This is a genomic window from Streptococcus sp. Marseille-Q5619 (assembly GCF_946901205.1).
In the GTDB taxonomy this organism is placed as follows: domain Bacteria; phylum Bacillota; class Bacilli; order Lactobacillales; family Streptococcaceae; genus Streptococcus.
This window is the reverse complement of record NZ_CAMPPO010000002.1, coordinates 576,716-634,386: the sequence shown is the minus strand read 5'-3', so window position 1 is coordinate 634,386 and position 57,671 is coordinate 576,716. Positions and strand designations below refer to the sequence as shown.

Genomic DNA, 57,671 nt, shown 5'->3' with positions numbered 1-57,671 from the left:
GAAGAGATCTTTTACATAAGACCAAGCCTTATCATCTTTGTAACCACCTTGAGCTTGTAGCATATTTGTTAATTGAGCAAAGGCGCTAGAAGAGTTTGCTGGGTCAGCAGTTGCGATTTTCCCTTTTAGTTCAGGTTTGAGAAGGTCGCTATATCCTTCGATGTTCATGCCTTTAGTTAAATCAGGGTTGACGATTAAAACACTACCATCTAGTGTATAAGGTGTAGAGTAGCCAGTTGTGTTTTGATATTCTTTGATAACATTATCATTTTCTTTTGAAGTATAGTTTTCAAAGAGTTCTCCGTGGGTAGCATATTGTGTATAAGAACCACCAAAGATGACATCAGCTACAGGAGCTTCTTTTTCTGACTCTAGTTTTTTGAAAAGTTCTCCAGTACCAGCTTGAATCAGTTCTACTTTGATACCATATTTTTCTTCAAAGGCAGGAATAGTTGCTCCGATTAAGCCCTCTGAGTTTGGTGAATAAACGACTAGCGAACCGCCGTCTCCTTTATCAGATGAACCGCCATCGGCAGATTCATTAGAAGAACAAGCAGCAAGACCAAAAAGAGCTAGTCCGCAAGCAGCATAATACATCCATTTCTTTTTCATGATGGATACCTCCGTTGTGTTATTTAAGTTTATTTTAAAACAATGTAAGCGTTTTTAAAACCGATAATTCTATTCTATTAGAGTAAAATTCTCTACAAAAACGGAAGTAATCTTTTTGATTTTATAGTAGGGTTTGACAGTTAATCATTGGAAAGTCAAATTTTATTTTTTAGATTGGATATCTGTAAAAATATCATTGTACTTTTTAAGAATAGTAGATTTATTTTTAATGACATAATCGGAATCTTCAGTGGCAATATTGATTTCTGTCATAGCCTTCATATTTTTATTGGTTTTAGCATTTTTACGAATGGGTCTGATTGTTGTTTCAGTTCCTAGCTTATCTTGGATTTCTTGAGAAAGGAGGAAATCGATAAATTTCTTAGCATTGTCCATGTGTTTGGCGTTTTTGACGATAGCTGCGTTACCAGGTAAAAAGACGGTTCCTTCTTTTGGATAAATGACTTTTACATCAACTCCATCGTTTAAGAGTTTTAAGGCAGGATCTTCATAGGTGAGCCCTACAGCCATTTCCCCATCGGCGACAGCTTTGTAAACATTTGAAGAACTAGATGCAATCTTTCCATCTACTAGGGTAAAGAGATTTTTCACATAGTTCCAAGCTTGTTCATTTTCGTATCCACCTTGATCGACAAGCATGTTTGTCAATTGAGCAAAAGCGCTAGAAGCATTACTTGGATCAGCAGTAGCGATTTTTCCTTTTAATTTAGGATTGAGTAGATCATTGTAGCCTTCAATTTTAATATCTTTTGTAAGAGCTGAATTGGCAATGATAACACTGACATCCAGTGTATAAGGCGTGTAGAATCCAGTTTTATTTTGATATTCAGGGATTATCTGGTCGTTCTCTTGAGAAATATAAGGTTCAAAAAGATTTTCGTTAGAAGAGAAGAGGGCGTAGGAGCCTCCGAAAATGACATCGGCTACAGGGGATTCTTTTTCAGCCTCAGCTTTTTTGAACAATTCACCAGTGCTGGCTTGTACTAAGTCAACCTTAATACCATATTTTTCTTCGAGGGCTGGGATTGTTTCTTCGATAAGGTCTTCAGGGTTAGGCGAGTAGACAACCAAAGTGTTATCTGAATCTTTTTCAGCGCTAGTTTCCGCTTCTATAGGTGAAGAACATCCTGATAAAGAAAGGAATATCCAGCCACAAGAGAGAAAGAATAGTATTTTTTTCATAAGTATCTCCTTTTTTACGAACATTTTCTCTACCTAGATTGTTAATGTTTTTAAATTGTAGAGTTCTACAGGATATAATAAAAACCTTAAAGAAATCTAAAACGAGAAATAGGAAATGAGTTCCTAGATCAAGGATTGGTGAATTTTAGCTGAGATTTTGATGGTAATACTCTTCAAAACACGTCGCTTTATCTGCAATCTCAAAGCTATGATTTGAGTAGTTAGCACTTTGATTTTCATTGAGTAAAAGTACAAAATAAAAAGATTGCTACAATAGAGTTGAGCAATCCTTTTACATCAATGGTTTTTATCCATGAGTTTTAATTCTTTTGGAGAAATATGGAGATACTTTTTAAAAACTTTGGCAAAATATTTATAGTCTGAAAATCCAACTTGTTCAGAGATATCGCTTAAGGGAGAATTAGGGGATTCAGCCATTTTATCTATAGCTTGCTTGAGGCGGTAGCGTAAGATATATTCATTTAGCGTCATTGGGAAGTCTTCTTTGATAACCTTATATAGATAACTTTCACTATACCCTAGATTCTCTGCAATGCTAGAAATGGTAAAGTGCATACAGTAGTGTTGATGAACAAATTCAAGAATTTGCTGAATGATTTGGTTTTGTGTATCAACTTGTTGGATAGAGGTGAGTAAAGTTTGATATTCTTCTAAAAAAGGAGTTTCTTGATAAGTGCTAACTCGTAATCGCAAAACAATTTTGTGAAGACATTCTGTCAATTCCTTGGTATCAATTGGTTTGGATAGAAAATCAACTGCTCCATATTGCATGGCTTTTTTGGCATTTTGAAAATCGTTATAACCTGATAAGATAACTTTTTCATAAGAAAGGGTACGAGTGGCTTCGAACATCATAAAAGCATCCATAATTGGCATTGTGATGTCTGTTAAGACAATATGAGGTTCTTTTTCTTGGATGAGTTTCATTCCCTCTTGACCTTGACTGGCAGTTCCTACGACTTGGATACCTAAGGCAGAGTAGTCTACGGCAATTTCTAGCCATTTTCGGATGAGGTGTTCATCCTCTACGATAATGAGCTTAAACATGAGTTAGTCCTTTCGTTATAAATTTGACCCAAGTTTCTCCTTGGCGATTGACTCCTAAATCTAGCTGGACATCAGAAAAGAAATTGCTCAATCGTTTGTAGCTGTTAACGATGCCATGCTGGGTATGAGGGCTTTCTAAAGAGTCTAAAATAGCGAGTCGCTCTTGTTTTGTGAATCCTCCAGCATTATCCTTGACTAAAAAAGTTAGAGAATCTGCTTCCAAGGTAATTTGGATATCTATATGAAGATCAATACGGTATTGCATCCCATATTTTATAGCATTTTCGACTAGAGGAAGCAAGAAAAGTTTAGGAATAGGTTGATTATCAACAGTTTCTGGGCAGACAATATCATAGGAAAAGTGCTCGAAACGAATCTTATGAATCATCAAGTAATCCTCTATAATCTTTAAATCCTGACAAATGGTTGTTTCTTTTTCTAAATCGGTGATACTGTAGCGAAGAATGCGCGTGAGATTTTGAATTAGGTCTTGTGTGAGAGCTGCATCCATTAAAGAAGTGATTTTAATCGTCTCAAGTGTATTGTAGAGAAAATGAGGATTGAACTGAGCTTCCAGCATTTTTCTTTCAAAAATCCACTTTTCTTTTTCTATGGTCAACATTTTTTGATGAAGTTGATCTAATTCGTACAACATATTGTTGATTTTTTCTGCCATAAACTCAAACTCATCCCCTGTTTGTAGAGAAAGCCTTTTATCTGCTTGTTTGGGAATTTCTTGAAGTTGGTAAACTAAACTTTCAATGGGAACAGCGTTGTGTGTAGCAATCTTATGAGCAATTCGTCTCGCTTGCCAGAAGTAGAGGAAGAATATACATAAGGTGAGGACGGAGGCTAGGCCGAGTAAGCTAGGAATGGGAAAGAAGGATTGAAAAGTATAGATTGAAAAAATAGCACCGACTTTTTCTTTTTGAACAATAAGCGGTTCATTCGCATACCAGTGGGTGCGAGAGTGTAGGAGTTTTTCATCCAATTTTTCAAGAGTGGAGCGAGTAAACTGATTTGTGTTGTTGGAAAACATATTTCCAAAGCTATCGGTAATGATGTATTTGGAATTGATCATTGGGAAACTTGAGATGAAATCATTCTCATTTACGAAAGCAATAGTATAGGCCTTAACTCGTTGGTTTTGAAGTAGTGGTTTGATAAAGAGTGTGTAATGTTGCTTATCTGAAGAAAGTGCAATTTTTTCTGTCACTTTTTCTTGAGAAGGATTTTGAATGAGCAGTTTTAGATAGTAGGCTGATAAAATACTTTCTTGGTGATTTCGATTGGTACTAAATAGTAATTCACCTGTATCGTTTAGAATAATGAGGTCAGAACTAAGTTTTAATTTAGCTTTTGTCTCGTAAAATAAGCTAAAGACTTCTCTCTCTGTGTGTTTGCCGTCCAAAAATCCAAGAATCATTTTATGGTTCATGGTAGTCAGGAGCTCATTATTTGCTTCTTTCATTTCTTGAACCTGTTTGACAATCTGTCTCGTATCTTTGGCGAGTTGCTGCTTTTGTAAAAAATAGGAAAAACCAAAAAGTAAAATGAGTAGTAAAAGAGAGGTCACAAAGGCTGCGATAGAGCTTCTATGGAGAATTTCTTTTTGGAGAGATTTTTTAAAGGAATGAGACATCCGCTACCTCCTTGGAAGGGTTTTCTGTTATAAGTATAGCAGTTTAAAAATTTTAGAGCAAGGTAAAATAGAAAAGGTTTGGCTAAAATTTTTTAGCTAAACCTTTTGAAAAGTTAAGTATGTATTATAGATGCTTGTTATCTGCAAATAGCTAGAGCATTTCAAGGAAATGAACTAGAAATAACAATTAATATGATGGTTCAGAAATACCTTTTGATAATCAATAAGATCTTCAGGATGAAGTGCGTTGACTCCATCCATTTCATATTTCCGATTTAATAAACGATATTTGTTTTCACCAAATTGATGAAAAGGGAGTAGTTGAACTTGGTCGATATTTAATGAGTTAAATAGAGTAGCGAATTCTTCTGCATCCTCTAAACTATTGTTAAAATCAGGAATAACCGGGATTCTTAAAACGATAGTTTTATGTTGAGAAAAAGCATAATGAATGTTTTTAATAATCATTTGATTAAAAACCCCAGTCACTTTTTTATGTTTTATAGAATTATAATGTTTTAGGTCTGTGTAGATAAAATCCACATATTGGATTAAATCAACAAATTTTTCATGATCAACAAAGGCAGTAGTTTCAATGGCAGTGTGTATGTGATGTTCTTTAGCTGACTTTAAGATGGCTTTAGCAAATTCAAACTGAGCAAATATTTCACCCCCTGATAAAGTTAAACCTCCACCGGATTCTTCGTAAAATTCTTTATCTTTTAATACCTCTGTAATAATTTCTTCTACAGTTTTTTCTTCACCTACTAAAGTGAATTTTTCTCGTTGAGCATCTTTCATTTTTTCAGGTTTCATTCTTTGAGATTCAGGATTAGAACACCATGGACAGCGCAGAGGACATCCTTTTAAAAAAACAGTTGTACGAATACCCGGACCGTCATGAATTGAAAAGTGTTGAATATTAAAAATAATTCCTTTAGATATTTCCATAAGAGTTCCTCCTCTTTATAATTCTATCCTATCACAAAAACGAAAGAAAAACAATTACGAACGAAAGTTTAATTTGTTGTTTTTTGCTTTTTATTTTGGTAGAATAAAACGGAGGTGTAAAATGAAAAGATTGGAACAAATTATTAAATTAGTATCAGAATATGAAAAGATTGATGTTAATACATTATCGGAAAAGTTAAATGTATCGAAAGTAACGATTAGAAAAGATTTAGATAAATTAGAGTCAAAAGGTTTATTACACAGAGAGCATGGATATGCTGTGTTAAATAGTGGAGATGACTTAAATGTACGCTTGTCAATTAATTATGAAATTAAGAGAAAAATTGTTCAAGAAGCAGTAAAATTGGTATCAGATAATGAAACAATAATGATAGAATCTGGTTCAACCTGTGCTTTACTTGCTGAGGAAATTTGCAAGCAAAAAAGAAATGTCACTATTGTAACAAATTCATTTTTTATAGCAAATTTTGTGAGAGGTTATGATTCATGTCGTATTATTGTTCTTGGTGGAGAGTTTCAGAAAGATTCACAGGTTACCGTAGGACCTTTATTAAAAGAAATGATACAGACTTTTCATGTGCGTCAAGCTTTTGTTGGGACAGATGGCTACGATAAAGAGATGGGCTTTACAGGAAAAGATTTAATGCGCAGTGAGGTAGTTCAATATATTTCAGCAGCGTCGGATAAAGTCATTGTGCTAACTGACTCAAGTAAATTTGATAAAAGGGGTACAGTAAGAAGATTTGCTTTAAGTCAAGTCTATGAAGTAATAACAGACGAAAAACTTTCTAAACAAAATATAGCTACATTAGAAAATGCTGGGATAATGGTTAAGATAGTTTCGTAAGAGGTTAAGTGTATGAATCAAGATAGGAATAAACTGCTCTCTAAAATTGCTTATCTGTATTATATTGAAAACTTAAATCAGTCACAAATAGCAGCAAAATTAGGAATTTATAGAACCTCTATTAGTAGAATGTTAACAGAAGCAAGGAATGCAGGAATTGTTAAAATTGAAATAGAGAATTTTGATACCAATATGTTTAAGTTGGAAAATTATGTAAAAGAAAAATATGGTCTGGAAAGTTTGGAAATTATTCCAAATGAATTTGATGATAATCCAACAATTTTATCTGAAAGAATTTCTCAAGTTGCAGCAGGTGTCCTTAGGAATTTAATTGATGATAATATGAAAATTGGCTTTTCTTGGGGGAAAAGTTTAAGTAATTTAGTAGATTTAATCCACAGCAAAAGTGTCCGAAATGTTCACTTCTATCCTCTAGCAGGTGGTCCTAGTCACATACACGCTAAATACCATGTGAATACACTGATTTATGAAATGTCTAGAAAATTTCATGGAGAGTGTACATTTATGAATGCAACAATTGTGCAAGAAAATAAATTGTTAGCAGATGGTATTTTGCAATCAAGATATTTTGAAGATTTGAAAAATAGTTGGAAAGATTTAGATATAGTTGTGGTTGGGATTGGTGATTTTAGTAATAAAGGAAAACATCAATGGTTAGACATGCTTACAGAGGATGACTTTAAAGAATTGACAAAAGTTAAAACTGTAGGGGAAATTTGTTGTCGATTCTTTGATTCAAAAGGTAAAGAAGTTTATGAGAACTTACAGGAAAGAACGATAGCGATCTCTTTGGAAGATTTAAAAAATATTCCTCAAAGTTTAGCTGTTGCTTACGGTGATACGAAAGTATCTGCGATTCTTTCTGTCTTACGTGCTAATCTAGTAAATCATCTGATTACAGATAAAAATACAATTTTAAAAGTTTTAGAAGAAGATGGTGATTTTTCTTTTCGAAATATTTTATGCGAGTGAAAATGATAGACTGATCAGTTTATCGTTTTTTCTTTTTAGCTAATTGCACATTTGTGCTTAAATAAATAAAAATAGTTTATCTGTTGTTTTTGGATTGACAAGTTTCTTATGTAGTTGTATTCTATAGTTACAAAAGAAAATTTTAAAATTTCAAATGAAAAAAGCTTTTTACATAGTGAAATGAGGAGGAATTTATGGAAATGATTGTTCCAGATCAAATTATCATGGGTTTAATTTTATATGCTGGCGATGCGAAACAACATATTTATAAAGCATTAGATTACATAAAAAACGGTACATGTGAACGATGTGAAGAAGAAATACAGTTAGCTGATGCAGCCTTATTAGAAGCCCATAATCTACAAACAAAATTCTTGGCACAAGAAGCGTCTGGTACAAAAACGGAGATTACAGCACTTTTTGTCCATTCGCAAGATCATCTCATGACTAGTATGACGGAGATTAATTTAATCAAAGAAATTATTAGTTTGAGAAAAGAACTTCATAAAAAATAATACTAGAGTATTGTCATTGTTATTAACATAGAGGAGGAAAATATAATGGTGAAGATTGGTTTGTTTTGTGCAGCAGGATTTTCTACTGGTATGCTTGTAAATAATATGAAAATTGCAGCGCAATCTAGTGGAGTTGAAGCAGAAATAGAGGCGTTTTCTCAGTCTAAATTAGCGGATTATGCCCCAAATCTAGATGTTGCACTGTTGGGGCCTCAAGTTGCTTATACATTAGATAAATCAAAAGAAATTTGTGATAAGTGTGATGTTCCGATAGCTGTTATTCCGATGATGGACTATGGTATGTTAGATGGGAAAAAAGTATTAGATTTGGCCCTATCTTTGATTAGTGGGTAAGAAAAGGAGATTTATTATGGCAAAGATGGATGTTCAAAAAATCATTGCACCTATGATGAAGTTTGTGAATATGCGTGGTATTATAGCTCTAAAAGATGGTATGTTAGCAATTTTGCCATTGACAGTAGTTGGTAGTTTATTCTTGATTATGGGACAATTGCCATTTGAAGGATTAAATAAGGGCATTGCTAGTGTATTTGGAGCAGATTGGACAGAGCCTTTTATGCAAGTCTATTCAGGAACTTTTGCTATTATGGGTCTAATTTCTTGTTTTTCAATTGCCTATTCTTATGCTAAGAATAGCGGAGTAGAGGCTTTACCAGCTGGAGTTCTATCTGTATCTGCATTCTTTATTTTGCTAAGATCATCTTATATCCCTAAACAAGGAGAGGCGATTGGGGATGCTATTAGTAAAGTTTGGTTTGGAGGTCAAGGGATTATCGGTGCTATCATTATAGGTTTGGTAGTAGGAAGTATTTATACCTTCTTTATAAAGAGAAAAATTGTTATTAAGATGCCAGAACAAGTTCCACAAGCTATTGCGAAACAGTTTGAAGCAATGATTCCAGCATTTGTAATTTTCTTACTTTCTATGATTGTATATATTTTAGCGAGCTCATTGACTAATGGTGGAACATTCATAGAAATGATTTATTCTGCTATTCAAGTTCCATTGCAAGGTTTAACTGGATCTTTGTATGGTGCAATTGGAATTGCATTCTTTATATCATTTTTGTGGTGGTTTGGTGTTCATGGACAATCGGTAGTAAATGGAGTAGTAACAGCTCTGCTTTTATCTAATCTTGATGCTAATAAAGCTATGTTGGCCTCTGGGAATCTATCATTAGAAAATGGAGCACATATTGTTACTCAACAGTTTTTAGATTCATTTTTAATTCTATCTGGCTCAGGGATTACGTTTGGTCTTGTAGTTGCGATGCTTTTTGCAGCAAAATCTAAACAGTACCAAGCGTTAGGGAAAGTAGCAGCTTTTCCAGCAATATTTAACGTAAATGAGCCAGTTGTATTTGGATTTCCGATTGTCATGAATCCAGTTATGTTTGTACCTTTCATTCTTGTTCCTGTACTTGCAGCTGTGATAGTATATGGAGCTATTGCAACAGGTTTCATGCAACCATTTTCAGGAGTTACATTACCTTGGAGTACCCCAGCTATTATATCAGGATTTATGGTTGGTGGATGGCAAGGAGTTATTACTCAGCTGGTGATATTAGCGATGTCTACATTGGTTTACTTCCCATTCTTTAAAGTACAGGATCGTTTAGCTTATCAGAATGAAGTTTGATAAATGTAAAAAACATTTGTGTATTATCACTAAACACACATTTGTGCTAAAAATTAGAGAGTTAAAGTTTTTCTAGTTAAAAGCTTGAAATTCTCTAAAAAATTAGGTATTATATTTTCGAAAGAAACAAAAATATTTTCGAAAGAAAGGTGCTTACGATGGTAAATACAGAAGTAGCAAGAACAACAATCAAGACAGAATATTTTGGCAGCCTTACTGAAAGGATGAACAAATATCGAGAAGATGTCTTAAATAAAAAACCTTATATTGATGCTGAGAGAGTAGTTCTAGCAACACGCGCTTATGATAGATATAAGGAACAACCTAATGTCCTAAAACGTGCATATATGCTGAAAGAAATTTTGGAAAATATGACTATCTATATTGAAGAAGAATCTATGATTGCGGGAAATCAAGCTTCTTCCAATAAAGATGCTCCTATTTTTCCAGAATATACGCTAGAATTTGTTCTTAATGAGTTGGATCTTTTTGAAAAGCGTGATGGAGACGTTTTCTATATTACAGAAGAAACAAAAGAACAACTTAGAAGTATTGCTCCGTTTTGGGAAAATAATAATTTACGTGCGAGAGCTGGTGCCTTGTTACCTGAAGAAGTGTCTGTTTATATGGAAACAGGATTCTTCGGTATGGAAGGTAAGATGAACTCTGGAGATGCTCACTTAGCAGTTAATTATCAGAAACTGTTGCAATTTGGTTTAAGAGGTTTTGAAGAGCGGGCTCGTAAAGCGAAAGCAGAGTTAGATTTAACAGATCCAGCAAGTATTGATAAATATCATTTTTACGACTCTATATTTATCGTAATCGATGCTATTAAAGTATATGCAAATCGCTTTGTTGATCTTGCTAAAAGTTTAGCCGAAAATGCAAATCCTAAACGTAAGAAAGAATTGCTTGAGATTGCAGATATTTGCTCTCGAGTCCCATATGAACCGGCAACTACTTTTGCAGAAGCTATTCAATCAGTTTGGTTTATTCAATGTATTTTACAAATTGAATCTAATGGCCACTCTCTTTCATATGGTCGTTTTGATCAATATATGTATCCATATATGAAGGCTGATTTAGAAAGTGGTAAAGAAACAGAAGATAGCATTGTTGAACGTCTGACAAATCTTTGGATTAAGACAATTACAATTAATAAGGTTCGCAGTCAAGCACATACATTTTCTTCAGCAGGAAGTCCTTTATATCAAAATGTTACAATTGGTGGACAGACTCGAGATAAGAAGGATGCTGTTAACCCATTATCTTATTTGGTATTAAAATCAGTTGCACAAACCCATCTACCGCAACCTAATCTAACTGTACGTTACCATGCAGGTTTAGATGCTCGTTTCATGAATGAGTGTATTGAAGTGATGAAACTTGGTTTTGGTATGCCTGCATTTAATAATGATGAGATTATTATTCCTTCTTTTATTGCAAAAGGAGTATTGGAAGATGATGCTTATGATTACAGTGCCATTGGATGTGTTGAAACGGCAGTTCCAGGGAAATGGGGCTATCGTTGCACAGGTATGAGTTATATGAACTTCCCTAAGGTTCTACTTATCACGATGAATGATGGAATTGATCCAGCTTCGGGTAAACGGTTTGCACCAAGCTTTGGTCATTTTAAGGATATGAAGAACTTTTCTGAATTAGAAAATGCTTGGGATAAAACACTAAGATATTTGACACGAATGAGTGTTATTGTTGAAAATTCTATTGATTTATCATTGGAACGAGAAGTTCCTGATATTCTATGTTCAGCATTGACTGATGATTGTATTGGTCGTGGAAAACACCTTAAAGAAGGTGGAGCAGTATATGATTATATATCAGGTTTGCAAGTTGGAATTGCAAATTTGTCGGATTCATTAGCTGCAATTAAAAAATTGGTATTTGAGGAAGAACGTATAAGCCCAAGTCAGCTTTGGCATGCACTGGAAACAGATTATGCCGGAGAAGAAGGTAAGGTCATTCAAGAAATGTTGATTCATGATGCACCTAAGTACGGTAATGATGATGATTATGCTGACAAATTGGTTACTGCTGCTTATGACATTTATGTTGATGAAATTGCTAAATATCCTAATACACGTTATGGAAGAGGTCCTATTGGAGGAATTCGTTATTCAGGAACATCTTCTATCTCAGCCAACGTAGGACAGGGACGTGGGACATTAGCAACTCCAGATGGCCGCAATGCAGGTACACCGCTAGCAGAGGGTTGTTCACCATCACATAATATGGATCAACACGGTCCTACATCTGTTTTAAAATCTGTTTCAAAATTACCAACAGATGAAATCGTAGGTGGGGTTCTCTTAAATCAGAAAGTAAATCCTCAAACGTTAGCCAAAGAAGAAGATAAATTAAAACTAATTGCTTTGTTACGAACATTCTTTAATCGTTTACATGGGTACCATATTCAATACAATGTTGTTTCCAGAGAGACGTTGATTGACGCTCAGAAACATCCTGAAAAACACAGAGATTTAATTGTTCGTGTTGCAGGATACTCTGCATTCTTCAATGTTCTTTCTAAGGCAACCCAAGATGATATTATAGGACGTACTGAGCATACTTTGTAAAATAAAGAGGTTCTTTTTATGGAATTTATGCTTGACACATTAAATTTAGATGAGATTAAAAAATGGTCTGAAATTTTACCGCTAGCTGGGGTAACTTCAAATCCCACTATTGCCAAAAGAGAGGGTTCTATTAATTTTTTTGAACGAATCAAAGATGTAAGAGAATTGATTGGCTCTACACCCTCTATTCATGTTCAGGTGATTTCTCAAGATTTTGAAGGTATCTTAAAAGATGCTCATGAAATTCGGAGACAAGCAGGAGATGATATATTTATCAAAGTACCTGTTACTCCAGCTGGATTACGTGCAATAAAGGTGCTAAAAAAAGAGGGCTATCATATCACTGCAACAGCTATTTATACAGTTATTCAGGGATTATTAGCTATTGAAGCAGGAGCGGATTACCTAGCTCCATATTATAACAGAATGGAGAATCTAAACATCGATTCAAATTCTGTCATTCGTCAATTAGCTCTTGCTATTGATAGACAGAACTCTCCTAGTAAGATTTTAGCCGCATCCTTTAAAAATGTAGCACAAGTAAATAATGCTTTAGCTGCAGGTGCGCATGCTGTTACAGCAGGAGCAGATGTTTTTGAATCAGCTTTCGCCATGCCATCTATCCAAAAGGCGGTTGACGATTTTTCTGATGATTGGTTTGTTATTCAAAATAGTCGTTCCATCTAGGTAGAGAGGAAATACATATGAGAATTTTTGCTAGCCCTTCTAGATATATTCAAGGGGAAAATGCCTTGTTTGAAAATGCCAAATCAATATTGGATTTGGGAAATCGTCCTATTCTATTATGCGATCGGTTGGTTTATGATATTGTTGGAAAACGATTTGAAGATTACCTACATAGGTATGGTTTCCATATTGTTCTAGCTCAGTTTAATGGTGAAGCTTCTGACAATGAAATCAATCGAGTTGTTGCCTTAGCTGAGAAAGAGAATTGTGATAGTATTATCGGACTTGGTGGTGGAAAGACGATTGATAGTGCGAAAGCTATTGCAGATTTGATTGAAAAGCCTGTTATTATTGCTCCAACAATTGCATCGACAGACGCACCTGTATCTGCTTTATCTGTTATTTATACAGATGAAGGTGCATTTGATCATTATCTATTTTATTCTAAAAATCCAGATTTAGTTTTGGTTGATACAAAAGTTATTTCACAAGCTCCTAAGCGTCTATTAGCGTCTGGTATTGCAGATGGTTTAGCAACTTGGGTTGAGGCGCGTGCGGTTATGCAGGCAAATGGAAAAACTATGTTAGGACAACAACAAACGTTGGCTGGAGTTGCAATTGCGAAGAAATGTGAAGAAACGCTGTTTGCAGATGGTTTACAGGCTATGGTAGCTTGTGAAGCTAAAGTGGTGACACCAGCATTAGAAAATATTGTTGAAGCTAATACTTTATTGAGTGGCCTAGGTTTTGAAAGTGGAGGATTAGCTGCGGCGCATGCGATTCATAATGGTTTTACTGCATTGACAGGTGACATTCATCATTTAACACATGGTGAAAAAGTAGCTTATGGAACTTTGGTACAACTTTTATTGGAAAATAGACCTAAAGAAGAACTTGATAAGTATATTGAGTTTTACAAAAAAATTGGCATGCCAACAACTCTAAAAGAAATGCATTTAGATCAAGTTGGATATGATGATTTAATAAAAGTTGGTAAACAAGCAACTATGGAGGGTGAGACAATCCATCAGATGCCGTTTAAGATTTCGCCTTCAGATGTTGCTCAAGCTATCATTGCTGTAGACGCCTATGTAAATTCAAAATAAACAATAAGGACTACTGTTTTCCAAATAGTAGTCTTTTATTGATCCTCGTATTGAATCCGACGCTCTTCATAAATTAAAAAGCGACACAGGTTGTCGGCTATTTACTATAAATACATTAATTAGCATTCCAGTCGTATCTTCGGTCTAAAATTAGTATTTTGTGTTATAAGAGATAAGCTTCTTGTTTTGCTCTTTGATTTCCCGCATAACAATAAGATAAAAAAGTGGGTGATAGAGCAATTCAGAGCCATCAAAATTAATGAAATACAGTATACAGTTTTTTCTTTTAACACATTTCAAATTCCTTCAAAAATGGTATAATAGTAACATCACAAAATTGGAGAGAGACCATGAGTTTTTACAATCATAAAGAAATTGAGCCTAAGTGGCAGGGCTACTGGGCAGAACATCATACATTTAAGACAGGAACAGACGCATCAAAACCTAAGTTTTATGCTCTTGATATGTTCCCTTATCCATCTGGAGCGGGTCTGCACGTAGGACACCCAGAAGGTTATACCGCAACCGATATCCTCAGCCGTTACAAACGTGCGCAAGGCTACAATGTCCTTCACCCAATGGGTTGGGATGCTTTTGGTTTGCCTGCTGAGCAATATGCGATGGATACAGGGAATGACCCAGCGGAATTCACAGCAGAAAACATTGCCAACTTTAAACGCCAAATCAATGCGCTTGGATTCTCTTACGACTGGGATCGTGAAGTCAATACTACAGATCCGAACTACTACAAATGGACGCAATGGATTTTCACTAAGCTTTACGAAAAAGGCTTGGCCTATGAAGCGGAAGTACCAGTAAACTGGGTTGAGGAATTGGGAACAGCCATTGCTAACGAAGAGGTTCTTCCTGACGGAACTTCTGAGCGTGGAGGCTATCCAGTTGTCCGCAAACCAATGCGCCAATGGATGCTCAAAATCACGGCATACGCAGAGCGCTTGCTCAATGACTTAGATGAACTAGATTGGCCAGAGTCTATCAAGGACATGCAACGTAACTGGATTGGTAAATCAACTGGTGCTAATGTAGCCTTTAAAATTAAGGGGACAGATAAGGAATTTACAGTCTTTACTACTCGTCCGGACACCCTTTTCGGTGCGACTTTCACTGTCTTAGCTCCTGAACATGACTTGGTTGATGCAATCACAAGTTCAGAGCAAGCAGAGGCAGTAGCAGACTATAAACACCAAGCCAGCCTCAAGTCAGACTTGGCTCGTACAGACCTTGCCAAAGAAAAAACTGGTGTTTGGACTGGTGCTTATGCCATCAACCCTGTCAATGGCAAGGAAATTCCAATCTGGATTGCGGATTATGTTCTCGCTAGTTACGGGACAGGTGCGGTTATGGCTGTTCCTGCCCACGACCAACGTGACTGGGAATTTGCCAAACACTTTGACCTTCCAATCGTAGAAGTGCTTGAAGGTGGAAACGTTGAAGAAGCTGCCTACACAGAGGATGGCCTTCATGTCAATTCAGACTTCCTAGATGGATTGAACAAAGAAGATGCTATTGCCAAGATTGTGACTTGGTTGGAAGAAAAAGGCTGTGGACAAGAGAAGGTTACCTACCGTCTCCGCGACTGGCTCTTTAGCCGTCAACGTTACTGGGGTGAGCCAATTCCTATTATTCATTGGGAAGATGGAACTTCAACAGCTGTTCCAGAAAGTGACTTGCCACTTGTCTTGCCTGTAACCAAGGATATCCGCCCTTCAGGTACAGGGGAAAGTCCATTGGCTAACTTGACAGACTGGCTCGAAGTGACCCGTGAAGATGGTGTCAAGGGTCGTCGCGAAACCAATACTATGCCACAGTGGGCTGGTTCAAGCTGGTACTACCTCCGTTATATTGACCCGCATAATACTGAGAAATTGGCTGATGAGGATCTTCTCAAACAATGGTTGCCAGTAGATATCTATGTGGGTGGTGCAGAGCATGCTGTTCTTCACTTGCTTTACGCTCGTTTCTGGCATAAATTCCTCTATGACCTCGGTGTTGTTCCGACTAAGGAACCATTCCAAAAACTCTTTAACCAAGGAATGATTTTGGGAACAAGCTACCGTGACCATCGTGGGGCTCTTGTGGCAACCGATAAGGTTGAAAAACGTGACGGTTCTTTCTTCCATGTGGAAACAGGGGAAGAGTTGGAGCAAGCACCAGCCAAGATGTCTAAATCGCTCAAGAACGTTGTTAACCCAGATGATGTGGTGGAACAATACGGTGCTGACACCCTTCGTGTTTATGAAATGTTTATGGGACCACTTGATGCTTCAATCGCTTGGTCAGAAGAAGGTCTGGAAGGAAGCCGTAAATTCCTTGACCGTGTTTACCGTTTGATTACGAGTAAGGAAATCCTTGCAGAAAACAATGGCTCTCTCGACAAGGTTTACAACGAAACAGTTAAAGCTGTCACAGAGCAAATCGAGTCTATGAAATTCAACACAGCTATTGCCCAACTTATGGTTTTTGTCAATGCTGCCAACAAGGAAGACAAACTTTATGTAGACTACGCCAAAGGCTTTGTTCAGTTGATTGCACCATTTGCACCTCACTTGGCAGAAGAACTCTGGCAAACAGTTGCAGCAACAGGTGAGTCAATCTCTTACGTGACTTGGCCAACATGGGATGAAAGCAAATTGGTTGAAGACGAAATCGAAATCGTTGTCCAAATCAAAGGAAAAGTTCGTGCCAAACTCATGGTTGCTAAAGATCTATCACGTGAAGAATTACAAGAAATTGCTCTAGCGGATGAAAAAGTCAAAGCAGAAATTGATGGTAAGGAAATCGTGAAAGTGATTAGTGTACCAAATAAATTGGTTAACATTGTTGTGAAATAAGATAGGAATCCTTCAGAGTAGAATCTGGAGGATTTTTTGAATCTTCTTATGAAAGTATGATATACTATGGGCAACTATAAAGTTTGAAAAGTGAAACAAGGAGAATACTATGCCAGTAAATGAATATGGTCAAATGATTGGGGAGTCAATGGGAGGTTATACTCCAGGTGAATTGCCTTCTATTGATTTCTTAGAAGGGCGATATGCTCGAATAGAAGCTCTTTCAGTGGAAAAGCATGCGGAGGATTTATTAGCTGTTTATGGTCCGGATACTCCTCGGGAGATGTGGACCTACCTCTTTCAGGAACCAGTAGCAGATATGGAGGAGTTGGTCAGCCTTTTAAATCAGATGTTGGCTCGTAAGGACCGTTTTTACTATGCAATCATAGACAAGGCAACTGGTAAGGCTTTGGGAACTTTTTCTCTCATGCGCATTGACCAGAATAACAGAGTAATAGAAGTGGGAGCTGTCACTTTTTCTCCAAAACTCAGGGGGACAAGGATAGGGACAGAAGCCCAGTATCTCTTGGCTCGCTATGTCTTTGAGGAGCTTAACTATCGTCGTTATGAGTGGAAATGCGATGCTCTTAACCTGCCATCCAGACGAGCTGCGGAGCGTTTGGGCTTTATTTATGAAGGAACTTTCCGTCAGGCAGTGGTTTATAAAGGGCGTACGAGGGATACGAATTGGTTGTCTATAATTGATAAGGATTGGCCCAAAGTAAAATCTCGTTTGGAAACATGGTTGCGTCCTGAAAATTTTGATAAAAATGGACAGCAGTACAAGAGTTTGAGAGAGCTTTAAGAGGTGTTGAGATGATTACTATTAAAAAGCAAGAAATTGTCAAGCTAGAGGATGTTTTGCATCTCTATCAGGCTGTCGGTTGGACAAATTATACCCATCAACCAGAGATGCTGGAGCAGGCCTTATCTCATTCATTAGTAATTTATCTGGCACTTGATGGTGATGCTGTAGTGGGCTTGATTCGTTTGGTTGGAGATGGTTTTTCATCAGTTTTTGTACAGGATTTGATTGTTTTGCCTAGCTATCAGCGTCAAGGGATTGGTAGTGCCTTGATGAAAGAGGCTTTAGAGTATTACAAAGATGCCTATCAAGTCCAGCTGGTGACAGAAGAGACAGAAAAAAACGTGGGATTTTATCGTTCTATGGGCTTTGAAATCTTATCCACCTATAATTGTATAGGAATGACTTGGATGAATCGAGAAAAATAATAAAACTTGTTTTTCTTAAGCAAAGTTTAAGGATGGTCTAGTATTATATAGTTATTAAATAAAGACCTCCTAACTTTATTTAATGAAATCCTAAAACTTTTTTCATCATAATCTCCTAATGAAGCCACCCAATCAGGTGGCTTTTTTGTGGGGTGAGGTGATGGTAATAGAAATTTTTTGAAAAATGGTAGAATTTGAAAAAAGTTAAGCTAGTTTTAAGCTTTGTCTTGTATCATATAGTTATTAAATAAAGACCTCCTAACTTTATTTAATAAAATCCTAAACTTTTCTTTTTCATAATAATCTCCCTTAACTCCACCCAATCAGGTGGAGTTTTTTTGCTCTATTTCAGGCTTTTCGGAAGTTTTCTAAATATCATTTTTCAATAGCTTTCTCTAAATCTTATAAACTTTATTGGACAGATTCTAAAGTTGGAGAAGCTGAATGGATGAGGATGTAAACCTTTGACAAATTTTGTGAACTATGGGATAATAAAAGAGAATTAAGTATTGTGTCTATATCATAGGCTAGAAAAGACCCCAAGCTCACGACCAAATAAGCTTGGGGTCTTTTTGACACTATTTGTCCTTGTTTAGCCATTTATCGACTAAGCGAAGAACGACACCGACCACAATTGGTCCGATGATAGTTTTAAGTATTGTATCCATCATGGGCTATCTCACCTCCTTTCGTAGGCGGTGTAGCAGTGCCGTAGAATATTATACCACATACGTGCTAAACTCAGGAGTCACCCAATCGGGTGGCTTTTTTGTTTGTGGCTTGGTTTTTTGATATAATAGAGCCATGAGTAGAATTTTAGATAATGAGATAATGGGGGATGAGGAGTTGGTAGAACGCACGCTCCGTCCTCAGTACTTACGTGAATATATTGGGCAGGACAAGGTCAAGGATCAGCTCCAAATCTTTATCGAAGCTGCCAAAATGCGGGATGAAGCGCTGGATCATGTCCTCTTATTTGGGCCTCCAGGCTTGGGAAAAACGACCATGGCTTTTGTTATTGCCAACGAACTAGGTGTCAATCTCAAGCAGACTTCGGGTCCAGTCATTGAAAAGGCTGGTGATCTGGTAGCGATTTTGAATGACTTAGAGCCTGGAGATGTCCTCTTTATTGATGAGATTCATCGCTTGCCTATGTCGGTGGAAGAGGTGCTTTATAGTGCCATGGAGGACTTCTACATTGATATCATGATTGGGGCTGGTGAAGGCAGTCGCAGTGTTCATTTGGAGTTGCCACCTTTTACCTTGATTGGTGCGACGACTCGGGCAGGTATGCTCTCAAATCCGCTACGGGCACGTTTTGGGATTACGGGGCATATGGAGTATTATGCTCATGCTGACTTGACAGAAATTGTTGAGCGGACGGCAGATATTTTTGAGATGGAAATCACTCATGAGGCAGCATCCGAGCTGGCCTTGCGTAGTCGAGGAACCCCTCGTATTGCCAATCGTCTCCTCAAGCGCGTGCGCGATTTTGCCCAGATTATGGGAAATGGGGTTATCGATGATGTTATTACCGATAAGGCTTTGACCATGCTGGATGTTGACCATGAAGGTTTGGACTATGTGGATCAAAAAATCCTTCGAACCATGATTGAGATGTACGGTGGTGGTCCTGTTGGTCTAGGAACTCTTTCTGTTAACATAGCAGAAGAGCGTGAGACTGTCGAAGACATGTATGAGCCCTACTTGATTCAAAAAGGTTTTATCATGCGGACACGGTCTGGACGGGTGGCGACTGCTAAGGCATATGATCATTTAGGTTATGAATACAATGAAAAATGAGCAAGAAATTATAGAGGCTTTTAGAGAAAATCCGGATATGATGGCTATTCTGACCATCATCCGTAACCTTGGTTTGAAAGATTCTTGGTTGGCAGCAGGTTCTGTCAGAAATTTCATCTGGAATCTCTTGTCAGACAGATCAGCATTTGATCTTGAAACAGATGTAGATGTGATTTTCTTTGATCCAGATATTTCTTATGAGGAAACCTTGTCCCTAGAGAAAAAGCTGAGAGAGGACTTTCCACAGTACCAGTGGGAATTGAAAAATCAAGTCTATATGCACCAGCATAGCCCTCATACTGCTCCCTATACCAGTTCCCGTGATGCCATGAGTAAGTATCCAGAACGGTGTACGGCAGTTGGACTGCGCTTGAATGAAGAATCTGATTTTGAATTCTATTCCCCTTATGGTTTGGAGGATATTTTGAATTTTCAAATTCGTCCAACTCCTCATTTTTTAGAGAATGAAGACCGAATGGAACTTTATCGAACACGTCTATCCAAGAAAAATTGGCAGGAGAAATGGAAAAATTTGATTTTTAAAAATACTTAAGGAAACTTTAAGCTAGGAAGTGTATACTAAGTCCATAAGTTAAGAAGACCTTAACTTAAACTCCTAAAACTTTTTCATAATAATCTCCCTATAAAATAGAGTCGCCCAATCAGGCGACTTATTTTTTTGAAAAATGGGCTTTGTGCCTGAGAATAAATAGCTTAGTGATAGAAGAAAATAGGGAAATATGGTATAATGAAACGATAGATTTTTGAATAGGAATAAGATCATGTTTGGATTTTTTAAGAAAGATAAGGCTGTGGAAGTAGAGGTTCCGACACAGGTTCCTGCTCATATCGGCATCATCATGGATGGCAATGGCCGTTGGGCTAAAAAACGTATGCAACCGCGAGTATTCGGACACAAGGCGGGCATGGAAGCATTGCAAACTGTGACCAAGGCAGCCAACAAACTAGGCGTTAAGGTTATTACGGTCTATGCTTTTTCTACGGAAAATTGGACCCGTCCAGATCAGGAAGTCAAGTTTATCATGAACTTGCCAGTAGAGTTTTATGATAATTATGTCCCGGAACTGCATGCGAATAATGTTAAGATTCAAATGATTGGGGAGACAGACCGCCTGCCTAAGCAAACCTTTGAAGCTTTAACCAAGGCTGAAGAATTGACTAAGAACAACACAGGATTGATTCTTAATTTTGCTCTTAACTATGGTGGACGCGCTGAGATTACACAGGCGCTTAAGTTGATTTCCCAGGATGTGTTAGATGCCAAAATCAACCCAGGTGACATCACAGAGGAATTGATTGGCAACTATCTCTTCACCCAGCATTTGCCTAAGGAGTTACGAGACCCAGACTTGATTATCCGTACTAGTGGAGAATTGCGTTTGAGCAATTTCCTTCCATGGCAGGGAGCCTATAGTGAGCTCTATTTTACGGACACCTTATGGCCTGATTTTGACGAAGCGGCCTTGCAGGAAGCCATTCTTGCCTATAATCGTCGTCATCGCCGATTTGGAGGAGTTTAGGAGGAAATATGACTCAGGATTTACAAAAAAGAACCTTGTTTGCAGGGATTGCCCTGGCTATTTTCCTACCAATTTTGATGATTGGGGGACTCTTGCTGCAGATAGCAATTGGAATCATAGCCATGCTAGCCATGCATGAACTTTTGAAGATGAGAGGTCTAGAGACCATGACGATAGAGGGCCTCTTGACCCTCTTTGCAACCTTTGCCTTGACCATTCCCTTGGAGAATTACCTGACTTTTTTACCAGTTGATGGGAATGTTGCTGCTTATAGTGTTTTGATTTCAATCATGTTAGGAACGACTGTTTTTAGCAAGTCCTATACGATTGAGGATGCGGTTTTCCCTCTTGCTATGAGTTTCTATGTGGGCTTTGGTTTTAATGCTCTATTAGATGCTAGAATTGCAGGTTTAGATAAGGCTCTATTGGCCTTGTGTATTGTTTGGGCGACAGACAGTGGTGCCTATCTTGTTGGTATGAACTATGGTAAGCGAAAATTAGCTCCGACCGTTTCTCCAAACAAAACCTTTGAGGGTGCCTTGGGTGGTATTTTAGGTGCGATTTTAGTAACCATCATCTTTATGATAGTTGATAGTACAGTTGCTCTTCCATATGGAATTTACAAGATGTCCGTCTTTGCTATTTTCTTTAGCATTGCTGGACAATTTGGTGATTTACTAGAAAGTTCGATCAAGCGTCACTTTGGTGTCAAGGATTCTGGGAAATTTATCCCTGGACATGGTGGTGTTTTGGATCGTTTCGATAGTATGTTGCTTGTATTTCCAATCATGCACTTGTTTGGACTCTTTTAATCAAAAGACGGAGGAAATACTATGCTCGGAATTTTAACCTTTATTCTGGTTTTTGGGATTATTGTAGTGGTGCACGAGTTCGGCCACTTCTACTTTGCCAAGAAATCAGGGATTCTAGTGCGTGAATTTGCCATTGGTATGGGACCCAAAATCTTTGCTCATATTGGCAAGGATGGAACGGCCTACACCATTCGAATCTTGCCTCTTGGGGGCTATGTTCGCATGGCCGGTTGGGGTGATGATACAACTGAAATCAAGACAGGAACTCCTGTCAGTTTGACGCTTACTGACGATGGTAAGGTTAAACGCATCAATATCTCAGGTAAAAAATTAGATCAGACGGCTCTCCCTATGCAGGTGACCCAGTTTGATTTTGAAGACAAGCTCTTTATCAGGGGCTTGGTTCTGGAAGAAGAAAAAACATTTGCAGTGGATCACGATGCAACGGTTGTGGAAGCAGATGGTACTGAGGTTCGGATTGCACCTTTAGATGTTCAATATCAAAATGCGACTATCTGGGGCAAACTGATTACCAACTTTGCAGGACCTATGAACAACTTTATCTTAGGTGTCGTTGTTTTCTGGATTTTAATCTTTATGCAGGGTGGCGTCAGAGATGTTGATACCAACCAGTTCCATGTCATGCCCCAAGGGGCCTTGGCTAAGATGGGAGTGCCAGAAACGGCACAAATTACCAAGATTGGCTCACATGAGATTAGTAACTGGGAAAGTTTGATTCAGGCTGTGGAATCAGAAACCAAAGATAAGACGGCCCCGACCTTGGATGTGACTATTTCTGAAAAGGGGAGTGACAAACAAGTCACTGTTACACCCGAAGAAAGTCAAGGTCGTTACCTTCTAGGTGTTCAACCGGGGATTAAGTCAGATTTTGTATCTATGTTTGTAGGTGGTTTTACAACTGCTGCTGACTCGGCTCTCCGAATTCTATCGGCTTTGAAAAATCTGATTTTCCAACCGGATTTGAACAAGCTAGGTGGACCTGTTGCCATCTTTAAGGCAAGTAGTGATGCTGCTAAAAATGGAATTGAGAATGTCTTGTACTTCTTGGCAATGATTTCCATCAATATCGGGATTTTTAATCTTATTCCGATTCCAGCTCTGGATGGTGGTAAGATTGTACTCAATATCCTAGAAGCCATCCGCCGCAAACCATTGAAACAAGAAATTGAAACCTATGTCACCTTGGCCGGAGTGGTCATCATGGTTGTTCTGATGATTGCTGTGACCTGGAATGACATCATGCGACTCTTTTTTAGATAATCGAGGAATATTATGAAACAAAGTAAAATGCCTATCCCAACGCTTCGCGAAATGCCAAGCGATGCTCAAGTTATCAGTCACGCTCTTATGTTGCGAGCTGGTTATGTTCGCCAAGTTTCTGCAGGTGTTTATTCTTATCTACCACTTGCCAACCGTGTGATTGAAAAAGCCAAAAACATCATGCGCCAAGAATTCGATAAGATTGGTGCGGTGGAGATGTTGGCTCCTGCTCTTCTTAGTGCAGAATTGTGGCGCGAATCAGGTCGTTACGAAACCTATGGTGAAGACCTTTACAAACTAAAAAACCGTGAAAAATCAGACTTTATCTTAGGTCCAACTCACGAAGAAACCTTTACAGCTATTGTCCGTGATTCTGTTAAGTCTTACAAGCAATTGCCACTCAACCTTTACCAAATCCAGCCTAAGTATCGTGATGAAAAACGTCCGCGTAATGGACTTCTCCGTACACGTGAGTTTATCATGAAGGATGCTTACAGTTTCCACGCTAACTATGATAGCTTGGACAGTGTTTACGATGAGTATAAGGCTGCTTATGAGCGTATTTTTACTCGTAGTGGTTTAGACTTCAAGGCTATCATTGGTGACGGTGGAGCTATGGGGGGTAAGGACAGCCAAGAATTTATGGCTATTACACCTGCTCGTACAGACCTTGACCGCTGGGTTGTCTTGGACAAGTCAGTTGCCTCATTTGATGAAATTCCTACAGAAGTGCAAGAAGAGATTAAGGCAGAATTGCTTAAGTGGATGGTTTCTGGTGAAGATACCATTGCTTACTCAAGTGAGTCTAGCTATGCGGCTAACTTGGAAATGGCAACAAACGAGTACAAACCAAGCAACCGTGTTGTCGCTGAAGAAGAAGTGACTCGTGTTGCAACGCCAGATGTTAAGTCAATCGATGAAGTTGCAGCTTTCCTCAAGGTTCCAGAAGAACAAACAATTAAAACTCTCTTCTACATGGCAGATGGTGAGCTTGTTGCGGCCCTTCTAGTTGGAAATGACCAACTCAACGAAGTTAAGTTGAAAAACTACTTGGGAGCAGATTTCTTTGACGTTGCTAGCGAAGAAGAAGTGGCGAATCTTGTTCAAGCAGGTTTTGGTTCACTTGGCCCAGTTGGTTTGCCAGAGAATGTTAAAATCATTGCAGACCGTAAGGTGCAAGATGTTCGCAATGCAGTTGTCGGTGCTAACGAAGATGGCTACCACTTGACTGGTGTGAACCCAGGCCGTGATTTTACTGCAGAATATGTGGATATACGTGAAGTTCGTGAGGGTGAAATTTCTCCAGACGGACAAGGTGTTCTTAACTTTGCGCGTGGTATCGAAATTGGTCACATCTTCAAACTCGGCACTCGCTATTCAGCAAGCATGGGAGCAGATGTTTTGGATGAAAATGGTCGTGCTGTGCCAATTATCATGGGATGTTACGGTATCGGTGTCAGCCGTCTCCTTTCAGCAGTGATGGAGCAACACGCTCGCCTCTTTGTTAACAAAACGCCAAAAGGTGAATACCGTTACGCTTGGGGAATCAACTTCCCTAAAGAATTGGCACCATTTGATGTGCACTTGATAACTGTCAATGTCAAGGATGAAGAAGCACAGGCCTTGACAGAAAAGCTTGAAGCAAGCTTGATGGGAGCTGGTTATGAAGTCTTGACAGATGACCGCAACGAGCGTGTCGGTGTTAAATTTAGCGATAGTGACTTGATTGGGTTGCCAATCCGTATCACTGTTGGGAAGAAAGCGACCGATGGCATCGTAGAAGTCAAGATTAAAGCGACTGGTGACACCATCGAAGTTCATGCAGATAACTTGCTTGAAACGCTTGAAATCCTCAGCAAGAAATAAAAACTATAATCAGAAGAAAAACAAGGAAAAAATGTAACTAGTTTTTACCTTGTTTTTTCTGTATAATGGGAAAAATGAGTAGATAAAGAGGTAAATGTATGCTAAGATTTCCAAAGGATTTTGTCTGGGGATCCTCTACTTCTGGACCACAAACAGAAGGACGTGTAGCTGGTGACGGTAAGGGAGATAATCTCTGGGATTATTGGTACCAAGTGGAGCCGAATCGTTACTATAATGGGATTGGTCCAGATAAGACATCGACCTTTTATGAAAACTGGGAAAAGGATATTGAGCTACTGTTAGAAACTGGTCACACGGCTTTTCGGACTTCTATTCAGTGGTCACGGATTTTTCCACAAGGGCATGGGGAAGTCAATCATCAAGGTGTATACTTTTACCGTAAGGTTTTTGAGGCTATTAAGGCCGAAGGGATTCGTCTTTTAGTCAATCTTTATCATTTTGATTTGCCTTTTGCCCTTCAAGAGGATGGTGATGGTTGGGAAAATAAGGCGACTGTTTCAGCCTATGAAGACTATGCTCGTTTTTGTTTTGAGACTTATGGAGATTTAGTGGATCAATGGCTTACCTTTAACGAGCCAATCGTTCCAGTAGAATTTGGATATTTTTACGATGCCCATTATCCACATAAGGTGGATGCAGAGGCAGCCGTTAAAGTAGCTTATCATACACAATTGGCCAGCAGTCGGGCGGTTAAGGCCTGTCATGAACTCTTGCCTGATTCCAAGATTGGGATTGTCCTCAACTTGACACCGGCTTATCCACGTAGCCAGCATCCTGCTGATGTCAAGGCTGCTCGCATTGCGGATCTTTTTCAGGCCCAATCTTTCTTAGATCCGTCTGTTTTGGGGACTTATCCACAGGAGTTGGTAGAAATCTTGCATGAACAAGGTCTCTTGCCTGATGCTACAGAGGAGGAGTTGGAACTCATTCGTGACAATACGGTGGACTTCCTTGGTGTCAACTACTATCAACCTTTGCGTGTTATGGCGCCTCGATTTGCTAAGCATCCAGAGAGTCCACTCTTACCAGAACATTTTTACGAGCCTTATGTGATGCCTGGACGTAAAATCAATCCTCATCGTGGCTGGGAGATTTATGAGCAAGGGATTTATGACATTGCCCAAAATATCAAGGAAAATTATGGTAATATCGAGTGGATGTTGACAGAGAATGGTATGGGTGTTGAAGGAGAGGAAAAATTCCGTCAAGATGGGATGATTCAAGATGATTACCGTATTGACTTTGTAAAAGGTCATCTTCGTGAACTTCACCGTGCTATTGAAGATGGAGCCAACTGTAAAGGATACTTAATCTGGACCTTTATTGACTGTTGGTCATGGCTCAACAGCTATAAAAATCGCTACGGTTTGGTCGAACTAGACTTGGAAACGCAAGAACGTCGTCTGAAGAAATCAGGGCACTGGTTCAAGGAATTAAGCGATAATAATGGATTTTAAAAAGGACTCTGACTGATTATCCTAATTGGTCAGAGTTTTTTATTTATAAGAAGTTGATATGAACTATACCAATTTTTACTCTTGACAAGTGAAAGAAACAAGTATATACTGTTTTTGCTGATTCTATAAAAGAGGAATTAGACTATACCAATTTTAAGGAGAAAGCACAGCTGGTCTGTGTCGTATATACTATGTGTGGAATTGTTGGTGTTGTTGGAAACACAAATGCAACTGATATTTTGATTCAAGGGCTTGAAAAGCTCGAATACCGTGGCTATGATTCTGCGGGGATTTTTGTCCTAGGTGGTGCTGAAAACCATCTAGTCAAGGCTGTTGGTCGTATTGCAGAATTGTCTGCTAAAACAGCTGGTGTTGAGGGAATAACTGGTATCGGACATACTCGTTGGGCTACTCATGGAAAACCAACTGAAGACAATGCTCACCCACACCGCTCTGAGACAGAACGTTTTGTCTTGGTTCACAATGGGGTCATTGAAAACTACCTCGAAATCAAGGAAGAATACCTTGCAGGTCACCATTTCAAGGGGCAAACAGATACTGAAATCGCCGTTCATTTGATTGGAAAATTTGCGGAAGAAGATGGCTTGTCAGTGCTTGAAGCCTTCAAAAAAGCCCTTCACATCATCCGTGGTTCTTATGCCTTTGCCTTGGTTGACTCACAAGATCCTGAAGTCATCTACGTGGCTAAAAATAAGTCACCACTTTTGATTGGTCTTGGGGAAGGCTATAACATGATCTGCTCAGATGCTATGGCTATGATTCGTGAAACCAACCAATATATGGAAATTCATGACCAAGAATTGGTAATCGTCAAGGCTGATAGTGTCGAAGTTCAAGACTATGATGGCAACAGTCGTGAACGTGCTAGCTATACTGCGGAACTTGACTTGTCTGATATCGGTAAGGGAACTTACCCTTACTATATGCTTAAGGAAATCGATGAGCAACCAACGGTTATGCGTAAACTCATCCAAGCCTACACAGATGAGGCTGGTCAAGTTGTCGTAGACCCAGCTATCATCCAGGCTGTTCAAGACGCAGACCGTATCTACATCCTTGCAGCTGGGACATCTTACCACGCAGGATTTGCTTCTAAGAAAATGTTGGAAGAATTGACAGATACACCAGTTGAACTTGGAATCTCATCTGAGTGGGGCTACGGTATGCCACTTCTCAGCAAGAAACCACTCTTCATCTTTATCAGCCAGTCTGGTGAAACAGCGGATAGCCGTCAGGTTTTGGTCAAGGCTAATGAAATGGGAATCCCAAGCTTAACAGTGACAAATGTCCCAGGTTCAACTCTTTCACGTGAAGCCAATCATACCATGCTCCTTCATGCAGGTCCTGAAATTGCCGTAGCATCAACCAAGGCCTATACAGCGCAAATTGCAGCCCTTGCCTTCTTAGCAAAAGCAGTCGGAGAAGCAAATGGCAATGCTAAAGCGCAAGCCTTTGATTTAGTTCATGAGTTGTCAATCGTAGCTCAGTCTATCGAATCAACTCTTTCAGAGAAAGAAACCATCGAAGCCAAGGTTCGTGAGCTTCTTGAAACAACTCGTAACGCCTTTTACATTGGACGTGGTCAAGATTACTATGTAGCCATGGAAGCAAGTCTCAAACTCAAAGAGATTTCTTACATCCAGTGTGAAGGCTTTGCGGCAGGAGAACTCAAGCACGGAACCATTGCCTTGATTGAAGAAGGAACGCCTGTTTTGGCCCTCTTGTCAGATCCAGTCCTTGCCAACCATACTCGTGGAAATATCCAAGAGGTCGCAGCCCGTGGTGCCAAGGTTCTCACTATTGCAGAAGAAAATGTTGCCAAAGATACAGATGATATCGTCCTTACGACCGTCCACCCTTACCTCTCACCAATCTCAATGGTTGTGCCAACACAATTAGTCGCTTACTTTGCAACACTCCACCGTGGTCTCGATGTGGACAAACCACGTAACCTTGCTAAGTCAGTAACGGTAGAATAAGCTAAAAAAGTCTAGTTATCTAGGCTTTTTCTTGTGAGCAAATAGGTTGCTTGTACTCAAGATTCGTGTTAGAATAATTTTTCAAATTGAAGGACAGAAATAGACAGGGAGTATCAAAATGGTAGAATTGGGAATTTCAACATTTGGGGAAACAACGGAGCTTGAAGGGACTGGACAGACTTACAGTCATGCTGAACGCATTCGTCAGTTGGTGGCAGAGATTGAATTGGCTGACAAAGTTGGTTTGGACGTGTATGGGATTGGTGAGCATCATCGGGAAGACTTTGCGGTATCAGCCCCAGAGATTGTTCTGGCCGCTGGGGCAGTTAATACCAAGAAAATCCGTTTGACCAGTGCAGTCAGCATTCTCTCGAGCATGGATCCGATTCGCTTGTTCCAACAGTATGCCACTATCGATGCTTTATCAAATGGACGAGCGGAGATTATGGCCGGAAGGGGTTCTTTCACGGAATCTTTTCCCTTGTTTGGCTATGATTTGAAAGACTACGAATCCCTTTTTGATGAGAAATTAGATTTGCTTCAGTTAGTCAATGAAAAGACCAAGTTAGACTGGCAAGGTCGATTGACCCAAACAATCTCTGGCAAAGAAGTTTATCCTCGTCCAGTTCAGGATCGATTACCCTTATGGATAGCGACAGGTGGTCATGTCGAATCAACAGTGAAGATTGCTCAGGAAGGCCTACCGATTGTCTATGCCATTATTGGTGGCAACCCTCGTTATTTTAAAAAGTTGATTCAGGCTTATCGTGAGATTGGGAGCGAAGCGGGTTATGCTAGCCAGGAACTAAAGGTTGGAGCTCATTCTTGGGGTTGGATTGCTGAAGATAGCGAGCAGGCTGTAAAAGATTATTTCCATCCGACCAAGCAAGTGGTGGATGCAATTTCTAAAGACCGTCCACACTGGCATGAATTGAGTTATGAGCAATATTTGGAGCAAGTTGGGCCAAATGGTGCTATGTTTGTGGGAAATCCAGATCAGGTGGCAGAAAAATTGATTCGCATGATTGAGGATTTAGATTTGGACCGTTTCATGCTCCATCTACCGCTTGGTTCCATGCCTCATGACCAAGTCCTGAGAGCTATTGAACTCTTCGGCACGCAAGTGGCTCCAAAAGTACGGGCTTATTTTGCCATGAAAGAGGCTTAATAAAAAATCCTAATCAGGCTGATTAGGACGACAAATATTGTACAAAAAATAATCCCCCGAGCGTTAATGCTTGGGGGATTTTTCTATAGGAGGGCTAGTTTAGTTCTCTTTTTTGTTTTTTAGCAAGAAGCCGAGACCTAGAAGGGCAAGGAGACTAATTCCTGTAAACAGGAGTTTGTTATCGTTGTGCTTAGTTATATCTAGTTATATCTAGTTATATCTAGCTATGCAAAGGTTATACAGTAGCAGTTTTAGCTAACCCATTCACCGTTTTCATTGACCAAATAGCCTTCAACTCTTGTATTAACTGCAAGTTTACCTGATGAATCAACATAGTACCATTTGCCAGAAACTTCAAACCATTGATTTTCTTTCATAGCTCCTGATGGCTCAAGATAGTACCAAGTATCTCCATCCTTAACCCAACCGGTTGACATAGAACCGTTACTATTTAGGAAGTACCAAACATTGCCATCTTTGACCCATCCAGTTACCATAGAGCCATCATCTTTTAGATAATACCAAGTATCTCCATCTTTTATCCAACCAGTAGCTAGAGAACCGTCTGCTTTATGGAAATACCAGATGCCATTTTCTTGTTTCCAACTAGCTTTAGTTGTCTGATTTGGAGTTTCCGATTTCTTATTTGTATAAGCTGGAGTATAGGAAGTGACAATAGTTTGAGTAGGCGTAGATGGAAGTGATTGAGTATTATTGTCCTTATGTGGTTGTTGAGCTTGTGAATCAGTTGTAGCTTGGCTAGGTTTATTTTCTGCATCAGCTACTTTGGCATCTGGTTTAGTAGAATCAGGTCTAGCTTGTGGAGCTGGATCTTGATGTGCAGGGTGAGAAGCTTCATTTTGATGTTCAGGCTTGGAAGGGGTTGAGTCTGGTTTCTCTTCTGCAGTTGACTTATGGCTAGTTCCATTTTGAGAGACTCGAAGAACAGTAGCTGTAAGGGCATTCAATTTCAAGCCTTTTTCAGTCCATTCAAGTCCTTTCGGGTTGGCAATTCCAACTGGTCCTGCTTGGTTTTCATCTGCTAAAACTTCAGCATTTCTGAGGTGGGCGAAGGCAGTTCCCAAATTAAATTCGCGAGCTTTTTCGTCCGCATTGACAAAGACTGCGTAGATATCACCGTTTGGAGCAGTAATTTGGTAGCCAATCACTACATCCTCTTTTTCTACACCATTTTGACCTGGAACAGTGATGAGGTGGACACGGTCTTTGATATCTTGGAGACTCTTAAGTCGGAAGGCATCTGTAGATTGACGAAGGGCAATCAACCCTTTCATATAGTCACGGCTCTTGACATTTTCAGGATAAGCTTTACCATCTGTAGCCTTAGTCCAGTCAAACTTGTTGACAGCATCACTAGAGTCATAAGAATCATGGATGAAGTAAGGATAGTCAAATGGGTTGCCGTCCTTATCACGCAACAAGTGAGATTTGTTTGGTTGTTTTTCCTCTGCTACTGGAGTCTTGTAGGCTGGGTCACGGAATTGTTTGGTGCGACCATATTCCTGACCAGAGTGGATAAATGGAGTTCCTTGAGCTGTCAAGACCATGAGGTTTCCAAGTCGCAAACGACGGTGGATTTCAGCATAGTTCTCAGCCTTGCTTGGGTCTTTTTTAATAGACTGAGCGATGATGTCAAAGAGGGTCAAGTTATCATGGGCTGCGATGTATTGGATAACATCTCCAGGACTGTCAGCTTCAAAGTTGGTTGGCTGAGCAATGAGATTTTTGAAAATAGTGTTGATATCACGCTTGCCACCTGTGATAAAGGCAGGTTGACCTTCGTTTGGATAACCAGATTTGAGGTTGTTACGGATGTCATCTGAAAAGACAGCGACAGTATCGGTATGTTTCATCCAATCTTGGTCAGCAGCTTTAGTAGGCATATTTTCATCACCAGCATAGGTTCTCCAACCTTCACCAAGCATGATTAGGTTTGGATTGAGGGCGCGTGCAGCCTTGTATGCTTCTTCGATAGAAGCTGCATCATGGTCTCCCATCATATCGAAGCGGAATCCATCTACTTTGTAGGTATCAACTAGATATTTGATAGAGTCAACTAGAATCCGTTTGCTCATATGGTGGGTTGTCCCCAAGCGTCCACCACCAAAGCTAGTGCGAGGTGTGCCATCTGCATCCATAAAGTGGTAGTAGTTTGGCTCTAGGTCTTCGAAGATATCGACCTTGGCTGTGTGGTTATAAACGACATCCAGGATAGCTCCCATGCCACGTTTGTGGATCTCATTGATGAGGTTTTTAAACTCTGCGATTCGTTTTTCTGGATTTTTAGGATCGCTTGAATACATACCAGTCAAGGAGAAGTAGTTTTGAGGGTCATATCCCCAGTTGTAGTTGCTGTTGCTTGAAGCGTAGTCAGACAAGCGTTCATGGTTTTTCAATTCATTGACAAAGTAGTAAGACAAGACGGGAAGGAGCTGGATGTGGGTTACACCCAAGTCTTTGAGGTAGTCTAGTTTTTCAATAAAGGCTTCAAAGGTACCAAATGGTTTGGTCAAGTCTTTTGCGATAGCGGGATCTGAAGTGAAGTCACGCACATGAGCTTCGTAGATAACGGCATCTTCACGAGTCTTGAAGTTGTGAATCTTACCATAAGTCAAGTCTTGAGGTCCTAGTTTGGCTGGATCTACAAAGGCGGCTTTAGCCACTTTATGGGAAGCGTCTGTTTTTGCAAGATCACTATTCCAAGCAGCGAGGGACTTAGCGTAAGGATCGAGTGCAAGAACAGTTTTACCTTGACGTTCAATTTGGTATTGATAATAGTAGCCAGTGAAATCTGTGATTCCTAATTTATTTGTGCTATCTAGAGTTTGTTTCCAAGTTCCTCTTTCCCCTTTTTCAAGAGCGACAGTTCCAACCACTTTTTCAGGGTCATTCTTGTCGTAGACAACGACAGAAACCTTATCAGCACTTGGTGACCAAAGGGTTAAATCAACCTGTTTTCCTTCTTCTTTTAAGTCAGCTCCAAGTTTGCCATCATAACTGTATGTCTCATCTTTAAGTCGCCAGCTTGTTTTGGTAGTGAATTGGTCGGAATTGTAGCTAACAGTATATGGATGTTTTGTGTCCGAGAAATCTCCGCTGTAGGTCACTTTCTTACCAGCTTCATCTATTGCAACATCAGTAATAGCTACTTTGTTTCCTAGGTGATTAGTGATGTTAGAGTGTTTGAGGATATCCTCTTTTTTAGCACCGACAAGTGTTGAAAAACTACTCTCAATGCTAGAAGTACCTACGTGTTGGGCTCCTGTCATGCGGATATCGTGCACATAGTAGGGGTTGGTGTAGATGGTTTCATCATCGTCTTTGAGGAAAATTTGGCTATGATTTTTTAAATCTGTGAACTTATAATCTTCTTTACGGATTTTCACATCGTCTCCTTGTTTGTTTCTGTCTAGTAATAAAAATCCAAGGTCTTTAGCTGCATCTTTGAGTGGAATATCGATATAGCGACCATATTTGCCTGTAGCCGTAAAGTCTGTTCCATTAGGCCATTCACCACTACTTGGCTCTTTCACATCTCCCCAGTACCAGAGAGATTTCTTGTCATAGTTGCCATCTGTACGGTAGTAGTTGACGCGAATAGTTCCTGCAGGTTGTGGCTCGTAAGAGAAAACCTTGTGTTCTTGGTCCAACCAAGCCTCATTCATATTTGGTGCCAGTTTTTCTATCGATTTATCGCCGGTTAGATTTTTCCCAGCTGTATTATTGATGAGGAAGCTAATTTTCTTGGCTTGTTCTCCCTTTAATTTGACATCTAGGTAGTAGCCATAGTCATCTTTTTTGGCATCCTTAAAGGACAAGGCACCGTTAGGCCAGTTTTCAGATGGTTTTTCAACATCGTCCCAAGTCCATAGTCCTTGAGCATCCTTGTTTTCTTCAGGAAGCTTTTTGACATGGATACGGAAGTAGTTGTCTTCTATTGGTTCTTCTGCCTTAGTTTCAGTCGTTACTGGACTCGTAGAAGTAGTTGGTTCACTTGAACGATCTTGTCCGGTTTGCGGTGCTGAATCGGCTGGGCTTGCAACAGGAGTAGTTGGCTCTGTTACAGGTTTTTCTTCTTTTTTCTCTAGGGAAGCGTTTGCATTTTCGGGTGAAGAAATATCACTTTCCTTCTTACCAGAGCCAGCTGCTGTATCAGTAAGAGGTTGGGCAAGGATGGTTGTATTTCCGTTGCTGGGTTCGTTAGTGGTTGTTGTACTTTCGTCGGCTGAGATAGTTGGCGTAGCCATAGCAAGTAGGACAAGGCTTGCGCCGATAAGGACAGAACCAGTTCCATTTTTGAGGGAACGGATGCTGTAGACCATTTTTTTCTCAGTTTGAGATGGTGTTTTTCTCATAATGATTCTCCAATCAATAAATTTCTATATCAGTATAGCATGTAGTAAAACAATATGCAAGCGTTTTCTTTGGTTTGTCAAAGAAATTCTTACTTTTGAGAAGTTTTCCGTATTATTTTATATATCAGTATAAATAATGGAAATAATACTCAATGAAAATCAAAGAGCAAACTAGGAAACTAGCCGCAGGCTGTACTTGAGTACGGCAAGGCGACGTTGACGTGGTTTGAAGAGATTTTCGAAGAGTATAAAAATGTCACATAAGACAAGACGTATTATTAGGAAGAGGATGTGTTCTCAGATATTTTTATTCAGAAATTGATCTCTAATATTTCTTTAAAAAGTTCATCTAGCGAAACTATAAATAGGAAGAGAAAAAGCTAGAGCTTCTCAAGTTTTATCTAGTTTCCAAACTATAGTATTTACTGGAAATCTAAAGAAAATATCAGAAAAATTCAGCAAACGTTTTCTTCTTATTTTCTTGACTTTTTTGCTGGTTTGTGCTTGACTTTTACTTGAAATTTGATAGACTATAGACAAATAGGAAAACGTATTCATTTAAAAACGGAGGAATAAGGAATGAATCAAGAAAAACGTTTGCATCGGTTTGTCAAAAAGTGCGGACTCGGTGTGTGTAGTGCTGTTGTTGCGGCCTTTTTATTGAACGCTCAGGGAGTAGCTTTGGCTACAGAGCAAGGGAATCGTCCAGTTGAGACAGAAAACATCGCTCGTGGAAAACAAGCTAGTCAAAGTTCTACTGCTTATGGAGGAGCTGCTACACGAGCAGTGGATGGTAATGTTGATAGTGACTATGGGCACCATTCTGTAACGCACACAAACTTTGAAGACAATGCTTGGTGGCAAGTTGATCTTGGAAAAACAGAGAATGTTGGAAAAGTTAAACTTTACAATCGTGGAGATGGGAATGTAGCTAATCGTCTTTCCAATTTTGATGTTGTTTTGTTAAATGAAGCAAAACAAGAAGTTGCTCGTCAACACTTTGATAGTTTGAATGGGAAGGCAGAACTTGAAGTTTTCTTCACCGCCAAAGACGCTCGTTATGTAAAAGTGGAGTTGAAAACTAAAAATACCCCATTGAGCTTGGCAGAAGTGGAAGTATTTCGTTCAGCAACAAATCAAGTTGGACAGGATAGAACTGCACCAGTAGTAGATCAAACATCAGCATTGAAAGACTACCTTTTTGGCTTAACTTATAATCCTTTGGATATTTTAACTCGCAAAGGAGAAACCTTAGAAAATCGCTACAACACAAGTGCTAAGGAACAAAATGGAGAGTTTGTCGTTGTAGAAAAAATCAAGAAAACTCTCTCTACAGGCACAGCAGATGTTTCCATCAATGGAAATCAAAATGTCTTCCTAGGTGGCTTGTATAAGGCAAACCAAAATCTGCTAGAAAATCAGCCAGAATTGATTAGTCTTGCCCGTGCAAAGGGGACAGTCAGCGTCGATTTACCTGGTATGATTCAGTCTGACAGCCGAATTGAAGCAGATCCTACAACTAGTGGTATGCAGTCTGCGATGAATACCTTGGTTGAAAGATGGACAAAGAATTACTCATCTAGCCATTCCGTTCCTGCCCGTGTTCAGTATGAATCAACTACAGCCTATAGCATGAACCAATTGAAAGCAAAATTTGGTGCAGACTTTGAAAAAGCAGGTGCACCGCTCAAGATTGACTTTGAGGCTGTGCAAAAGGGTGAAAAGCAAATTGAAGTTGTAAACTTCAAACAAATCTACTATACAGCGACATTTGATGCACCGACCAATCCAGCGGCTGTATTTGACAAGAGTTTGACACCTGAAGATTTAAAACAAAGAGGCGTTGATTCACAAACTCCACCTGTATATGTATCAAACGTTTCTTACGGACGTCAAATCTATGTTAAGTTTGAGTCAACAAGTAAGTCTACTGAATTAAAAGCAGCTATCAATGCGGTTATCAAAGGCGCAACAATTGCTCCAAATTCTGAATGGAGCCGTCTATTGAAGAATACTTCTGTAACAGCGGTAATTGTAGGAGGTAATGCTAGCGGTGCCGCCAAAGTTGTCACAGGAACAGTCGAAAACTTGAAGGAACTCATCAGAGAAGGAGCTAACTTTAGCGCTCAAAGTCCAGCTGTGCCAATCTCATATAAGACTGCCTTCCTAAAAGATAATGCCCAAGCAACTTTACAAAATAGTACAGACTATATCGAAACGAAGGTTACTTCTTACAAAAATGGCTTCTTGAAACTTCATCATAAGGGTGCTTATGTTGCGCGTTACTACATCTATTGGGATGAAATTACATATGATGAACAAGGAAATCCAGAAATCCGTTCACGTCAATGGGAAGATAACGGAAAAAACAGAACTTCAGGCTTCCAAACAGAGATTCAATTTAAAGGAAATGTCCGTAATCTTCGCATCAAGGTTCAAGAAAAGACGGGTCTTGTATGGGAACCATGGCGTACAGTTTACAACCGCACAGACTTACCACTAGTACAACAGCGTACAATTACACATTGGGGAACAACTCTAAACCCTAAAGTTGATGAAAAAATTGTGAATGAGTAACGATTTGATTTACTTGATTCGATAGTAAACAGTGAAGAGGAGGAACTTCGATTTCTCCTCTTTTATGATTGACTTTTGAGAGAATGAAAAGGGTAACTTCTATAGCAGCTTGAAACTAGAATAGTACGTTGCTGCTATTAAAACATTTCTAGAAATTAAGTTGACTTTCCCAATAGATTTGTTCATGTCTTATTTCAATTCAATATAAAACTAACTTCCAGTTTTCCACAACCTAGCTTTTAGTATGAGAAAAACGCGTTGTTACAGACATAAGGAGCTTTTTGAGAAGTGGGCAATCCGTGCAATCAGATTTGACGGATGTTGGATGCATGATGCGATTGCGCTTAATTTCCTTTGAAATCGTTGACGGACCTTTTCCCATCTTCTCAACGATGGAACGGAAAGTCTCACACTTAATTCCACCATAAAAATCCGTTTTAGACTAATTTCCACTTCGGCTAATCAAGTGGAAGTTAGTTTGAGAAGTTAGCCAGTGAAAAGATTAGCAATAAAAAAGAAAAACATCTTGACAAGCAAGGGAAAATTTTGTTACAATAATAGACGGTACTTTTTACTTTTGGTCTCTCAAAAGTGTACAGGGACGTGCTGACAAATGTTGCAAAAGTACACACAGATGATAGCTGTCACCAAGTGTATCATCACCAAAAATAAAAAAACACAGGAGTATGTAGATGCCTACAATTAACCAATTGGTTCGCAAACCGCGTAAATCAAAAGTAGAAAAATCTAAATCACCAGCTTTGAACGTTGGTTACAACAGTCATAAAAAAGTTCAAACAAACGTTTCTTCACCACAAAAACGTGGTGTTGCAACTCGTGTTGGAACAATGACACCTAAAAAACCTAACTCAGCCCTTCGTAAATTCGCTCGTGTACGTTTGAGCAACCTTATCGAAGTTACTGCCTACATCCCAGGTATCGGACACAACTTGCAAGAGCACAGCGTGGTTCTTCTTCGTGGTGGACGTGTAAAAGACCTTCCAGGGGTACGTTACCATATCGTCCGTGGTGCACTTGATACTGCAGGTGTTAACGATCGTAAACAAGGCCGTTCTAAATACGGTACTAAACGTCCAAAAGCATAAGGAAAGGGGATAAAGAGAAATGAGTCGTAAAAATAGAGCTCCAAAACGTGACGTATTGCCAGATCCGCTTTACAATTCACAACTAGTTACTCGTCTTATCAACCGCGTTATGCTTGATGGTAAACGTGGTACAGCTGCTTCAATCGTTTACGGTGCTTTTGAGCAAATCAAAGAAGCTACTGGCAACGATGCACTTGAAGTATTTGAAACAGCTATGGAAAACATCATGCCTGTACTTGAAGTACGTGCACGTCGTGTTGGTGGTTCTAACTACCAAGTCCCAGTTGAAGTTCGTCCAGAACGTCGTACAACACTTGGGCTTCGTTGGTTGGTAACAATCGCTCGTCTTCGTGGTGAACACACAATGCAAGACCGTCTTGCAAAAGAAATCTTGGATGCTGCTAACAACACTGGTGCAGCAGTTAAGAAACGTGAAGACACTCACCGTATGGCTGAAGCTAACCGTGCATTCGCACACTTCCGTTGGTAAGATAGGATGCGAAAGCGTTAAGAAAGTCCCAGAGAAAATAGGGAATCGAAGCAGGTTGCGATTGCAACCAATGAGATTCATCTTTTTCTCCAGACTTTTAGCTTGAGCTCAACTATATCATGATGCTAGGAACGGTAAGGATGCAAGGTGAAAATAGGAAACTGACGCAGTATTCGACGAATACAAGGAAGTTTATCTTTTTCATACAGCATCCCGTTCCGGCTCAAATCGGCTAATTAACTTTAGCCCGAGTTCGATTCAATTTGTAGATCTACAAGTTGAAACCAACAATAGCATGAAAAGATTGAGAACGGGTAGGTCCTGCCTATCCGTTTTTATTAAAATCGTGTTATAATAGAATAGAAATCAAAAATAAATAGGAGAAACAAACCTCATGGCACGCGAATTTTCACTTGAAAAAACTCGTAATATCGGTATCATGGCTCACGTCGATGCCGGTAAAACAACAACTACTGAGCGTATTCTTTACTACACTGGTAAAATCCACAAAATCGGTGAAACTCACGAAGGTGCGTCACAAATGGACTGGATGGAGCAAGAGCAAGAACGTGGTATCACTATCACATCTGCTGCAACAACAGCTCAATGGAACAACCACCGCGTAAACATCATCGACACACCAGGACACGTGGACTTCACTATCGAAGTACAACGTTCTCTTCGTGTATTGGACGGTGCGGTTACAGTTCTTGACTCACAATCAGGTGTTGAGCCTCAAACTGAAACAGTTTGGCGTCAAGCAACTGAGTATGGAGTTCCACGTATCGTATTTGCCAACAAAATGGACAAAATCGGTGCTGACTTCCTTTACTCTGTAAGCACACTTCACGATCGTCTTCAAGCAAATGCCCACCCAATCCAATTGCCAATCGGTTCTGAAGATGACTTCCGTGGTATCATCGACTTGATCAAGATGAAAGCTGAAATCTATACTAACGACCTTGGTACAGATATCCTTGAAGAAGACATCCCAGCTGAATACCTTGACCAAGCTCAAGAATACCGTGAAAAATTGATTGAAGCAGTTGCTGAAACTGACGAAGAATTGATGATGAAATACCTCGAAGGTGAAGAAATCACTAACGAAGAATTGAAAGCTGGTATCCGTAAAGCGACTATCAACGTTGAATTCTTCCCAGTATTGTGTGGTTCAGCCTTCAAGAATAAAGGTGTTCAATTGATGCTTGATGCGGTTATTGATTACCTTCCAAGCCCACTTGACATCCCAGCAATCAAAGGTATTAACCCAGATACAGACGAAGAAGAAACTCGTCCAGCATCTGACGAAGAGCCATTTGCAGCTCTTGCCTTCAAGATCATGACTGACCCATTCGTAGGTCGTTTGACATTCTTCCGTGTTTACTCAGGTGTTCTTCAATCAGGTTCATACGTATTGAACACTTCTAAAGGTAAACGTGAACGTATCGGACGTATCCTTCAAATGCACGCTAACAGCCGTCAAGAAATCGACACTGTTTACTCAGGTGATATTGCTGCTGCCGTTGGTTTGAAAGATACTACAACTGGTGACTCATTGACAGATGAAAAAGCTAAAATCATTCTTGAGTCAATCAACGTTCCAGAACCAGTTATCCAATTGATGGTTGAGCCAAAATCTAAAGCTGATCAAGATAAGATGGGTATCGCCCTTCAAAAATTGGCTGAAGAAGATCCAACATTCCGCGTTGAAACAAACGTTGAAACTGGTGAAACAGTTATCTCTGGTATGGGTGAGCTTCACCTTGACGTCCTTGTTGACCGTATGCGTCGTGAGTTCAAAGTTGAAGCGAACGTAGGTGCTCCACAAGTATCTTACCGTGAAACATTCCGTGCTTCTACTCAAGCACGTGGATTCTTCAAACGTCAGTCTGGTGGTAAAGGTCAATTCGGTGATGTATGGATTGAATTTACTCCAAACGAAGAAGGTAAAGGATTCGAATTCGAAAACGCAATCGTCGGTGGTGTGGTTCCTCGTGAATTTATCCCAGCGGTTGAAAAAGGTTTGGTAGAATCTATGGCTAACGGTGTTCTTGCAGGTTACCCAATGGTTGACGTTAAAGCTAAGCTTTACGATGGTTCATACCACGATGTCGACTCATCTGAAACTGCCTTCAAGATCGCGGCTTCACTTGCACTTAAAGAAGCTGCTAAATCAGCACAACCAGCTATCCTTGAGCCAATGATGCTTGTAACAATCACTGTTCCAGAAGAAAACCTTGGTGATGTTATGGGTCACGTAACTGCTCGTCGTGGACGTGTAGATGGTATGGAAGCACACGGTAACAGCCAAATCGTTCGTGCTTATGTTCCACTTGCTGAAATGTTCGGTTACGCAACAGTTCTTCGTTCTGCATCTCAAGGACGTGGTACATTCATGATGGTATTTGACCACTACGAAGATGTACCTAAGTCAGTACAAGAAGAAATCATTAAGAAAAACAAAGGTGAAGACTAATCAGTTCTCACTCTAGAAGGAAGTCACTTAGTGGCTTCCTTTTGTCTTTAGAAAATACCTCTAAATATGGTAAAATAGTAGGAGAATAATGTGAGGAAAATGAATGTCAAATAGTTTTGAAATTTTGATGAATCAACTGGGGATGCCTGCTGAAATGAGACAGGCTCCTGCTTTATCGCAGGCTGATATTGAGCGAGTTGTAGTTCATAAAATTAGTAAGGTATGGGAGTTTCATTTTGTATTTTCTAATATTTTACCAATTGAAATCTTTTTAGAATTAAAGAAGGGTTTAAGCGAAGAATTTTCTAAGACAGGCAATAAAGCTGTTTTTGAAATCAAGGCTCTGTCTCAAGATTTTTCAAACCAACTCTTGCAGGACTACTATAAAGAGGCTTTTTCTGAGGGGCCATGTGCTAGTCAAGGTTTTAAGTCCCTTTATCAAAATCTGCAAGTTCGTGCTGAGGGAAATCAACTCTTTATTGAGGGTTCTGAGGCGATTGATAAGGAACACTTTAAGAAGAATCATCTTCCTAATTTAGCCAAACAACTTGAAAAATTTGGCTTTCCAACTTTTAACTGTCAGGTCGAGAAGAATGATATCCTAACCCAGGAGCAGGAAGAGGCCTTTCATGCTGAAAATGAGCAGATTGTTCAAGCAGCCAATGAAGAAGCGCTTCGTGCTATGGAACAGCTAGAACAGATGGCACCACCTCCAGCGGAAGAAAAACCAGCCTTTGATTTTCAGGCCAAAAAGGCTGCGGCTAAGCCAAAGCTGGACAAGGCGGAGATTACTCCTATGATCGAAGTGACGACGGAGGAAAATCGTTTGGTCTTTGAAGGGGTTGTTTTTGATGTGGAGCAAAAAGTAACCAGAACAGGGCGTGTTTTGATCAACTTTAAAATGACAGACTATACTTCCAGTTTTTCGATGCAAAAGTGGGTTAAAAATGAGGAAGAAGCTCAGAAATTTGACCTTATCAAGAAGAATTCTTGGCTCCGAGTTCGTGGGAATGTGGAGATGAATAACTTCACACGCGATTTGACTATGAACGTGCAGGATGTGCAGGAAGTTGTTCACTATGAGCGGAAGGATTTGATGCCAGAAGGTGAGCGTCGGGTTGAGTTTCATGCTCATACTAATATGTCGACCATGGATGCTCTACCAGAGGTCGAAGAAATCGTTGTGACAGCTGCTAAGTGGGGACACAAGGCTGTTGCTATCACGGACCATGGGAATGTCCAGTCCTTCCCACACGGCTATAAGGCGGCCAAAAAAGCGGGAATCCAGCTAATCTATGGAATGGAAGCCAATATCGTTGAAGATCGGATTCCTATCGTTTACAATGAAGTGGAGATGGACTTGTCAGAAGCGACCTATGTGGTCTTTGACGTGGAAACGACAGGGCTATCAGCCATCTATAATGACTTGATTCAGGTTGCAGCCTCTAAGATGTACAAGGGGAATGTCATTGCTGAATTTGATGAATTTATTAATCCCGGGCATCCCTTGTCAGCCTTTACTACTGAGTTGACTGGAATTACAGATGATCATGTCAAAAATGCCAAACCACTAGAACAAGTTTTACAAGAATTCCAAGAATTTTGTAAGGATACGGTTCTAGTTGCTCACAATGCGACCTTTGACGTTGGCTTTATGAATGCCAATTATGAGCGTCATGGTCTGCCAAAGATTAGTCAGCCAGTTATTGATACGCTGGAGTTTGCTAGAAACCTCTATCCTGAGTATAAACGTCATGGTTTAGGGCCTTTGACCAAGCGTTTTGGTGTGGCCTTAGAACATCACCACATGGCCAATTACGATGCGGAAGCTACTGGTCGTCTGCTCTTTATTTTTATCAAAGAAGTAGCAGAAAAACATGGAGTGACCGATCTAGCTAGACTAAACATTGATTTGATTAGTCCAGATTCTTATAAAAAAGCTCGGATTAAGCATGCGACCATCTATGTCAAGAATCAGGTAGGTCTAAAAAATATCTTTAAGCTGGTTTCTTTGTCTAACACTAAGTACTTTGAAGGGGTGCCACGAATTCCGAGAACGGTTTTAGATGCCCATCGAGAGGGCTTGATTTTAGGATCAGCCTGTGCAGAAGGTGAAGTTTTTGATGCGGTCGTTTCCCAAGGTGTGGATGCGGCGGTTGAGGTGGCCAAGTATTATGACTTTATTGAGGTCATGCCACCAGCTATCTATGCTCCCTTGATTGCCAAGGAGCAGATCAAGGATACGGAAGAACTACAGACCATTATCAAAAGTTTGATAGAAGTGGGAGACCGTCTTGGCAAGCCTGTTCTTGCTACGGGGAATGTCCACTATATCGAACCAGAAGAAGAAATTTACCGTGAAATTATCGTCCGTAGTTTGGGACAGGGTGCGATGATTAACCGAACTATTGGTCATGGTGAACATGCCCAACCAGCTCCTCTTCCCAAGGCTCATTTTCGAACGACCAATGAGATGTTGGATGAATTTGCCTTCTTGGGAGAGGAACTGGCTCGGAAATTGGTTATTGAAAATCCCAATGCCTTGGCAGATATCTTTGAACCTGTTGAGGTTGTTAAGGGTGACTTGTACACGCCTTTCATCGACAAGGCTGAAGAAACGGTCGCTGAATTGACCTACAAGAAAGCTTTTGAGATTTATGGAAATCCGCTACCAGATATCGTTGATTTGCGAATTGAAAAGGAATTAACATCCATTCTGGGGAATGGATTTGCTGTGATTTATCTGGCTTCCCAGATGCTGGTACAACGTTCCAATGAACGGGGTTACTTGGTTGGTTCTCGTGGGTCTGTCGGATCTAGTTTCGTTGCGACCATGATTGGGATTACAGAGGTCAATCCTCTCTCTCCTCACTATGTCTGTGGTCAGTGTCAATACAGTGAGTTTATCACAGATGGTTCTTACGGTTCAGGTTTTGATATGCCCAATAAGGACTGTCCAAACTGTGGTCACAAACTCAGCAAAAACGGGCAAGATATTCCGTTTGAAACCTTCCTTGGTTTTGATGGAGACAAGGTTCCCGATATTGACTTGAACTTCTCGGGAGAAGACCAACCTAGCGCTCACTTGGATGTTCGTGATATCTTTGGTGAGGAATATGCCTTCCGTGCAGGAACGGTTGGTACAGTAGCTGCCAAGACTGCCTATGGATTTGTCAAGGGTTACGAGCGAGATTATGGTAAGTTTTATCGTGATGCAGAGGTAGAACGCCTCGCTCAAGGTGCAGCTGGTGTCAAGCGGACAACAGGCCAACACCCGGGGGGAATCGTTGTTATTCCTAACTACATGGATGTCTATGATTTCACGCCTGTTCAGTATCCAGCGGATGACGTGACGGCTGAATGGCAAACGACTCACTTTAACTTCCACGATATCGATGAGAACGTCCTCAAACTCGATGTATTGGGACATGATGATCCGACCATGATTCGAAAACTCCAAGATTTGTCTGGTATTGACCCCAATGAAATTCCTATGGATGACGAAGGCGTGATGGCCCTCTTTTCTGGGACTGATGTGCTAGGTGTGACTCCTGAACAAATCGGAACTCCGACGGGCATGCTGGGGATTCCAGAGTTTGGAACCAACTTTGTCCGAGGGATGGTCGATGAAACCCATCCGACGACTTTTGCAGAATTGCTTCAGCTGTCTGGACTGTCCCACGGTACTGACGTTTGGTTGGGAAATGCCCAGGATTTGATTAAACAAGGGATTGCGGATCTATCAACCGTTATCGGTTGTCGAGACGACATCATGGTTTACCTCATGCATGCTGGTCTCGAACCTAAGATGGCCTTTACCATCATGGAACGGGTACGTAAGGGCTTGTGGCTCAAGATTTCTGAAGAAGAGAGAAATGGCTATATCGAAGCTATGAAGGCTAATAAGGTGCCAGAGTGGTATATCGAATCCTGTGGGAAAATCAAGTATATGTTCCCTAAGGCCCATGCGGCAGCCTACGTTATGATGGCCTTGCGTGTAGCTTACTTCAAGGTTCACCATCCCATTTATTATTATTGTGCTTACTTCTCCATTCGTGCCAAGGCTTTTGATATCAAGACCATGGGTGCGGGCTTGGATGCTATCAAACGCAGAATGGAAGAAATCTCTGAAAAACGGAAGAACAATGAAGCCTCTAATGTGGAAATTGATCTTTATACAACTCTTGAGATTGTTAATGAGATGTGGGAACGAGGTTTCAAGTTTGGCAAACTAGATCTCTACCGTAGTCAGGCGACAGAGTTCCTCATCGATGGGGATACCCTCATTCCGCCATTTGTAGCAATGGATGGTCTGGGAGAGAACGTTGCCAAGCAACTGGTGCGAGCGCGTGAAGAGGGAGAATTCCTCTCTAAAACAGAACTACGCAAACGCGGTGGCCTCTCATCAACTTTGGTTGAAAAGATGGATGAAATGGGGATTCTGGGCAATATGCCAGAGGATAACCAGTTGAGTTTGTTTGATGAGTTGTTTTAAAAAAAATTAACAGACGGACAAATATTGTCCATCTGTTTTGTTATACTATAAGTATAAAAGAAAAAGAGGTTTAAATGATGAACAATACAGGATTAGATAGCAAATATCAATTTGAAAATTTTGTAGAAAAAGATGGTAATGCTTTAGCAAAGAAAGAAGCCTTAGAAGTAGTAAAGAACTTAGGATTAAAACATAATCCTCTTTATATTTATGGAGACTCAGGTTCGGGTAAAACACATCTCCTACAAGCTATTGGTAATAAGGTTCTTGAGAATAATCCAGAAAAACGAGTAAAATACATTTCTGCTGAAAACTTATTGGAAAATGAGCTAGAAATACAAAAAGTTAGAAGTGAGGAGTTTGATCTCCTAATCGTTGATGATATCCAGATATTGGGAGAAAAAGATGATATGATTCAAGAAAAATTCTTTAATCTTTTTAATTCTCTACATGTTAAGGATAAGCAAATTGTTTTATCTAGTGACTCTGAACCAGATCAATTGAAAAATGTTCAATCTCGTTTGATTGTTCGTTTTAAGTGGGGAATGCCAGTGTGTCTAGCATCAATTGAATGATAAAAAGGACTGCAGATGAATGATCAAGAGAGACTACTAACAATTTTTTTACGTTTACAGTTAGGTACTTCACTAGGAAAAAAGCAACTGGCTCAGGAATTTGAGGTTAGCGAAAAGACGATACAGAGAGATTTTTCGCTACTTCGTGATATTTTATCTAGTAACACCAGTTATAGTGGAGATTTGCTTTATAACCGTAAGACGAATAAGTATTGTTTAGCAAGTAAGTCAGTTTTTAATAAAAAGGATATTCTAGTTATTTCAAAGATTTTATTGGAAAATCGAGCACTGAATCGGTCAGAAATTGCTAGCTTACTAAATAATTTACAGGTCTTGGTTCCCCGTGCTGATCAGAAAGAAATTGAGCAGATCATTGGCAGCGAAAAGCTTAACTATGCTCCCTTAACGGATCAACAAAATAGAATAGAGAAAATTTGGAATTTATCAGAAGCTATTTTGCGTGAACAGGTTCTAGACATTATCTATCAAAAACCTTATTCTGAATCTTCTAAGAGGCAGACTGTTTTACCAGTCTCTCTTTACTATGATAGTCATTATTTCTATCTGGTTGTTTACCAGTTGAAACATGCTACTTATATTACTTTAAGAGTAGATCGTATCCAGTCATGGTCTCTTAGTGGTATAGAGAAACCCTCTATTTCTTATCGAGATAAATTTAGAGATGGCGACATTCGTAACGAGAGAGTAGATGCTTTTATCGGGAAGAAAATCAGTATTGAAATCGAGTACTTGTACGATCCGACGATTGTGATGGATCAATTTCCAAATGCAAAAATAGTTGGGAAAAATGGCGATTGGACTCATTTTAAATTTGAAAGTCAGCACACACCGGGGCTTAAACGCTGGTTGCTGGGGCAAGGAGAAGCGGTTACTGTTTTGTCTCCTCGGATTTTAGTAGAGGATATGAAGCAAACAGTTCAAGAAATGATAGATAAATATAGATGAGGATAAAATGACTATTCAATTTACTTCTAAAAAGGTTGGAGAACTATTGAAAGAAGGGAAGTTGCGGATTCCTTCTTATCAAAGACCATATAAATGGAACAGAAAACATATCCGTAATCTTTTTTATGATTTACGAGATGCTATGGGTAAAAAGGAATATCAGATAGGATCCGTTATCCTGCATGAAAATGAACATGAAAATGAAGGACACTTAGATATTGTCGATGGACAGCAACGGCTAATTTCAATTTCTTTGTTTCTTCATTTATTAGATGATTTAGAGAATTATAAGGGTGCTAATCAACTGTTGAGTGCTGAATTTGGAGAGATATCTTGCTATCATGCGAGTGAAAATTATAATGAGTGGAAAAATTTGACTCAATTGGTTGGCAAAAATCAGGCAAAAGATATTTGCAACTTTTTATTAGAGAATTGTGCTGTCTCTGTGATTACTATGCCACAGAAACGATTATCAGAGGCCTTTCAGCTATTTGATTCTCAGAATAATCGTGGAAAATCTCTAGAACCTCATGATTTGCTCAAAGCTTATCATCTTCGCAAACAAGATTCCGAAGATGAAAGAATTGTGGAAAAGTGGGAGCAATTTGTAGAGGATAAAGAGTTAAGTCTCAAAGAGTTGTTTGATAAACATCTTTTTCGTATGAGACGTTGGTCTCGAGGAGAGACAGGCTTGACAAACAAGCGTTATGGTTCTTATCTCCGTTTTACAGAGGACTTTATTGACGATTTTAAAGGTGTTGATTTGAATCAGAACTTTCCATATCTAGAATTGTATCGTCATATTGAAAATCTTCCTATGTCAATTACTATGCCAATCATTGATGGAAGTAAATTTTTTGAGTATATTGAATCTGCTCATGAAACTATTAGAGTTCATAAAAATTTTTTAAATAAACAGTTAGGGGTCTCTAATGAGTCAGAGGAGGAAGAACAAAATTTAGCTTACCCAGAAGGTATGTTAAACATTTACAATAGCTCAAAAGGACGCTATCTCAAATGTCACAATATATTCCTAAATATTTGCTCGCTTTTCGCAGATAGATTTGGAAAAGAGGAGCTATCAAAGGAGATAGTAGAGACCTTGTTTATTTGGTCTTACTACCCTCGAGTTAAATCTAAAGCCATATATGATGCGACGGTTGGGAACTATGCTGCTGGTGGAAGGTTTAGACAAAAAGAGGTTCAAAAGCTATTTCAACTTTTATCCTATGCTGTCACTCCGAATGATTTTATGATCAAGATAGATAGAGAGTTATTTGAAAATTATACTGTGGATAGGATTATAGAAGAGGAAAAAGATAAATGGTAGAAACACATATAAGCTTATCAGTTAATCGTTTGTTAAATGAAGATACCTATGCTATCCCTCTTTATCAGAGAAATTTTGCTTGGACTTATGATGAAATTGAACAGTTATTGAACGACGTAGCAGATGCTTTTCAAGAAAATAGAGACAATTACTATAACAATTACTATATTGGAACATTGGTCGTTAATAACGAGAATGACATTTTCAAAATCATAGATGGGCAACAACGGACAACCGCCCTTAATTTGATTGCCCTAGCTTTGAAACATGAGTTTGGTTTTGATAGATTGAAAGCTGTCAATCTTACCTTCCCAGCTCGGAAGAAATCAAATGAGAATATTCAAAAGCTATTTACCAAGCAAGAAATTTCAGAGGGAGATGAAAATGAGTTGACTAGAGGCTACGGACATGCTAAAGATGCATTGAAAAAAGTGCTAGAGGAGCGCCAATTGGATCCTCAGTCTTTCGTTGATTATCTTTTTGAGAATGTTATCATTTTTCGGAGTATACTTCCTGAAGATTTAGATTTGAATCTTTATTTCGAACGTTTCAACTCTCGAGGCGAACAACTAGAGGCTCATGAGATTCTTAAGGCACAAATGATGTCTAAATTTGGTGAAGATCAAGAAATGGCACAAAAATTTGCGAGAATTTGGGAAGCCTGTGCAGAGTTTGATAAGCCGGTAGCAAGTCAGTTTAAGATGCGGCGGAAGAGAGCAGATGACTTTCAAGAACGTGAACGTATTTTTGGATGGCATTTTACAAATTACTCATTTCATAATATTTATAATGATATTGATTTTCATCAAAATGAAAGAAGAAAGTTATCAGATATATTAGGAAAAAAGATAACTGAAAAAAATATAGAAGTAGACAAAGATTTTGGCGATTATACTACAGTCATTGATTTTCCAACATTCTTACTCCATGTATTGGCAATTGCGGAAGGTAAGAAAACTGATGAGATTCAACTAGATGATAAGAAACTCTTAGCACTATTTGATATAAAAAATAAAGATAAAACTTGGGTTATTGAATTTAGTGAATTTCTTCTTAGAATAAAACATATTTTCGATAATTACATCGTTAGAAACTCGAATACGGATTCTTCAAGTAGAAATAAGGATGAATGGTTTTTACAGAAGGGGACTTATTATGAATATCAACCTAATGGGAAAGCGAAAGAGCATTACATAGTTGAAGAACGCTTTACTAAGAATACATTTTCAGATTCGGAAATTAACCAAAACATTATTCTTCTCCAATCCATGTTTGCTGTGACATTTACTGCCAATCGTGACAGTCGTTGGTTATATGAAATTTTACAATTCCTCTTTAACCGTATTGAAGAGTTAAATCAAGCAGAATTTGCTGGTTCGTTTAAGAATTTTCTTGAGAAAATGGCAGTGAGATATGCTGAGGAAAGATTGTTCACTGAAGATAAAAGTATCAAAACATATGGGGAAATTCCTGTTTATGCTTTTAACTTTGTAGATTATGTTTTATGGAAAAATCGTGAAGAATTGAAGAAAGATTACGATATTAAGTTTGAAGATTTCAAATTTGCATATCGCCGTTCCATAGAGCATTGGTTTCCACAACATCCAAATAGTGATGAAATAGTGGAAAAGATGGATGATAAATTTTTGCACTCCTTCGGGAATCTTTGTATCATTACTGATAGTCAAAATTCGAAGTTTGGAAATTTAGTTCCAAGTGCAAAGTATAAACAGTGGGAAGGAATTTTCAATCGCCAGAGTTTAAAATTACAGATGATGGCAGACGTAACGGTAAAAAATGATAAATGGAGTATTCGTGAGATTCAATTTATGGAAAAAGAAGTGGAAAGATATGTACACGACTTTTGTTTTAGTTAATTAAAAACAAGCTTTATTAGGCTTGTTTTTAAATTTATATCATATGTGATATACTAGTAACGGAGGATATTTCATGAAACTAAGAATATTTGCGGAAGATAAGCCAGCTGAGAAGATATTTGAATATCAATTAGAACTTGCTGATCAGACAATACTTCTATCAACAGCACTCTTGTCAGGTGCTATTGCTTTAGCAGGATTATTCTCTGCTTTGAAAGAAAAATAAAAATAGAAAAGAGAAAACAACATGGTTTTACCAAATTTTAAAGAAAATCTAGAAAAATATGCAAAATTATTGGTTGCAAATGGAATCAACGTGCAACCTGGTCACACTTTGGCTCTCTCTATCGATGTGGAGCAACGTGAGTTGGCTCACTTAATCGTCAAAGAAGCTTATGCCTTGGGTGCGCATGAGGTTATCGTTCAGTGGACAGATGATGTCATTAACCGTGAGAAATTCCTCCATGCGCCAATGGAGCGTCTGGACAATGTGCCAGAATACAAGATTGCTGAGATGAACTATCTCTTGGAAAATAAGGCTAGCCGTCTTGGGGTTCGTTCATCTGATCCAGGTGCCTTGAACGGAGTGGATGCTGACAAGCTATCAGCTTCTGCTAAAGCTATGGGACTTGCTATGAAGCCAATGAGAATCGCCACTCAATCCAACAAGGTTAGCTGGACTGTAGCAGCCGCTGCTGGACTTGAATGGGCCAAGAAGGTCTTTCCGAATGCTACGAGCGATGAAGAAGCAGTCGATCTCCTTTGGGACCAAATTTTCAAAACTTGCCGTGTCTACGAAGCAGATCCTGTTAAGGCTTGGGAAGAGCATGCAGCTATCCTCAAGAGCAAGGCCGATATGCTTAATAAAGAGCAATTTTCAGCTCTTCACTACACAGCGCCAGGGACCGATTTGACCCTTGGCTTGCCGAAGAACCACGTTTGGGAATCAGCTGGTGCTATCAATGCACAGGGCGAAGGATTCTTGCCAAATATGCCGACAGAGGAAGTTTTCACAGCGCCTGACTTCCGTCGCGCAGATGGTTATGTCACTTCTACAAAACCGCTTAGTTATAACGGAAACATTATTGAAGGTATTAAGGTGACCTTTAAGGATGGGCAAATCGTAGATATCACTGCAGAAAAAGGCAATCAAGTCATGAAAGACCTTGTCTTTGAAAATGCGGGTGCGCGTGCCTTGGGTGAATGTGCCTTGGTGCCAGATCCAAGCCCAATTTCTCAGTCAGGCATAACCTTCTTTAACACCCTTTTTGATGAGAATGCATCAAATCACTTGGCTATCGGTGCAGCCTATGCGACTAGCGTAGTTGGTGGAGCGGAGATGAGCGAAGAGGAGCTTGAAGCCGCGGGGCTTAACCGTTCAGATGTTCACGTAGACTTTATGATTGGTTCTAACCAAATGGATATCGATGGTATCCGTGAGGATGGGACACGTGTACCACTCTTCCGTAACGGAGATTGGGCAAATTAAGGAGACAAGATGATAGGAAGTATGTTTGTTGGTCTCCTAGTGGGATTTTTAGCAGGTGCTCTGACCAATCGTGGAGAGCGAATGGGATGTTTTGGAAAAATGTTTCTAGGATGGATTGGTGCCTTTATAGGCCACTTGCTTTTTGGGACTTGGGGACCGATAATAGCAGGAACTGCCATTATTCCGGCAGTACTAGGTTCCATGATTGTCTTAGCGATTTTCTGGAGACGAGGAAGTTAATTTCTTAAATCTGATACTCAATGAAAATCAAAGAGCAAACTAGGAAACTAGCCGCAGGCTGCTCAAAGCACTGCTTTGAGGTTGTAGATAGAACTGACGAAGTCAGCTCAAAACACTGTTTTGAGGTTGTGGATAGAACTGACGAAGTCAGCTCAAAACACTGTTTTGAGGTTGTGGATAGAACTGACGAAGTCAGTAACCATACCTACGGCAAGGCGACGTTGACGCGGTTTGAAGAGATTTTTGAAGAGTATGAAACGAAAAGGAGGTTGGTCATTGTACCAGCCTCCGTTTGATATGATATAATAGTTCTATGAGATTAGATAAATTTTTAGTTGCCTGTGCTGTAGGGAGTCGGACTGAGGTCAAAAACTTGCTCAAGGCTGGGCGCGTGACGGTAAATGGTAAAAAAGAAAAATCAGCTAAATTGCAGATTGATGAAAAAATAGATGAGATTCGCTTTGATGGGCAAGTGCTGGAGTATGAAGAGTTTGTCTACTACATGATGAACAAGCCCAAAGGAGTTATCTCAGCGACTGAGGATCCCAAGCATAGAACCGTTCTGGACTTGCTGGATGATATTGCTCGGAGCAAGGAAGTTTTCCCAGTAGGACGCTTGGATATTGACACGCATGGTCTTTTGCTCTTGACCAATGACGGCAAGCTTGCCCATGATCTTCTTTCACCCAAGCGTCATGTAGACAAGACGTATCTGGCTCAGGTCAAGGGAATTATGACCCAAGAAGATGTGGAGACATTTGCCAAGGGAATTCCGCTCAAAGACTTTACCTGTAAGCCCGCTAGACTGGAGCTTGTGTCCATAGATGCAGAAAAAAATCAAAGCCAAATTCGTGTGACCATTGCAGAAGGGAAGTTTCATCAGGTCAAGCGTATGGTGGGCTATTGTGGTAAGGAAGTAGTAGACCTACAGCGTTTGACTATGGGAACTTTAGTTTTAGATGAGAACTTGCAGCGAGGAGAATGGCGTCGCTTGACCAAGGAGGAATTAGAAGTTCTCCTTGCAAGTATTGCTTAATTTAGTTTATATTCGAAAAAGGTGAGGGACAATGTCCTTGCCTTTTATGTTTTTCAGTTGCTTCCTTTGTAAAAAGCGTTATAATAGACTGTAGAATAAAAGGAGGAATCTATGAACGCGATTCAAGAATCATTTACTGATAAACTATTTGCCAACTATGAAGCAAATGTAAAATACCAAGCGATTGAAAATGCTGCCAGCCACAACGGAATTTTTGCAGCCCTAGAACGTCGCCAAAGCCATGTAGACAATGCACCTGTTTTCTCATTGGACTTGACCAAGGACAAGGTAACCAACCAGAAGGCTTCTGGTCGTTGCTGGATGTTTGCGGCCCTCAATACCTTCCGTCACAAGCTCATCTCACAATACAAACTGGAAAATTTTGAGTTGTCACAGGCCCACACTTTCTTCTGGGACAAGTATGAGAAATCAAACTGGTTCTTGGAGCAAGTGATTGCGACTGCAGACCAAGATTTGACTAGCCGCAAGGTTAAATTCTTACTTCAAACACCTCAACAAGACGGAGGTCAGTGGGATATGGTCGTTTCCCTCTTTGAAAAATATGGTGTCGTGCCCAAGTCAGTTTATCCTGAGTCTGTTTCATCTAGCAGCAGTCGTGAGCTAAATGCGATTCTTAATAAATTGCTGCGTCAAGATGCTCAAATTTTGCGTGACTTGCTTGCTTCTGGCGCAGACCAAGCGACTGTTCAAGCTAAGAAAGAAGACCTCTTGCAAGAAATCTTTAACTTCCTTGCCATGTCACTAGGACTTCCACCACGTCAGTTTGACTTTGCTTATCGCGATAAGGATAACAACTACCGAAGCGAAAAGGACATTACGCCACAGGAATTTTACAAGAAATACGTCAATCTTCCTCTAGAAGACTACGTTTCTGTTATCAATGCTCCAACTGATGACAAGCCTTACGGCCAATCTTACACAGTTGAGATGTTGGGAAATGTGGTTGGTAGCCGTGCGGTTCGTTACATCAACGTTCCAATGGAGCGCTTGAAAGAATTGGCAATTGCTCAAATGCAAGCAGGTGAGACTGTTTGGTTTGGTTCAGATGTCGGACAGCTCAGCAACCGTAAAGCTGGAATCCTTGCGACAGATGTTTATGACTTTGAATCAAGCATGGACATTAAACTTACTCAAGACAAGGCTGGACGTTTGGACTACAGCGAAAGCTTAATGACCCACGCTATGGTCTTGACAGGTGTTGACTTGGACGAAAATGGTAAATCAATCAAGTGGAAGGTTGAAAACTCATGGGGAGACAAGGTCGGTACAGATGGTTACTTTGTTGCCTCAGACGCTTGGATGGATGAATACACCTACCAAATCGTTGTCCGTAAGGAATTGCTGACAGCCGAAGAACAAGCTGCCTATGAAGCAGAACCAATTGTGCTTGCACCATGGGATCCAATGGGAGCCTTGGCTGAATAAAAGCATAGAAAAAAGGAATCAGGTTTAGAACCTGATTCCTTTTAAGTTGCTTGATTACATGATGTGAAGAACATGTGCCACAATACCCACTGCGAAGAGTGCAAGGATAATAGTGATTGGAGATACTTTTTTCTTAAGCAAGTACATGCAAAGTAAAGTAAGGAGTAGTCCTGATAGTCCAGGAATCAACATATCCAAGTTTTGTTGGAAAGTAGTAACTTTTTCAGGTGTTTGAGATAATCCTTGTCCTACTTGTGCGAATGCTTCTTGGATACCTTTAGACCCTTCTGGCAATTTATCCCAATGGATATAAGCCTTTTCATCTAGTTGAACTTTGGCAACATCGAAAGCAAATTTAATATTTACCCAACGTTGAACAAGGACAGCAAGAATGAACATACCAAGGATAGAAGCTCCTTTAGTGATGTCTTGGAGGATACCGCCAGACATATCTTTAGTGATTTCTGATCCAGCCTTGTATCCAATCTCTTGTGTATACCACAAGAATGACATACGAATCAAGTTCCAAAGAACGAAGAAGAGGATTGGACCTAAGATATTACCAGTAAGGGCAAGTGAAGCACCGAGTGATCCAAGGATTGGGCGTACTGTAAACCAGAATACTGGGTCACCGATACCAGCAAGAGGTCCCATCATACCGATTTTAACCCCTTGGATAGCAGCATCATCGATCTCAACACCGTTAGCACGTTCTTCTTCAAGTGCAAGAGTAACCCCCATGATTGGAGCGGCTACATATGGGTGAGTGTTGAAGAACTCAAGATGGCGTTCAAGAGCAGCGATTTGATCTTCTTTTTTAGTGTAGAGTTTTTTAAGAGCTGGAATTAATGAGTAAGCCCAACCCAAGTTTTGCATACGTTCATAGTTCCAAGAACCTTGTAAGAAAGTTGAACGCCACCAAACTTTTTTACGATCTGATTTAGTTAATTGAAGTTTTTCAGTCATGATGTTTTCAGTCCTTTCTTATCTTAGTAGTCTTCTAGGATATCGCCGATTGGGTCGTTAGAAGTTGCGGCTCCTCCGCCACCATTTCCACCAGTTTTAGAAAGGTGAAGGTAGATAAGAGCGATAGCAACACCGATAGCACCAAATCCGATTAGAGTAATATCTGACACGGCAGCAAGTACGAAACCGATAGCGAAGAATGGCCATACTTCACGAGTTGCCATCATGTTGATAACCATAGCGTAACCGACGGCAACGACCATACCACCACCGATAGCCATACCATCTTTGAGCCAATCAGGCATAGCATTTAGAATGCTTTGTACTGTTTCAGTTGGTACCATTAGAAGGAGTGCTGCAGGGACTGCAATACGAAGACCTTGAAGAAGAAGTGCGACAAAGTGAGCACGCTCAACTGCTTTGAAGTCACCTTTTTTAGCAGAAGCATCAGCAGTGTGAACCAATCCGACAGAGAGTGTACGGACAATCATAGTCAAGAATAGACCAGCAACTGCAAGAGGGATAGCAACCGCTTGGGCAACACCGATACCTGTCTTAGTAAAGTCGCCACCAAGAACCATGATAATGGCAGCAGCAACAGAAGCAAGAGCAGCGTCAGGAGCTACGGCAGCTCCGATGTTAGCCCAACCAAGGGCGATCATTTGAAGAGAACCACCAAGGATAATCCCTGCTTCAAGGTTACCGGTAACAAGACCGATAAGGGTACAAGCTACGATTGGTTGATGGAATTGGAACTGGTCGAGGATACCTTCAAGACCTGCTAGGAAGGCTACAACGACTACTAAAACCATAGAAATAATAGACATCTTTAAAATCCTTTCATAAAATCGATTATTGCACGTTTGCTTTGTTGATCAAGTCAAACAAATCTTTTTTGGTGTCGTTTGGTACTTTACGTACATCAAATTCAACACCAAGGTCACGCATTTTTTCAAATGTAGCAACGTCTTCTTTATCCATAGACAAAACGTTGTTAACCATTGTTTTACCAGTTGAGTGAGCCATTGATCCAACATTAAGAGTTTTGATTGGCACGCCACCTTCGATAGCACGAAGGGCATCTTGAGGTGTTTCAAACAAGATAAGGGCATGTGTTTCTCCGAAGCGAGGATCTTTTGCAACGTCGATTAGTTTTTGGATAGGAACAACGTTTGCTTTCACTTTACCTGGAGCTGCTTGTTTAATCAATTCTTTACGAAGATCGTCGTTGGCAACGTTATCTGAAGCAACGATAATACGGTCTGCTTTTGAATCTGGAGTCCAAGCAGTTGCAACCTGACCGTGAAGGAGACGAGTGTCAAGACGGGCAAGGTTAATCTTGAGTTTTCCATCTCCGATAACAGTTCCTTCTGGGATAGCAGCTTGGGCAACTGGAGCAGCTGCAGCAGTTGCAACTTCTTCAACTGGATTTAACTCTTCTGGAAGAGCCTTGATGCCATCTTTGGCTTCTTTGATAATATTCGCAGCGACTTTTTCTACACCTGCAGCAGCGTCCATCAGGCGCTCTGTGTAGGCTTGGATTAACATCGGTAAGTTAAGTCCTGTGATGATGGCAAACTTACGCTCAGGATTTTCTCCCATCACGCGACTAGCTTGGTTAAATGGAGATCCACTCCAAAGGTCAGCCAAAACTAGAACCTCATCTTCTGCGTCAAATGCAGCAACAGCGTTATTAAACTTAGCGTATAGATCATCAGGACCTTCATTTGGCATAAAGGTTACAACTTGAACCTTTTCTTGTTCACCAAAGATCATAGATCCTGACTGATGAATACCCGCAGCAAATTCGCCGTGGCTCGCAATAATGATTCCGATACTCATTATTGTCATTCCTCCTTTTTTGTTTTAGTTTTCATTTAAGAAAACTTTAAGACTTTTTAAGTATAAACCGTTTTCATCTAAAAATCAACTATTTATCATAAAATAATTAAAAAGATTACATCTGAAAATATTGATATATTGAGTTTTAGAGAAGTTTTTTTGAATCCTTATTTAAAAATTTAATATAAAAAAGTTGGAAGCGCATTCCAACTTTTAAAATAGGTTTTTATTAGATTAATGGGTGAAGTCGAGTACCATACGTCCTTGGATTTGACCTTTTTCCATTTCGTCGAAAATGGCTACGGCATCTTCTATTGGACGTTTTTGAACAACTGGAACTACTAAACCTTCTGCACCGAATTGGAAGGCTTCTTCCAAGTCTTTACGAGTTCCTACAAGAGAACCGATGACTTGGATTCCATCTAGAACGGTTTTTACGATACTTAGT

At 39.7% G+C, this 57,671-nt stretch carries 46 protein-coding genes and 1 pseudogene (2 of these 47 running past the window's edge); 35 read left to right on the top strand and 12 right to left on the bottom strand.

Going from position 1 to position 57,671, the window contains the following annotated elements:
• The 5 genes from OC530_RS04070 to OC530_RS04050 all read right to left on the bottom strand — a co-directional run.
• Positions 1-612: the 5' portion of an ABC transporter substrate-binding protein gene (locus tag OC530_RS04070; protein ID WP_000731166.1), read on the bottom strand. Its footprint begins 435 nt before the window's first position; only the first 612 of its 1,047 coding nucleotides appear in the window; its start codon is at positions 610-612; the stop codon falls past the left edge of the window.
• 162 nt (positions 613-774) lie between these two features.
• The gene (locus tag OC530_RS04065) at positions 775-1,815 is read right to left on the bottom strand and encodes an ABC transporter substrate-binding protein (RefSeq protein WP_262079719.1); all 1,041 of its coding nucleotides are present in this window, start codon (positions 1,813-1,815) and stop codon (positions 775-777) included.
• Between the two features lie 297 nt (positions 1,816-2,112).
• Complete coding sequence (locus OC530_RS04060; protein ID WP_262079716.1) at positions 2,113-2,883, bottom strand: response regulator; 771 nt, start codon at positions 2,881-2,883, stop codon at positions 2,113-2,115.
• Positions 2,876-4,525 carry a histidine kinase gene (locus OC530_RS04055; RefSeq protein ID WP_262079714.1) on the bottom strand — a complete coding sequence of 550 codons (1,650 nt, stop codon included), beginning with the start codon at positions 4,523-4,525 and terminating at the stop codon, positions 2,876-2,878. The genes OC530_RS04060 and OC530_RS04055 overlap by 8 nt, the downstream gene beginning before the upstream one ends.
• Before the next feature lie 174 nt (positions 4,526-4,699).
• Positions 4,700-5,476: a glycyl-radical enzyme activating protein gene (locus OC530_RS04050; RefSeq protein WP_000406173.1), complete on the bottom strand. Its 777-nt coding sequence runs from the start codon at positions 5,474-5,476 to the stop codon at positions 4,700-4,702.
• A gap of 121 nt (positions 5,477-5,597) precedes the next feature.
• Between OC530_RS04050 and OC530_RS04045 the strand changes: the two genes are divergently transcribed.
• The 11 genes from OC530_RS04045 to OC530_RS03995 all read left to right on the top strand — a co-directional run bounded on the left by OC530_RS04045 (position 5,598) and on the right by OC530_RS03995 (position 17,987).
• Positions 5,598-6,344, top strand: coding sequence for a DeoR/GlpR family DNA-binding transcription regulator (locus OC530_RS04045; RefSeq protein ID WP_262079712.1), 747 nt, complete (start codon positions 5,598-5,600; stop codon positions 6,342-6,344).
• Between the two features lie 12 nt (positions 6,345-6,356).
• Positions 6,357-7,337, top strand: coding sequence for a sugar-binding transcriptional regulator (locus tag OC530_RS04040; RefSeq protein WP_001070838.1), 981 nt, complete (start codon positions 6,357-6,359; stop codon positions 7,335-7,337).
• Positions 7,338-7,531: 194 nt separating this feature from the next.
• Positions 7,532-7,852, top strand: coding sequence for a PTS lactose/cellobiose transporter subunit IIA (locus OC530_RS04035; protein ID WP_000425250.1), 321 nt, complete (start codon positions 7,532-7,534; stop codon positions 7,850-7,852).
• 45 nt (positions 7,853-7,897) lie between these two features.
• A complete protein-coding gene (locus OC530_RS04030; protein WP_000238723.1) occupies positions 7,898-8,206 on the top strand; it encodes a PTS sugar transporter subunit IIB in 309 nt (102 codons plus the stop codon).
• 16 nt (positions 8,207-8,222) lie between these two features.
• A complete protein-coding gene (locus OC530_RS04025; protein ID WP_262079708.1) occupies positions 8,223-9,512 on the top strand; it encodes a PTS sugar transporter subunit IIC in 1,290 nt (429 codons plus the stop codon).
• Positions 9,513-9,670: 158 nt separating this feature from the next.
• Positions 9,671-12,109, top strand: coding sequence for a glycyl radical protein (locus OC530_RS04020; protein ID WP_262079706.1), 2,439 nt, complete (start codon positions 9,671-9,673; stop codon positions 12,107-12,109).
• An 18-nt stretch (positions 12,110-12,127) separates the two neighbouring features.
• Positions 12,128-12,796 (top strand): fructose-6-phosphate aldolase, encoded by a 669-nt coding sequence (locus OC530_RS04015; protein WP_000395425.1) that lies wholly within the window; start codon positions 12,128-12,130, stop codon positions 12,794-12,796.
• Between the two features lie 17 nt (positions 12,797-12,813).
• Positions 12,814-13,902: a glycerol dehydrogenase gene (locus OC530_RS04010; RefSeq protein WP_262079702.1), complete on the top strand. Its 1,089-nt coding sequence runs from the start codon at positions 12,814-12,816 to the stop codon at positions 13,900-13,902.
• 350 nt (positions 13,903-14,252) lie between these two features.
• Entirely contained in the window at positions 14,253-16,754 is a 2,502-nt protein-coding gene (gene leuS, locus OC530_RS04005; protein ID WP_262079700.1) for a leucine--tRNA ligase, read from the top strand.
• Positions 16,755-16,863: 109 nt separating this feature from the next.
• On the top strand, positions 16,864-17,559 hold the full coding sequence (locus OC530_RS04000; protein ID WP_262079698.1) for a GNAT family N-acetyltransferase: 696 nt from the start codon (positions 16,864-16,866) through the stop codon (positions 17,557-17,559).
• An 11-nt stretch (positions 17,560-17,570) separates the two neighbouring features.
• A complete protein-coding gene (locus tag OC530_RS03995) occupies positions 17,571-17,987 on the top strand; it encodes a GNAT family N-acetyltransferase (RefSeq protein WP_173274977.1) in 417 nt (138 codons plus the stop codon).
• Positions 17,988-18,565: 578 nt separating this feature from the next.
• On the opposite strand, the gene OC530_RS03990 is transcribed toward OC530_RS03995, so the two are convergent.
• A complete protein-coding gene (locus tag OC530_RS03990; RefSeq protein ID WP_000969509.1) occupies positions 18,566-18,658 on the bottom strand; it encodes a type I toxin-antitoxin system Fst family toxin in 93 nt (30 codons plus the stop codon).
• A 133-nt stretch (positions 18,659-18,791) separates the two neighbouring features.
• Here OC530_RS03990 and ruvB point away from each other — a divergent pair, with 133 nt between their 5' ends.
• The 9 genes from ruvB (at position 18,792) to OC530_RS03945 (ending at position 29,936) form a co-directional block, all read left to right on the top strand.
• Positions 18,792-19,790: a Holliday junction branch migration DNA helicase RuvB gene (gene ruvB / locus OC530_RS03985; RefSeq protein WP_125443323.1), complete on the top strand. Its 999-nt coding sequence runs from the start codon at positions 18,792-18,794 to the stop codon at positions 19,788-19,790.
• Positions 19,771-20,343, top strand: coding sequence for a nucleotidyltransferase family protein (locus tag OC530_RS03980; protein ID WP_262079688.1), 573 nt, complete (start codon positions 19,771-19,773; stop codon positions 20,341-20,343). The genes ruvB and OC530_RS03980 overlap by 20 nt, the downstream gene beginning before the upstream one ends.
• A 229-nt stretch (positions 20,344-20,572) precedes the next feature.
• Entirely contained in the window at positions 20,573-21,331 is a 759-nt protein-coding gene (locus tag OC530_RS03975; protein WP_000466722.1) for an isoprenyl transferase, read from the top strand.
• A gap of 8 nt (positions 21,332-21,339) precedes the next feature.
• A complete protein-coding gene (locus tag OC530_RS03970; protein ID WP_262079685.1) occupies positions 21,340-22,143 on the top strand; it encodes a phosphatidate cytidylyltransferase in 804 nt (267 codons plus the stop codon).
• Positions 22,144-22,164: 21 nt separating this feature from the next.
• Entirely contained in the window at positions 22,165-23,424 is a 1,260-nt protein-coding gene (rseP, locus tag OC530_RS03965) for an RIP metalloprotease RseP (RefSeq protein WP_262079683.1), read from the top strand.
• Between the two features lie 12 nt (positions 23,425-23,436).
• On the top strand, positions 23,437-25,290 hold the full coding sequence (locus OC530_RS03960) for a proline--tRNA ligase (protein ID WP_262079681.1): 1,854 nt from the start codon (positions 23,437-23,439) through the stop codon (positions 25,288-25,290).
• Between the two features lie 98 nt (positions 25,291-25,388).
• Entirely contained in the window at positions 25,389-26,768 is a 1,380-nt protein-coding gene (gene bglA / locus OC530_RS03955) for a 6-phospho-beta-glucosidase (protein ID WP_262079679.1), read from the top strand.
• A 191-nt stretch (positions 26,769-26,959) separates the two neighbouring features.
• Positions 26,960-28,768, top strand: a complete 1,809-nt coding sequence (gene glmS / locus OC530_RS03950; RefSeq protein ID WP_262079677.1) for a glutamine--fructose-6-phosphate transaminase (isomerizing) — start codon at positions 26,960-26,962, stop codon at positions 28,766-28,768.
• 118 nt (positions 28,769-28,886) lie between these two features.
• Positions 28,887-29,936 (top strand): LLM class flavin-dependent oxidoreductase, encoded by a 1,050-nt coding sequence (locus OC530_RS03945; protein WP_262079675.1) that lies wholly within the window; start codon positions 28,887-28,889, stop codon positions 29,934-29,936.
• A gap of 251 nt (positions 29,937-30,187) precedes the next feature.
• Here the strand turns inward: OC530_RS03945 and OC530_RS03935 are convergent, their stop codons facing one another.
• Positions 30,188-34,312, bottom strand: coding sequence for a pullulanase (locus OC530_RS03935; protein WP_398599574.1), 4,125 nt, complete (start codon positions 34,310-34,312; stop codon positions 30,188-30,190).
• 579 nt (positions 34,313-34,891) lie between these two features.
• Here OC530_RS03935 and OC530_RS03930 point away from each other — a divergent pair.
• The gene (locus tag OC530_RS03930) at positions 34,892-36,889 is read left to right on the top strand and encodes a thiol-activated cytolysin family protein (protein ID WP_262079673.1); all 1,998 of its coding nucleotides are present in this window, start codon (positions 34,892-34,894) and stop codon (positions 36,887-36,889) included.
• A gap of 257 nt (positions 36,890-37,146) precedes the next feature.
• Here the strand turns inward: OC530_RS03930 and OC530_RS03925 are convergent.
• Positions 37,147-37,298, bottom strand: a pseudogene (locus OC530_RS03925) (IS30 family transposase); the annotation flags it as partial.
• Positions 37,299-37,581: 283 nt separating this feature from the next.
• On the opposite strand from OC530_RS03925, the gene rpsL reads away from it, so the two are divergent.
• The 14 genes from rpsL to pepC all read left to right on the top strand — a co-directional run bounded on the left by rpsL (position 37,582) and on the right by pepC (position 54,415).
• Positions 37,582-37,995, top strand: coding sequence for a 30S ribosomal protein S12 (gene rpsL / locus OC530_RS03920; RefSeq protein ID WP_001142332.1), 414 nt, complete (start codon positions 37,582-37,584; stop codon positions 37,993-37,995).
• A gap of 19 nt (positions 37,996-38,014) precedes the next feature.
• Complete coding sequence (gene rpsG, locus OC530_RS03915) at positions 38,015-38,485, top strand: 30S ribosomal protein S7 (protein WP_000087873.1); 471 nt, start codon at positions 38,015-38,017, stop codon at positions 38,483-38,485.
• Positions 38,486-38,879: 394 nt separating this feature from the next.
• The gene (gene fusA / locus OC530_RS03910) at positions 38,880-40,961 is read left to right on the top strand and encodes an elongation factor G (protein ID WP_000090348.1); all 2,082 of its coding nucleotides are present in this window, start codon (positions 38,880-38,882) and stop codon (positions 40,959-40,961) included.
• Positions 40,962-41,064: 103 nt separating this feature from the next.
• The gene (locus tag OC530_RS03905) at positions 41,065-45,456 is read left to right on the top strand and encodes a PolC-type DNA polymerase III (protein WP_262079660.1); all 4,392 of its coding nucleotides are present in this window, start codon (positions 41,065-41,067) and stop codon (positions 45,454-45,456) included.
• A 74-nt stretch (positions 45,457-45,530) separates the two neighbouring features.
• Complete coding sequence (locus tag OC530_RS03900) at positions 45,531-46,031, top strand: DnaA ATPase domain-containing protein (RefSeq protein WP_262079659.1); 501 nt, start codon at positions 45,531-45,533, stop codon at positions 46,029-46,031.
• Between the two features lie 15 nt (positions 46,032-46,046).
• Positions 46,047-46,997 carry a YafY family protein gene (locus tag OC530_RS03895; RefSeq protein ID WP_262079657.1) on the top strand — a complete coding sequence of 317 codons (951 nt, stop codon included), beginning with the start codon at positions 46,047-46,049 and terminating at the stop codon, positions 46,995-46,997.
• Between the two features lie 7 nt (positions 46,998-47,004).
• A complete protein-coding gene (locus OC530_RS03890; RefSeq protein ID WP_262079655.1) occupies positions 47,005-48,327 on the top strand; it encodes a DUF262 domain-containing protein in 1,323 nt (440 codons plus the stop codon).
• Positions 48,321-50,204 carry a DUF262 domain-containing HNH endonuclease family protein gene (locus OC530_RS03885; RefSeq protein ID WP_261036330.1) on the top strand — a complete coding sequence of 628 codons (1,884 nt, stop codon included), beginning with the start codon at positions 48,321-48,323 and terminating at the stop codon, positions 50,202-50,204. Before OC530_RS03890 ends, OC530_RS03885 begins: the two co-directional genes overlap by 7 nt.
• 73 nt (positions 50,205-50,277) lie before the next feature.
• Positions 50,278-50,430 carry a hypothetical protein gene (locus tag OC530_RS03880; protein ID WP_262079652.1) on the top strand — a complete coding sequence of 51 codons (153 nt, stop codon included), beginning with the start codon at positions 50,278-50,280 and terminating at the stop codon, positions 50,428-50,430.
• A gap of 21 nt (positions 50,431-50,451) precedes the next feature.
• The gene (locus tag OC530_RS03875; RefSeq protein ID WP_049524134.1) at positions 50,452-51,693 is read left to right on the top strand and encodes an aminopeptidase; all 1,242 of its coding nucleotides are present in this window, start codon (positions 50,452-50,454) and stop codon (positions 51,691-51,693) included.
• 9 nt (positions 51,694-51,702) lie between these two features.
• A complete protein-coding gene (locus OC530_RS03870) occupies positions 51,703-51,933 on the top strand; it encodes a GlsB/YeaQ/YmgE family stress response membrane protein (RefSeq protein WP_000580443.1) in 231 nt (76 codons plus the stop codon).
• 20 nt (positions 51,934-51,953) lie between these two features.
• A complete protein-coding gene (locus OC530_RS03865) occupies positions 51,954-52,229 on the top strand; it encodes a hypothetical protein (protein WP_262079649.1) in 276 nt (91 codons plus the stop codon).
• 17 nt (positions 52,230-52,246) lie between these two features.
• The gene (locus tag OC530_RS03860; RefSeq protein WP_001234892.1) at positions 52,247-52,969 is read left to right on the top strand and encodes a pseudouridine synthase; all 723 of its coding nucleotides are present in this window, start codon (positions 52,247-52,249) and stop codon (positions 52,967-52,969) included.
• 111 nt (positions 52,970-53,080) lie between these two features.
• Positions 53,081-54,415 carry an aminopeptidase C gene (gene pepC, locus OC530_RS03855; protein ID WP_262079646.1) on the top strand — a complete coding sequence of 445 codons (1,335 nt, stop codon included), beginning with the start codon at positions 53,081-53,083 and terminating at the stop codon, positions 54,413-54,415.
• A gap of 54 nt (positions 54,416-54,469) precedes the next feature.
• On the opposite strand, the gene OC530_RS03850 is transcribed toward pepC, so the two are convergent.
• From OC530_RS03850 to adhP, 4 genes are all read right to left on the bottom strand, one after another.
• Positions 54,470-55,381 (bottom strand): PTS system mannose/fructose/sorbose family transporter subunit IID, encoded by a 912-nt coding sequence (locus OC530_RS03850; RefSeq protein WP_000136864.1) that lies wholly within the window; start codon positions 55,379-55,381, stop codon positions 54,470-54,472.
• 23 nt (positions 55,382-55,404) lie between these two features.
• Positions 55,405-56,208: a PTS mannose/fructose/sorbose transporter subunit IIC gene (locus OC530_RS03845; RefSeq protein ID WP_000022716.1), complete on the bottom strand. Its 804-nt coding sequence runs from the start codon at positions 56,206-56,208 to the stop codon at positions 55,405-55,407.
• 25 nt (positions 56,209-56,233) lie between these two features.
• Positions 56,234-57,223 carry a PTS sugar transporter subunit IIB gene (locus tag OC530_RS03840; RefSeq protein ID WP_262080038.1) on the bottom strand — a complete coding sequence of 330 codons (990 nt, stop codon included), beginning with the start codon at positions 57,221-57,223 and terminating at the stop codon, positions 56,234-56,236.
• Between the two features lie 234 nt (positions 57,224-57,457).
• On the bottom strand, positions 57,458-57,671 hold the 3' portion of the coding sequence (gene adhP / locus OC530_RS03835; protein WP_000649185.1) for an alcohol dehydrogenase AdhP. Its footprint extends 806 nt past the window's final position; the window shows 214 of its 1,020 coding nt (coding positions 807-1,020); the start codon falls outside the window, past its right edge; the stop codon is at positions 57,458-57,460.

Bases quoted from the DNA above. Each gene is read 5' to 3' on its own strand.
- OC530_RS04055 (WP_262079714.1), bottom strand. From the start codon at position 4,525: ATGTCTCATTCCTTTAAAAAATCTCTCCAAAAAGAAATTCTCCATAGA.
- OC530_RS03975 (WP_000466722.1), top strand. From the start codon at position 20,573: ATGTTTGGATTTTTTAAGAAAGATAAGGCTGTGGAAGTAGAGGTTCCG.
- rpsL (WP_001142332.1), top strand. From the start codon at position 37,582: ATGCCTACAATTAACCAATTGGTTCGCAAACCGCGTAAATCAAAAGTA.
- OC530_RS03895 (WP_262079657.1), top strand. From the start codon at position 46,047: ATGAATGATCAAGAGAGACTACTAACAATTTTTTTACGTTTACAGTTA.
- OC530_RS04050 (WP_000406173.1), bottom strand. From the start codon at position 5,476: ATGGAAATATCTAAAGGAATTATTTTTAATATTCAACACTTTTCAATT.
- OC530_RS03870 (WP_000580443.1), top strand. From the start codon at position 51,703: ATGATAGGAAGTATGTTTGTTGGTCTCCTAGTGGGATTTTTAGCAGGT.
- OC530_RS04020 (WP_262079706.1), top strand. From the start codon at position 9,671: ATGGTAAATACAGAAGTAGCAAGAACAACAATCAAGACAGAATATTTT.
- OC530_RS03865 (WP_262079649.1), top strand. From the start codon at position 51,954: ATGAAAATCAAAGAGCAAACTAGGAAACTAGCCGCAGGCTGCTCAAAG.
- OC530_RS03890 (WP_262079655.1), top strand. From the start codon at position 47,005: ATGACTATTCAATTTACTTCTAAAAAGGTTGGAGAACTATTGAAAGAA.
- OC530_RS04025 (WP_262079708.1), top strand. From the start codon at position 8,223: ATGGCAAAGATGGATGTTCAAAAAATCATTGCACCTATGATGAAGTTT.
- OC530_RS04065 (WP_262079719.1), bottom strand. From the start codon at position 1,815: ATGAAAAAAATACTATTCTTTCTCTCTTGTGGCTGGATATTCCTTTCT.
- OC530_RS04060 (WP_262079716.1), bottom strand. From the start codon at position 2,883: ATGTTTAAGCTCATTATCGTAGAGGATGAACACCTCATCCGAAAATGG.
- leuS (WP_262079700.1), top strand. From the start codon at position 14,253: ATGAGTTTTTACAATCATAAAGAAATTGAGCCTAAGTGGCAGGGCTAC.
- OC530_RS03990 (WP_000969509.1), bottom strand. From the start codon at position 18,658: ATGATGGATACAATACTTAAAACTATCATCGGACCAATTGTGGTCGGT.
- rseP (WP_262079683.1), top strand. From the start codon at position 22,165: ATGCTCGGAATTTTAACCTTTATTCTGGTTTTTGGGATTATTGTAGTG.
- OC530_RS03845 (WP_000022716.1), bottom strand. From the start codon at position 56,208: ATGTCTATTATTTCTATGGTTTTAGTAGTCGTTGTAGCCTTCCTAGCA.
- OC530_RS04040 (WP_001070838.1), top strand. From the start codon at position 6,357: ATGAATCAAGATAGGAATAAACTGCTCTCTAAAATTGCTTATCTGTAT.
- OC530_RS03840 (WP_262080038.1), bottom strand. From the start codon at position 57,223: ATGAGTATCGGAATCATTATTGCGAGCCACGGCGAATTTGCTGCGGGT.
- OC530_RS03980 (WP_262079688.1), top strand. From the start codon at position 19,771: ATGAATACAATGAAAAATGAGCAAGAAATTATAGAGGCTTTTAGAGAA.
- OC530_RS04030 (WP_000238723.1), top strand. From the start codon at position 7,898: ATGGTGAAGATTGGTTTGTTTTGTGCAGCAGGATTTTCTACTGGTATG.
- OC530_RS03880 (WP_262079652.1), top strand. From the start codon at position 50,278: ATGAAACTAAGAATATTTGCGGAAGATAAGCCAGCTGAGAAGATATTT.
- bglA (WP_262079679.1), top strand. From the start codon at position 25,389: ATGCTAAGATTTCCAAAGGATTTTGTCTGGGGATCCTCTACTTCTGGA.
- rpsG (WP_000087873.1), top strand. From the start codon at position 38,015: ATGAGTCGTAAAAATAGAGCTCCAAAACGTGACGTATTGCCAGATCCG.
- OC530_RS03850 (WP_000136864.1), bottom strand. From the start codon at position 55,381: ATGACTGAAAAACTTCAATTAACTAAATCAGATCGTAAAAAAGTTTGG.
- OC530_RS04010 (WP_262079702.1), top strand. From the start codon at position 12,814: ATGAGAATTTTTGCTAGCCCTTCTAGATATATTCAAGGGGAAAATGCC.
- OC530_RS03960 (WP_262079681.1), top strand. From the start codon at position 23,437: ATGAAACAAAGTAAAATGCCTATCCCAACGCTTCGCGAAATGCCAAGC.
- OC530_RS04035 (WP_000425250.1), top strand. From the start codon at position 7,532: ATGGAAATGATTGTTCCAGATCAAATTATCATGGGTTTAATTTTATAT.
- OC530_RS03970 (WP_262079685.1), top strand. From the start codon at position 21,340: ATGACTCAGGATTTACAAAAAAGAACCTTGTTTGCAGGGATTGCCCTG.
- OC530_RS03945 (WP_262079675.1), top strand. From the start codon at position 28,887: ATGGTAGAATTGGGAATTTCAACATTTGGGGAAACAACGGAGCTTGAA.
- OC530_RS03860 (WP_001234892.1), top strand. From the start codon at position 52,247: ATGAGATTAGATAAATTTTTAGTTGCCTGTGCTGTAGGGAGTCGGACT.
- OC530_RS04000 (WP_262079698.1), top strand. From the start codon at position 16,864: ATGCCAGTAAATGAATATGGTCAAATGATTGGGGAGTCAATGGGAGGT.
- OC530_RS03885 (WP_261036330.1), top strand. From the start codon at position 48,321: ATGGTAGAAACACATATAAGCTTATCAGTTAATCGTTTGTTAAATGAA.
- pepC (WP_262079646.1), top strand. From the start codon at position 53,081: ATGAACGCGATTCAAGAATCATTTACTGATAAACTATTTGCCAACTAT.
- glmS (WP_262079677.1), top strand. From the start codon at position 26,960: ATGTGTGGAATTGTTGGTGTTGTTGGAAACACAAATGCAACTGATATT.
- OC530_RS04045 (WP_262079712.1), top strand. From the start codon at position 5,598: ATGAAAAGATTGGAACAAATTATTAAATTAGTATCAGAATATGAAAAG.
- OC530_RS03995 (WP_173274977.1), top strand. From the start codon at position 17,571: ATGATTACTATTAAAAAGCAAGAAATTGTCAAGCTAGAGGATGTTTTG.
- OC530_RS04015 (WP_000395425.1), top strand. From the start codon at position 12,128: ATGGAATTTATGCTTGACACATTAAATTTAGATGAGATTAAAAAATGG.
- OC530_RS03930 (WP_262079673.1), top strand. From the start codon at position 34,892: ATGAATCAAGAAAAACGTTTGCATCGGTTTGTCAAAAAGTGCGGACTC.
- OC530_RS03900 (WP_262079659.1), top strand. From the start codon at position 45,531: ATGATGAACAATACAGGATTAGATAGCAAATATCAATTTGAAAATTTT.
- OC530_RS03905 (WP_262079660.1), top strand. From the start codon at position 41,065: ATGTCAAATAGTTTTGAAATTTTGATGAATCAACTGGGGATGCCTGCT.
- fusA (WP_000090348.1), top strand. From the start codon at position 38,880: ATGGCACGCGAATTTTCACTTGAAAAAACTCGTAATATCGGTATCATG.
- OC530_RS03935 (WP_398599574.1), bottom strand. From the start codon at position 34,312: ATGAGAAAAACACCATCTCAAACTGAGAAAAAAATGGTCTACAGCATC.
- ruvB (WP_125443323.1), top strand. From the start codon at position 18,792: ATGAGTAGAATTTTAGATAATGAGATAATGGGGGATGAGGAGTTGGTA.
- OC530_RS03875 (WP_049524134.1), top strand. From the start codon at position 50,452: ATGGTTTTACCAAATTTTAAAGAAAATCTAGAAAAATATGCAAAATTA.